We start from the raw sequence: 55,251 nt of genomic DNA on the forward strand, positions 1-55,251 counted from the left end.
TGGGTTACCTGCGACTCGGACAACCCGCCACCGAGCTGTCCGGCGGCGAAGCTCAGCGTGTCAAGCTGGCATCCGAACTCCAGCGTGCTCAACGCGGCGACACGCTCTACATCCTCGACGAGCCCACTGCTGGGCTCCACCCGTCCGACAGCGACAGACTGCTCGCTCACGCGCAGGGGCTCGTCGACGCCGACAACACCGTCGTCATGGTCGAACTCGACATGCGCGTCGTCGCCCAGGCCGACCACGTCATCGACCTCGGACCGGGAGCGGGCGCCGACGGCGGACGTATCGTCGCCACCGGTTCCCCCGAGCAGGTAGCTGCCACTGCCGACAGTGCGACTGCCCCCTATCTACGAGCGGCGCTGGAAAACACAGGCGCCGGCACCACACAACACTGACCTGGGCACTGTCACGTTAACTGAAATCGTGTACGGTTCAGTCGGCTTGAGGCTCAAGTTAGTGTAATGTGCTGGTCTGCTTCGTTCATCGTCATCGCCGAGTCCTCGTGCCCCTGCGGGTCGTGCGCCTGATAGCCGACGCACTCACAACCCTTGTCGGCACCCTGCCCGCGGGTCTGTTCCAGGACCTGCTCGATCGGGTCGCCCTTCGAATCGTCGATCGGAATGACGCCGATCTCCTCGGCGAGCTTGAGCCGGTCCGGATGCCGGTCGACGATCATCACCTTGCTCGCGCCCTGGAGCATCGCCGAATACGCCGCCATCAACCCGACCGGTCCGGCCCCGTACACCACCATCGAGTCGCCGGGCTGCATGTCCGCGAGGCGGGTGCAGTGCCAGCCGGTCGGGAAGATGTCCGAGAGCATCACATAGTCGAGTTCCTTGTCCTGCGCATCCTCGGGCAACCGCAGGCAATTGAAGTCGCCGAACGGCACCCGCAGATACTCCGCCTGCCCACCCCAGAACGGGCCCATCCCCGCGAACCCGTACGCCGCGCCGGCCATCTTCGGGTCCGGATGCACCGTCTGGCAGAACGCGGTCAACCCTTCCTCGCAGTTGCGGCAGAACCCGCAGCCGATGTTGAACGGTAAACACACCCGATCCCCTGGCGACACCTTCACCACCGCATCACCGACCTCGGCGACGATCCCCATGTTCTCGTGACCGAGCACCATCCCCGTCTCGAGATCGGTGCGACCCTCGTACATGTGCAGGTCGGATCCGCAGATGTTGGTGGAGGTGATCTTCACCAACACATCGGTCGGCTGCTCGATCCTCGCATCCGGAACATCCTTCACCACGACCTCGCGTGGCCCGTCGTACACAAGCGCCTTCATGTCGACTCTCCTTGATATGCAACGATTTCGGTTAATGATCCACCTTGTGGCACACAGCGGTGAATGTCGGCGCCGGTCGCCGAACAAGGCGCATCAGGTGGGCGGTAGCCGTCTCGAGGACGTGATACAGCAGGCAATCCCACGAAACTGCCGACGTGCCAACGTGTTTCGCTGCGCGCACGACGAATAACGGTTACCTGCCGAGGTGTTCCGTCCACCTTGGAGTCTTCTCCTTCGACTCCGCGAGGGGAAGACGTAGAAGGAGTTGTTTCGAATCGGGATGGCCGGGTACCCTGTCCCGACCACCCGTTGGTGTGATGCTGGTCCGCTACCCACGACATCGAAGAGGAGATCGCCCTATGGCCACCAAGGCGCTGCTGGTACGGCTCGAAGCCAAGCCCGGCAAGGAAGACGCCGTCGAAGAATTCCTACTCTCGGCGCTGCCGCTGGTCGAGCAGGAACCCGGCACCAAACCCTGGTTCGCCGTCCGGTTCGGTCCGTCCTCATACGGCATCATCGACGCCTTCCCGGACGAGGCGGCCCGCAAGACACATCTCGGCGGACCAGTCGGCAAGGCACTCGGCGAGCGTGCCGACGAACTGTTCGCCTCACCCCCCGAGATCAGCAACCTCGACGTCCTCGCCGACAAACTCTGAATCCGGTGTAGTCACTCTGACAAGATCAGCCGTCGTGCCCCTGCGGGTCGTGCGCCTGATAGCCGACGCACTCACAACCTTTGTCTGGCACCCTGCCCGCGGGTCTGTTCCAGGACCTGCTCGATCGGGTTCCGGCGACGCCGCGCCGCGACAAGCCGACGGTCCTCGTCGTCCAGGTGGAAGAACCGTTCCAACTCCACTCGCGAATACGCACCGAACCGGCCGTAGCCGCCCTCATCGATCACAACGCCATGCAATCACCTACCCGGCAAGGATTGCTCTGGATTCGCTTAACGCCACTTCTCTCAAGGCTGTCCCTCCACTGCCTTAGCGCGACGCAACCTCGAGCTTCGCGTCGAGATCAGCGAACTCGAGGAACAGATCCGCACACTTGCCGCCATCGCCGCACCTCAACTCCTCGAGGTGTTCGGGATCGGCCCGGACAGCGCCGCCCGGTTCCTCATGACCGCAGGGGACAACCCCGACCGCTTGCGCAGCGAGGCGGCATTCGCCGCCCTCTGCGGGTCGAACCCGATCCCTGCGTCCTCGGGCAAGACCAACCGTCACCGGCTCAACCGGGGCGGCGACCGGCAGGCCAACGCAGCCTTGCATCGAGTCGCCGTGGTCCGCCTGCGCTGGCACGAACCGACCCGGGCCTACATGACTCGTCGACTCGCCGAGGGCAAGACCAAAGCCGAGGTCGTCCGATGCCTCAAGCGCTACATTGCCCGCGAAATCTACAGTGTCCTCTGCCCGCGGGACACCACCGCGAACACCGGCACAGGGCTCGCTCAGGCCGCTTGACATCTATAGGAGCATCAACCCGGCAGCCTCGAGCAGGTAGAACCAGATCCGTCAGTAGTCCGAAGTCGATTCCACGGTGACCTTCTCGATCCCCTCGCCCAGCAGATCGGCCAGCTCACTCACCGCGCCGGTGGTGGCGTCCACGTCCCACACGCGGCTGACCCGCCGACCACTATTACTCGGCTGCGGCGCCCGGATACACAGCTTGCCCGACGCCTTGGCCACATCGATCGCGCACACCCGTTCGATCACCAGCTCGTGATCGGCGTCGGGGATCTCTTCCGGTTTCGGCTTCACTTCCCTTGTCCTCCATCCGCATCCGCACTCTCCAACAGGGCGGGGCGCCTGAGGGCCTCGGTCAAGGGAACCGAAATTCTGACCGGCGTGCTCGAAGCAACAGTGCGTGACCCTTCCAGGTCGGGCCCCGGCGCCAGGCTCATCAACGGGCTCAATAGCCAAGAAGACGTCGGCGTCGGCAGGCGACCCGATCCCATTTTCACGCCTGCGAGGCGTCCCGGAACGGAACTGGGGGCTCATCTCAGAAACCGCGACCGGTGGCAGGTTCTGGTGCATTCGAGGTGGGTCCATTACCAGCGGCTCACCCACAGCGTTGTTTTGCACCGGTCGGCCCAGCTAATCGGCTCTACCGGTATCGCCAGCACATCTCAGGGGGCGGGCGGCGATCCTCCGAAACGGATGGTGTCCGCCGTCAATTCCTCTCAATCGGAAGATGTGGACCCTCCCATTAGGGAGATGTGCGGCGAACCACGGCACAACACGATTGAGACGTGGCCCACTCCGGCGGCGAACGCTGAAACGCGAGGGGTCCGAATCAACGACAGCGATCCCGGTGCGGCCGGGACGACAACATCTCACCAGAGGGAGAGATTCATGGGATGGCTCGATGGACGTAGTGCGCTCGTCACAGGTGGCGCGTCCGGGATCGGCCGCGCCGTCGTCGAGCGTTTTCTGGCGGAAGGAGCACGTGTCGCTGTCCTTGATGCTTCCGCAGAGAACATCGCGGCATTGCGGAAAGACTTGCCGGACGTCGTGGTGACCGAAGGCGACGTCTCCTCGTTCGAAGACAATGAGCGAGCGGTGGCGGCGACGGTAGCGGCTCACGGCGGGCTCAACACATTCGTCGGGAACGCTGGAATCTTTGACTATTTCGCCCCGGTGGCGACCACTCCGGGTGCAACTCTGTCGGGCTCGTTCGACGAGATCTTCTCGGTCAACGTCAAAGGCTATCTGCTGGGCGTAAAGGCATCTCTTCCGGCGCTGCTGGAGAGTTCCTCCCCGTCGATCGTCTTCACGCTGTCCAATGGGGCTTTTCTGCCGGCCGGTGGTGGATCTGTTTACACGGCTTCGAAGCATGCCGCCGTCGGCCTGATCCGTCAGTTGGCTTACGAGCTGGCTCCCCGCGTCCGGGTGAACGGTGTCGCTCCCGGCGGGACGTTGACCGATCTTCGTGGCGCGAGCGCTCTGGGTCAGGCCGAGACTTCCCTTCGCGATGCGGCGAACTTCCCGGATCTCGTCCGAGCGACGAACCCGCTCGGGATCGTCCAGCAGCCCGCGGACCACACCGGCTCGTATGTCTTGCTGGCGTCGCCGGAGAACGCAGCGGCGATCAGCGGCGTGGTTATCAATAGCGACGGCGGAATGCAGGTCCGCGGGTTGGTGCAGGCAGCGGGAGGGGCGGATCTCTGATGGAAACAACCAAGGAAGGAATGCGGTAGATGGTCAAGTCATTGGCGTATATGGGAGTCACCTCGCCTGCGCTGGCCGAGTGGGAGAGCTTCGGCCCGGAGGTGCTGGGGCTCGAGGCTCGCCTCAGCGAGAACGAAGATGTCCTGCAGCTCAGGATGGACGACCGGCACCATCGGCTCGCGATCCACCGGGGCGAGCGCAACGCATTGCTCTACCTCGGCTGGGATGCAGGCGACGAGGATTCGCTGGGTACCTGCTTCGAGGTCCTGCAGCGCAGCGGCGTCACGAGCCGCTGGGGCACCGAGGAGGAGTGCTGGGAACGACAAGTCTTGTCCATGGTGGTGGCCGAGGACCCGAGTGGGATCAGGCACGAGCTCGTCTCGGGTCAGAAGGTGGAACCGAAGTCCTTTCGGCCCGGTCGCGCGATTTCCGAATTCGTCACTGGCGAGCAAGGCATGGGTCACGTAGTGCTCGCTGTGCCGGATCTCAAAGCGGCGCACGGGTTCTACACCGATGGCTTCGGATTCAAGAAGAGCGACGAGATCTCCACGTTCATCGACCTCGTCTTCTACCACTGCAACCCGCGCCACCACAGCGTGGCGCTTACTCAGATTCCCGGTGTGCGCGGGCTGCACCACTTGATGCTCGAGGTGGCCGACATCGATGACGTCGGCTTGGCCTACGACCTGTGTATGGAGCGTTCCATCCCCATCTCGATGATGCTCGGTCGCCACGTGAACGATCAGATGGTTTCGTTCTACGTTCGGTCGCCCTCCGGCTTCGACATCGAATACGGGTGGGGTGCAATTCCTGTCGGTGCCAATTGGTCTGTGTCGCAGTACGACCGGACGAGTATCTGGGGACACAAGATGATCGCTAAAACGCCCCCTGGCGCCTTCGAGGCAGTAGCACCCTGACTCAACACCCTGATGCGCTAATGGCTCACAACATGAGGAGTTATCTTGCCAGTGCAGTTTCTTACCGATGACTGGGCGATCGCATTGACCGTCGCCGCAAACAAACATGAAGCCTTCAAGAAGGAAGCCGCCGGGCAGCATGCCATCTTCGAGCTCACGGTCGCGGATAGTCCGGCCGCCGACGTGTACCACATGGCGTTCTCCGGTGACTCGTTCGCCGGCCGTCTCGGTGCTCCGACGGAATCTGCGGACATCAAAGCGGCACTTGACTATTCCACGAATGTGACGATGTCGCGAGGTGCGCTCAACGGTCAGGCGGCCGCGATGACCGGGCGTATGCAGGTGAGCGGGGACATGGAAAAGATGATGTCGCTCGGGAAAGCGCTCGATCTCCTGTCAAGCGTTGAAAAAGACATCGACATCACGTATTTGACCAACAAATCCGTCGAAAGGACTCTCCGCCATGACAGTTGATTCGCGCATCAACGACCTCATCGACGCGGTTCAGTACGACAAGGGCCTGATCAACCGCTCGATCTTCGTGGACCGAGATGTCTACGAGCTCGAGCTCGAGCGCCTCTTCGCCAATACCTGGCTGTTTCTCGGGCACGTGAGCCAGGTCGCCGAACCGGGCGACTTTATCACCACGTACATGGGTGAAGATTCCGTTATCGTCTCCCGCGGTCACGACGGACGCGTGCGGGCACTGCTGAACTCCTGCCGACACCGCGGTATGCGGGTCTGTCGTTCCGACGAAGGAAACACGAGCTTCTTCAAGTGCCCCTACCACGCGTGGACCTACTCCAGCGCCGGTGAGCTCGAGGGCGTTCCGAAGTTCCGGCTGGGCTACGCCGGTGTCCTCGACAAGAAAGAGTGGGGTCTTCGCGAGGTCACCCGGGTCGAGGAGTACCGGGGGTTCCTCTTCGGCAACTGGGCGCCGGAGGGCCCGTCGCTGGACGAGTGGCTCGGCGAATTGAAGACATACTTCGACTTGCTCTTCGCGCGAGACCCCGCCGGTGTGGAGGTGGTCCCCGGCGCACACCGCTGGACCGTCGACACGAACTGGAAGATCGCCGCCGAGAACTTCGCCGCCGACATGTACCACGTCGAACACTCGCACGCACGCCCGGCCGAGCTCGGACTCATGCAGGCGGTGCCCGACCAGGGCTATCAGATCTCGGCGGGAATGGGCTTCATCGGCCATGCATTCACCAGGCCGGTCTCGGAAGACGTCGGCGGAGAGGAACCCCTGCACTCCTACTGGACGTTGCCCAACATCCAGACCGAGTTCCTGGCGGAGCAGCGCAAGCGAATCGCCGAAGAGAAGGGCGCGGAGCTTGCGCGGCTCATCCCGCTCGGCCACGGTGCCCTGTTCCCGACCTTCGCGTGGCTGGACCTCGAGCAGTTCCGCCTGATGCGGGTACACCACCCGCAGGGCCCCGACCGGACGTTGATCCATCAGTGGTGCGTACTCGACAAGAGCCTGCCCGAAGACGTCAAAGATGCGGTCCGGAAACAGTACGAGCTCACCTTCGGCCCGGCCGGGTTGCTGGAGCAGGACGACGGCGAGAACTGGCGGGAGTGCCAGAACGGCATGCGCGGGTTCATCGGTCGGCAGCTGGACAGCAACATGATGCTGGGCCTCGGCTCCGACAGAACCGCGGCGGAGGTCGTCGGGGACGACGACGTTCCGGGTATCGCGGGCGGCATCTATTCGGAGATCAATCAGCGCCGGTTCTACGAGCTCTGGAAGACGTACATGCAGGCGGCGTCGCCCGAGTCGATCTCAAAGATTCCCCCGACTCGCATCTGATGGCCCGTCCAAGCTCCTCTGACAACGAGATTTGGTGATCGCAATGACATTACTTGACGAAACGCCCCCCGGAAGCCTCGCAATCCTTTCCCTCGACGTCGCGCAGTTCTACTACCACGAGGCACGGCTTCTCGATGAACGCCGATACGACGAGTGGATCGGACTGTTCACCAGCGAGAGCACCTACTGGGCGCCGGTGCGGGTGACGCGCGAGGGGGAGCCCGACCGCATGAAGCCGGGTGAACTCGCGCTCTTCGACGACGACTACGGAACGTTGGAGCTGCGCGTCGCGAGCCTGTCGGCCAAGAGCGCCTGGGCGGAGATCCCCCCGTCGCGGACTCGCCGCCTCATCACGAATGTGACCGCGACCGAGTCCGAGGTCGAGGGCCAGGTGTTCGCAACCTCCAACTTTCTGACGTTTCGCTCGCGCCTGGAGGCCACCGAGCACACGTTCGTCGGGATGCGGGAGGACATCTTGGTGCGAGATGGCGCGTCCTGGCACATCCTGGAGCGCAAAATTCTCCTGGATCACAACACGTTCACCTCCGACAACATCAGCGTTCTGTTCTGATGGCGGCTCGGCAGAGAGGCAGTGGTGTCGCGCCGGCTAAGTACCGAGATCCGGATCTGCTCATCGAGAACGAATACGCCGGTGTGCGGGTTGTGCGGGACTCCACCGCCAACGGGTCACGCCTGCGGGTCACGTCGCTGCGGTCGGACCGAGAGACGTTCCTCGATCCGGTGGCGCTGGACCTACTTTGTCATGCGCGCCAAGAGTTCTGGGTCCTGCTAGCGGACGCGGCGCGCGATCCGGAGGCCTGGCGGACCCTGCGCCTCGAGTTCCGAAACCACTTCCAAACGTAAGCATTCCGCTCGCGAATTTTGTCGATACGAAGGAGAAATCATGCACGCCCTGCTGAACGAGGACTGGATCAAGCACTACGCCGAGGTGTGGAAGGGCAACACGACGGCCATCGAAGGGACGAAGGGCATCGACATGATCGTGCAGATGTCCGTGTCGGATCGCGATCGGGCGCCCGTTCACATCCACGTCAACGGCGACGGGCTCATCGATTACGCCGGACCGCAGATTCCCGGCAAGGACCCAAAGTTCAATCTTGCAGCTCCAGCGGAGACCTGGAGGAAAGTCGCCGCGAAAGAGATGGGCGTGCGGCGAGCTGTGACCGGGCCGATCAAGTTCAAGGGCAGCCTCGCGTCGGCGCTCAAGCACTTCGCAGGATTGGAAGCGGCCCTGCATCAGTTCGCCGATGTGCCGACGGACTGGGAAGCGTGAGCGGGCACTCCGCGGGGCCGATTGTCGTGGACCAACCGTTGGCGGACGGCTCGGGGAACTCGACCGAGATCGCCCGCTGTCGACTGGCCCAGCTGCGCAGCGGTGACGGGGTCTCGGTCCCGAGTGCGGCAGGTCCGATCGCGATCTTCGAAGTGGAGGGCGAGATTCTTGCCGTGCAGGACACCTGTACGCATGAGGACGCTTCGCTCGCCGACGGGTTTCTCGACGGCCATGTCATCGAGTGTCCGCTCCACGGTGGTCAGTTCGATATCCGATCGGGTTTGCCGGTGTGCCTGCCGGCGCAACTCCCGCTTCGCCGCTTCGAGACCCGTTCCGACGGCGAATTCGTGTACATCACAACATGATTGGTATAGGTATGTCGCGCTCCATGACGTCGCATCGGGTCGGTGCGGCGCGCAGGCCGGCTCGTCCCCGTACAAGGTGGTCGCGTGATGAGTGCAGCTGAGGTCGTCGTGATCGTCGGCGCGGGTCTGGCTGGTGCGCGGGCGGCGGAGACGCTGCGCGGAAACGGTTTCGCGGGCTCGATCGTGATGTTCGGCGACGAGCCGACAGCCCCGTACCACCGCCCGCCGCTGTCGAAGTCCCTCCTGGTGGACGAGCCGGAGATGTCCACCCTGCTGGTCCATCCTGAGGGCTGGTACCACGATCACGATGTGGAGCTGCGGCTCGGCCGAAAGATCGCCCGCGTCGACGTGTCGAGCCGACGGCTGCAGGATGTGCTGGGCCATTCTCACCGCTTCGACAAGTTGATCCTGACCACCGGGGCTGCGGCACGCACATTCGAGGGGTCTCGGAGTGACGCACAGTCCCGCGTGCTCGTGCTCCGCACGCTTTCTGATGCGGCTCGGTTGCGTACGCAGCTGGCCACGGCGCAGTCGGTTGTCGTCGTCGGGGGCGGCTTCATCGGGGCCGAGGTTGCGTCCGGCGCGGTGGGTCTCGGCCACTCCGTGACCATTCTCGAGACCGCTGAAGGTCCTTTCCTGAGGTCCTTGGGTGGCGCTGCCTCGAAGATCCTGTCGAGCTTCTACCGAAGTGAGGGGATCGTCCTGGTGACGTCGGTGAATATCGCGAGCGTGTGTGAGTCCGAGGACAGCGTGACTGTCACCGCGACCGATGGGCGGCGGTGGGATGCTGATCTCGTCGTGATGGGCATCGGCGCCGTACCGGCAGACGAGCTCGCTGCAGACAGCGGGCTCTCGACCGGAAACGGAGTGCAGGTCGACGCGCACGGGCGTACGACCGTCCCGTTCGTCTTCGCTGCCGGCGATGTCGCGAACAGGTTCGAACCCACCCTGGGGCGCCACATCCGCCCCGAACACTGGCAGAACGCGCAGAACCACGCGGTAGCGGTCGCCCGTAACGTCCTCGGCGCAAACGAGGCCTTCTCGGAGGTCCCGTGGTTCTGGTCCGACCAATTTTCGGTGAACCTGCAGATGGCGGGCGTGCCGTATGCCGTGGATGAGGTGGTCGTGCGGGGAGTGCCGGACGACCGCCGATTCTCGATCTTCTACCTGAGCCGGTCGAGGGTGGTGGCGGCATTCAGCATGGACAACGCGCGCGACATAGGTGTCGCCAAACGCATGATCGGTCGCCGCATCGCGGTCGACGCTGCTGCGCTCGCGGACGAAGGCACCGATTTGAAATCGCTGTTGCGAGTCCGCGAAGAGCAAGTTTTCGCATCCTCGAAGAGAAGGGAATGAAATGATGGGCGATACGCATATCGGGCCTACGAACCTGGCATCGCGGACCGTGGCGGTCCAGGGAACGAAACTGCACTTCCACGAGGCGGGTGTCGGAGAGACGCTCGTTCTGCTCCACGGGGGAGGCCCCGGGGCATCGGGCTGGAGCAACTTCGGCGGTAACGTGGCCGCGCTGGCCGAGCAATTCCACGTCGTCGTTCCGGATCAGCCAGGATACGGGCTGGCGGACAAGCCCGAATTCGATGGGGACTATTGGACTTTCGCCGCTCGGTGCATTGCCGACCTTCTCTCTTCCCTCGGCGTGGAGAAGGCCCACTTCGTCGGCAACTCCATGGGTGGTGGAACGACGGTGCGGCTTGCACTGGACCGCCCCGACTGTATCGATCGCATGATCCTGATGGGGCCAGCCGGCGTCTCCGTGAACGTTGTCACGCCGCACCCGAGCGAAGGACTGAAGATCCTGTCGTCCTTCTACGATGCGCCCGGACCGTCTCGTGATCGCATGGCAGCTTTCATTCGCATGATGGTCTTCGACCCGGCCATGGTTACGGACGAACTGATCACCGAGCGACTCGAGGCAGCAATGGATCCGGACGCTCGGGCCGGAGCGCTCCGCGCGGTCAGGTCGATCATGTCCTCGCCCGACGCCGAGTTGTGGCGGCATCTGCACGAGGTGCAGCACGAAACCCTGCTGGTCTGGGGTCGTGACGACCGTGTGGTTCCGATGGATGGCGGCCTGTTTGCTCTGCAGCGCATGCCGAATGCGGATCTCCACGTGTTCTCGCGATGCGGCCACTGGGCGCAGGCAGAGCGCCGGGACGAGTTCAACCGGCTGGCAATCGACTTCTTCACCAGGTGAAAGCTGTTCGTCGGCCCGGTCGACTCACGGTGAATAGCGTTGGCGCGCCCTCGGCGACGCCTCTCCAGGCGAGTCCCGCGCAGGGGCCGCATGACACATCGTCAATCCCTGCCTTTTGAAAGGCACTACCCATGACAACTGTTGAAACCGCCACGTACGGCGTCACTCTGTACGACGGGGAGGACGCGAATGGCCTCGCCAACATCGTCGGGATGCTACTCGAGATCGTCGACAGTCGAATAGCGGGTTGGGACATCACACTCGGTGACACCATCGCCGACAACGCCTCGTGCGGCCTTTACGTGCTCGGCGACGTCCAGCCGCGCCAATCGCTACCTGACCTGACCACGATCACCATGACCATGACCGAAAACGGAACACTCGCCTCGCGCGGCGTCGGGGTGTCCGTGGCCATGGAAAAGTCCCCACAGGTGGCCACGTTGAGGTCCCCGGTGGTGGCCAGATAAAAGTCCCCACCCCTTGCTCGTCGTGTCGATCAGGAACTCACGGCCCTGGGCGGTGACGGTGAAGGTGCCAACCAGTCACCCACACCGCCCAGGGAGTTCCATTGAAGTCTGCGAGGGACCGTATGGACATCATCTCCGCATATCGCGAGGTCGGAACGTATCGAGGCGCCGCCGAACTGTGCGGCACCACCCACAAGACCGTCAAACGGGTCATCGAGAAGTTCGAGGCCGGTGACACCCCACCCGAACCAACCGAGCGCCCACACAACTACGACGCGGTCATCGACATCGTCACTGAACGGATCACCAAATCCCAGGCCCGGATCTCCGCGAAACGCCTGCTCCCCGTCGCACGAGCCGCCGGATACGAAGGGTCGGACCGCAACTTCCGACGACTGGTCGCCGAAGAGAAAGCCAAGTGGCGCACCGACCATCACCGCGGCCGACGCCCGGCAGTGTGGTCACCGGGCGAATACCTGGTCATCGACTGGGCCGACGTCGGCCACGGCCTGCACCTGTTCTGCGCGGTCCTCGCGTTCTCCCGCTGGCGGTTCGTCGCCTTCGCCACCAACGAACGCGCCACCACCACCCTCGCGTTGATCGCCGAGGCACTCGCCGCGGTCGGCGGGGTCCCCATCAAGGTCCTCGCCGACAGGATGGCGTGCCTCAAAGGCGGGGTCGTCGCGAACGTCGTCGTCCCGACACCCGACTACGTTCGCCTGGCCACCCACTACGGCTTCCGGCCGGATTTTTGCCATGCGAACGACCCACAGTCGAAAGGCATCGTGGAGAACCTCGTCGGATATGCCCAGCGTGACTTGGTCGTCCCCCTGCTCGCCGACGCCGCGGTCGCCGGGAAACCGATCGACCTGGCCGCCGCGAACACCGCCGCCCGCATCTGGTGCGCCGAGGTGAACGCCGCCACCCACTCGGAGATCTGCGCGATCCCCGACCGCCGCCTGCTCGAGGAGCAAGCGGTGCTCGGGCCGCTGCCCTCGCTGCGGCTGCAGATCGGGCCGCCGCCGGTGACCCGCAAGGTCGACCGGCTGTCCTGCGTCCGGTTCGCCTCCGCCCGCTACTCGGTGCCCACCCGGCTGATCGGCACCACCGTCACCCTCACCCAGGACGGGGCCCGGTTGTTGATCGTCGACCCGTCCAGCGGGGAGGTCGTCGCCGACCATGCACTCGCCGCGCCGGGGACCGCGTCGGTCCTCGACGCCCACTATGACGGCCTCAGACCCACCCCCAGTCGCGGGCCGAGACCGAAAACAACTGTGGAGAAACAGTTCTGCGACCTCGGTTCGGTTGCCGAGCAGTTTCTGGTCGGGTCCGCCGCCGCGGGCAACACCCGACTCGGCTCCGAACTCGAGGTGCTCCTCGCGCTGGGCGCCGCCCATGGCACCGACGCATTGGTAGCGGCGTTGACTCGGGCGGTCGCGTTCAAGCGGTTCCGCGCCGCCGACGTCCGCTCGATCCTCGCCGCCGGCGCCGGGGCTCCGCAGCCCACCTCGGCCGGGGACGCACTGGTGATCGACCTGCCCACGGCCCCGACCCGCTCCCTCGACGCCTACGCGGTCCCGGCCCGCACCGACCATCCGGGGGGCACGTCATGACCAGCATGTCAATCAACCAGACCGATGCGGTTCCGCCGCAGTCTTTTCCGGAGCTCCCCGCCGATCTCGACAGTGGGTTACGCAGGCTCAAACTCGCGGCGATCCGCCGCACCGCACCGGAGGTGCTGCTCACCGCGAAGACCCAGCGTTGGACCCCGGAGGAGGTGCTGCGCACCCTCGTCGAAGCGGAGATCGCCGCCCGTGACGCCTCCAATACCGCCACCAGGCTCAAGGTCGCCGGATTCCCCGTCGTCAAGACTCTCGACGGCTTCGACGTTGCTGCCTCGTCGATCCCGGCGGCGACGTTCGACTACCTCACCGGCCTCGAATGGGTCCGCGCCCACGCCAATCTGGCGATGGTGGGTCCACCGGGGACCGGGAAGTCGCACACGTTGATCGGGTTGGGGATCGCCGCGGCCCACGCCGGGCACAAGGTCCGGTACTTCACCGCCGCGGACCTCGTCGAGACCCTCTACCGGGGTTTGGCCGATAACACCGTCGGCAAGATCATCGACACCCTGTTGCGGTCGGATCTGCTCATCGTCGACGAGGTCGGCTTCGCACCTCTCGACGACACCGGCACCCAACTGTTGTTCCGGTTGGTTGCCGGCGCCTACGAACGTCGATCGTTGGCCGTCGCCTCGCACTGGCCGTTCGAGCAGTGGGGCCGATTCCTGCCCGAGCACACCACCGCGGTCAGCATCCTCGACCGACTGCTGCACCATGCCACCGTCGTCATCACCGACGGCGAGTCGTATCGGATGCGTGAAGCCCATCAGAAGCGAGGTGACCGCCCCTGACCCAGTCGGATCTGCCCGCGAGGGGCGGGGACTTTGACCTGGCCAAAAGTGGGGACATCAACCTGACCGTTGACACGGGGCAGACTGCCTGGGCAGCCCCTGGCGCGCCCTGGCGTGGCTGGCGAACATCAGCAGATCCCTCGGATCGCCGCTTCGCGCCAGCGAGGTCGTGCTCTCCGGCGCCCTCGGCCCCATGGTCGCCGTCAAACCGGGCGCGACATACGCCGCGACGATCACCGGCGTCGGCACCGCATGGTTTTGACAACCTCGGCCAGTCGAGGTTGACAGAGCCGACTCGTCGTCCCCGCGCTTCTCAGGCAGGAATTCACTCGACCCGACATTGTTATCCAGCAGCCGATTTCGGCGCGACACCCAGATCAGCTCGTGATGCACGGGCAACTGCTGACGCTGCCGGCCTACTACTCGGCCGCGCTCATCGACTCGTCTGGGAGCGGGGCCGCGAACCCATCGGCCGGAGATAGGAAACCGTTTGCCGAACGGTCGTCAGCGTCATCCGTTGGCGCGTTCCCTCTGCTCGATCTTGGACCACCGGGAGACCGCTTGTGCGCGGTTGGCCGCACCCAGCTTCCGAAGGATCTGTTTCACGTGCGACTTAACGGTCCCCTCTGAGATGAAGAGCTGACTCGCGATCCCGGCGTTCGTTTCACCCGCCGCCATCAACCTCAGCACTTCCTGTTCCCGCCGAGTCGGCGGTAGCTCCCCTTCGGCTTGCCCGACCGGGAAGTCACCTATCCGACCCGAAGTGATCTCCGGGCGCTCACGGTAGAACCCGCTGGATCCCAGCTCAAATCCTGAAGACTCTTCAACCACCGACGAGATGCCGTTTGCCAGGCTATTGACTGCAGACTTCAGCTTGGCCATGCGGTCCAGGAGTGATGCACGCTGCAGCGCGTATCCGAAGCCTTCGGTGAAAATCGAGAGCATCTCGAGATCGAACTGCTCCATGTTCCGACGCTGAAAATAGCAATCCGCGTGAAGAAAACCGGCTACACGCCCTTCCGGCATGACGGGCGCGACGGCGTATGACCTCGAGAGTGTCGCATCAGCGATCTGACGATGAACGTGCGGACTTTGCAGGACGTTCGTGGCGATGAGGGGAACCTTTCGGCGCGCGCTCTCCGATTCGATAAGCCCCGGGCCCAGCGTCAGCGGATTTTCGTGACCGATCACGCGCACTTCCGCGGCCCACTGGGGGTCGCCAACGAAGTAGAAATTTTCGGGGATCCAGGACGATTCGTCGACACGCGAGAGGATCGCTCGATCGAAGCCGAGGAGACAGACTGCAGCAGGGGTGCCCTCGATGAGCTCCGCGACAGAATTGACGCCGTGAAGACAAGCCAGCGCATCCCGAACTACTTTGAAGCCTGCCGTATGCTGTGCGAGCTGGGCCTCGTGGAGGTGATCCCCCGCTGTCTTGACCTTGATGAGCAGCTCGACCAAGTCGTCACTCGCAGCCAAATGCTCCGCGGCTGAGGGGTTTCCGCGCAATGCCTCCTTCGTCATAGCCGCAATGGTGGAAAGCATCTCCCCGGCCGCCTTGAAATCGCGAACTTCTCCGAACGGCATCTCATCCCAGGCAAGCAACCGCTGGGCCGTTGCTATCACCTCACGTATTTCACGCCGGTTTGCACTGAGAACCATGACCCCGGACGCGTCCCACGGATTACCGGGATCTTGGGCTTTCATGACTTCGATGCGCTGAGCATCAGCTTGCATGACACCTCCTCGTTCTACGAGCCATGAATTTCATTCGCGACCAAGTTCGGCCGGTGCTGTGCGTGCATCGAGGACCGCATCCCCAAACCAGCGACCACCCTGGATGACTTTGAACATGACCTGCCTCCTCCCGCGGGGACGTCGTCCCCGCGGCGACACAACGGTGGACGACCCGTCGCGGTCCACCGCCGGCGGGCGCCGCCGGCCCGCGGCCGCAGCCACTGCGGGACCGATCTTTCGCCGCTCCGGCGCGCGGCACAAGGGCACACGCAGACGGATCGGGGACTGTAACGTCAACGGTGTAACTCCTGAGACGTAGGAGGCTCCAGTGACTGAAGTGATGACGTCAGATGCGGTGGCCCAGGAGACCGACGGCCTGGACGCGGTCGATGAACAGTTGATGCGGCAGCTGACCGAGCGGGCACGTGCCGAGGGGCTGCAGCTGACCGGGGAGGGAGGTCTACTCGCGCGGCTGACCAAGGCGGTCTCGCGCGTGTTCTGCACAGTGATCGCGGCGAGGTACACCTTGACCGCGTCGGCGAGGCGAACACCGCCCGCCGCCGTCGGAAGCATCCGAACCCGCCCCATCTACCGGACCTCCACTTGCTACCGCAGATAGTTTCCCGAGTCGCCTCGGCGCGAAAGAGGTATCGAGCGAGGATGACTCAGAGGTTACCGCATATAGTGTGCTGCTATCTGCGGTAACTCCTTAGCGCCACTTTTCGCGGTTCCGTCCCTCGACTGCCTGATTGAGCGAACGTCACCTCACACTTGGTAGACGATGCGTCGGCCCACACTGCGACCCTAAAAACCACGTTGGCTTGAGCGATAGGCGACTACCGTGTTCGACCAAGACGCTACTCAGCTACCTGCAACCACGTCGCGCGCACGGTCGCGACCGACATCGGTGAGTACCCGATCGGCGCGATCGGTGACGATGTACCCTTTGGGGCCATACAGCTCGGCCACAACGTCTCGTTGCAGGCCTAGATCGCGTGCCGCCTGGTGTAACTCGAGCTTATGGACGCGTCCCCCTGCATCGTTGATGAATGTGAGAAGTGCCCCCACGGGATCGCTGTCGCCCATCGGGCGCCGCGCTTCGAAACCTTGCCACGTGCGTTTGGGGTAACGCCGGAGGTATTCCTGCTCTAAGGCCAGCATCCGGGTGGTGTGATTTTCGAATTGCTCGGCGGTGCCATGTAAGAACACCCAGTTCCGCGTGTCGTGGGCCTGTTTTCCTTGGTGTTCCAACTCTTCGTCGGTCAGTTCGCTCACGGGGCGGCCGGTCGGGGGTTTAGTGGTCATCTTTCACTCACCATCGGGGTGTCAACTCCCAGTGGACCGACCTTGTGAGACCCACCTGGTGCGCCTAAAGGCGCTTGCCGCCCGGACAGAACTTCGAGAAAGAAACGGCGGTTGTCGTCAACAAATTCTATGTCAGACGGCGGTACTCGACGATCCTGACTGATTGCTTCCACGGGGCATACCGGCTCGCAGGCGCCGCAGTCAATGCATTCCTTGGGATTGATATAGAGCTTGCGATCGCCCTCATAGATGCAATCCACCGGGCATTCTTCGGTGCATGACTTGTCCATAACGTCGATGCAGGGACCAGCTATGACGTAGGGCATGAACGGCTCCTCTCTGTGATCAGGCTGGAATAGGTGACTGTTGTTCGTCGGTAGAATGACCCGGAAACAGTTGAGCGGTAGGATCTAAATGGACCGCTGCGTTGTTGACAGCGGTTGCGACCTCGCCGAAACCTACCGCAATCAATCTCACCTTCCCGTCGTAGTCCGTGATGTCGCCGGCAGCAAAAATTCCCGAGACGTTGGTGCGCATAGCTGAGTCGACGACGATGTGGCGATTGTCGTGCAGTTCTACGCCCCACTCGCGTAACGGGCCGAGATTGGCGATGAATCCCAGTGCAGCGACCACCCGTTGGCACGGGATGTGACGCAATTCATCAGAGCCCTTGATTGAGATAGTCGCCTGCTCCAGAGCCCGCGTTCCACTGAGCTCCTTCACCTCGGCGTCCACGATCAGTTCGATGTCAGATCTTTCGACTTCCTCTAATGTGGCCGAGTGAGCGCGGAAGACTTTGCGGCGGTGAACGACTGTGACGCTGGTCGCCACGGGCAGAAGCATCAGGGCCCAATCGAGAGCCGAATCGCCACCACCCACGACCACCACGTCAGCGCCCGTATACGGCGCCGGATCCGGTACGAAGTAGTCGAGTCCCCGGCCGAGGTAAATTTCACCCGCTGGCAGCTGCCTGGGGGTGAAGGTGCCGATCCCGCCGGTTACGACTACTGCGCCGCAATCGATCGAATCTCCACTACTGGTCTCCACTTGGAAGCGGCCGGCCGAATCCGTGCGAAGATTCTGTGCCTCCTGACCAAGCAGAAACTGTGGCCGGTGGGCCGATGCCTGGGTGAGCAAAGCCTCGACGAGATCGCGGCCCTTCACAGCGGGGTAGCCAGCGATGTCAAAAATCATCTTCTCTGGATACAGCGCACTGACCTGTCCGCCGACCTCTGACAGGGAGTCGATGATCGCCGTCGAAAGGCCCCGAACTCCGGCGTAGTAGGCGCCGTAGAGCCCTACTGGGCCGGCCCCGACGACGAGCAGATCGACTTTGTGACCGGTCACTGCAGCACTCCAGTCTCTGCTTCGGAGATTAGATCTCTGCGCACCTTGAAACGCTGCAGTTTACCGGTTGCCGTTTTCGGTAATTCGGTCACGAAACGGACGTCGCGAGGCCGTTTGAACGCAGCCAATCCCTCGCGACACCAACTGATCAGATCAGCGGGTGTGACCTCGTCAATCGATTCGGATCCGATGACGACCACCGCGATCGGTTTGTCGATACCCTCGGCATCGGGCACTCCGACAACCGCAGCTTCGACAACGGCGGGATGGGCTAGCAATCGGGCTTCGACTTCTGAGGGTGACACCCAGATGCCTCCTGCTTTGAGAAGGTCGTTCGACCGGCCGAGACAATGGTAGTAACCGTCCTCGTCGCGCACGTAGGTATCCCCGGTCGACAACCAGGCGCCCTCAAAGACGGTCCGCGTCGCCTCAGTGCGGTGCCAATAGCCAAGAGCGATCGATTCACCTCGGACAAAAAGTCGGCCTGGGGCACCGTCTTGAACGACGTGTCCCTGCTCATCCCTGATCTCCAGTTGGTATCCGGGGACGGGAACTCCGGTCGTACCGGGGTGGATGTCGCCGGGAGTGTTCGATAAGAAGATATGGAGGGCCTCGGTCGACCCGATGCCGTCGATCACGTCGATACCGAAGCGCGATTTGACCTTTTCCTGGAGCAGAGCCGGCAACGCTTCGCCCGCAGATACTCCCAACCGGACCGATGCCGCAACGTCCGAGGGTAGATCAGAGTTGACGAACGATGCGTAGAACGTGGGTACGGCGAAGAACAAGGTCGGCCTCGTTCGTACTAGAACTTCCGCTAGCGATTGCGGGGTTGGGCGACCCGGTAGTAGCACCGACGTGGCCCCAGCAGCTAGTGGGAAAAACAGACTATTCCCGATGCCGTAGGCGAAGAACATCTTTGCGACAGATAGGCACAGGTCGTCGGACGTGATACCCAGCACCTCGCGGCCGTAGGTTTCGTACACCCATCGGATGTTGGCGTGCCGGTGCATGGCGGCTTTGGGGGAGCCGGTGGTACCCGAGGTGTACAGCCACAGTGCCCAGGCGTCCTCACTTGTCCCGGTGGTCTCTATGGCCCGCCCGACCAGTGACTTCCAGGTGTGGATCTCTACACCGTTGCGCACCTCAGGCAGAGTGTCACCGGTGACGACGAGGTGTTTGACTACCGGAGACTGCACGACTGATTCGACTGTCACCGCCTGAAATTCAGCGGTAGTCACCACAGCCCGGGCCCCTGAATCGTTCATGACTGCCGCGAGTTCGCCGACGCCGAACATCGTAGACACCGGCACCGCAACGAGGCCCGCGTGGAAGGCTGCCAGGATCGTGACGGCGAGCTCGACATCGTCCGCCATGACTAGCATGATGCGGTCATCTGCATGCAGACCGAGATCCCGTAGACCGCCCGCGACTCTGGCGACCTCGTCGGAGAGGTCGCCATAGGTCAACGTACGGCTTCCTATCAGCGCGCTTTTCGTGGAGTTGGTCTTCGCTTGGTTATGAACTAGATAATCGGCTGCGTTGAACTGATTTGATGTCCCGGACATTGCTACACCCGCTTGAGGTCGTAGCTGGCGCGTTCGCCCGAACCGTACCGGCGAAGCGCGCCGTTGGGGCCTGCGGCGTTGGGACGCACAAAAATCCAGTTCTGCCAAGCGGTCAATCGGCCGAAGATCTTCGTCTCCATGGTCTCTGGTCCGACGAATCGGTGGTTTGCTTCCATGCCGGTGAGGGCATCGGGAGACAGTGATGCCCGCTCTTCGAGGATGATGCGGATCTCGTCTTCGAAATCGATGTCGTCGAGTGCTGACGTGATGAGTCCCAGATCGTCGGCGGTCGCCGCGTTCAGCGACTTGCCGAATGTCTTCTTGACGGCATCGATCTGATCGTCGTGCCCGTAGAAGCGCGATTCGAGACGGGTCAGACCGTTGCCCATCGGATAACTGCCGTTGTTGGCGGACGTGGCTCGGATTGCGGCGGGGTCCGCGTCGGGGTCGGTCTCTTGGAACACGCCGTCGAGCATGTATTGACGGTCGCTGGCGAGCGCTATCTCGAACAGAAACCCGACGAAGGCACTGCGTGGTTCGATAACACTGATCAGGCTGCGGCTGGTGACGTCGAGGCGTTTCATGGTTCGGGAGTAGTAGTGCCGGATCTCGTTGACGAGCCAATCGGACTTCAGATCTTCTAGCTGAGCGTCGTAACTGGCTACCCGTTCCGGCTTACCTTGGATCCGAAAAACCCAGGTCCCGAGTTCGGGCTCATTGGTTCGCAGACGCAGGATGAGGTCGTCTAGTTCACGGGTTACCGCCAGCGGCCAGTAGTCGACACCCTGATCGGAGATACCTGCTGCATCGGCCGGGGCGTCGGAGTCGGCACAGCTGATCAGGATTTCTACCCTGCGGTCGGCCCGACGTAGCTCCGCTTTCACGTAATCGTATGAGATATGGTCGGGCGTTTCAGTGCGGTTCAGGGGTGTGAGTTTCACACCCTTGGCCGAGGACGGGCGCGTCGACTTATTGGCAGCGTTGAGTGCTCGATTCCTGACCGCTTCGTCGAATCGGTTGCGAGGTGCGGTCTCGTCGACGAGGCCCCATTCGACCGCGGTAGCGCCCCGAAGACCCTCGGACTTGGTGGCAAAGATGTCGGCGCGGTCTTTGCGTACCTTGCGCTTGTCTACGACCCTGGTCAACCCGCCGGTTCCCGGCAGTACTCCCAGCAGTGGGACTTCAGGTAACGAGACCGCCGAGGATCCGTCGTCGATTAGGACGATCTCCTCACAGGCGACGGCCAGCTCGTATCCGCCGCCAGCGGAGGTGCCGTTAACAGCAGCGATGTAGGTCTGTCCCGAGTTCGCGGTCGCGTCCTCTATGCCATTGCGTGTCTCATTAGTGAACTTGCAGAAGTTGACCTTCCATGAGTGCGTCGACTGAGCGAGCATCCTGATGTTCGCTCCGGCGCAGAACATTCGGTCCAGCCCGCCCGTGATGACCACAGCTTTGATCTCGGGCCGCTCGAAGCGCAGCCGCTGGACGAGGTCGTATAGCTCGATGTCTACGCCGAGGTCATACGAGTTCATTTTCAGTTCGTATCCGGGGACGAGTCCACCATTGGGGTCGACATTTAAGGTGACAGTGGCAATGGGGTCGTCGTATGACACCGTCCAGTGGCGGTAGCGGCTTGGGTCGGTGTCGAAATCGACCGGTGGCGTCTGCGCCGGGGGAGCGGCTGCGGTTGGGATGTGGTCAGTTGCGGTCATTACGCGAGGGCCTCCGCTTCGAGGTGAACATAATCGAATTCGACTGGTTGATCATTGATTCCGGTGTTGGGTGGAGCGATCCAACCGGCGAAGTCGCCGGGCTCGTAGTGCGCGACCATCAGGGCGGCGACCCGTTCGCGATCGGAGTCTGTCGGCAGCCAGTTACTTTCATTTTCCGCCCAGTCCGACTCTGTCAGCACGCGGCCATCCGGGGAGATGCGGTGGGAGGAGAAGTTGCCGACCTTGCGGTTGAAACCTTCGTGCGGAAGCGTCAGTCGCTCAGAGAGTCCAGCATCTTCGAGTTCTTGGTTCCACCGGCGGACGCCGTTTTCACAGTCGGCGACGTATTCGTCTCGCAGGTCGAGGTTGAGCGCGGTCAGCGCCGGGACTGTCTCCTCTACGATCTTGCCGTCTTTGACCAGGCGTACGCTGTATGTCGCCTCTTTGAGTTCGTGATCGTCTTTGCGGCGCGTTTCCTGCCATCGACCTTTGAGCCCGCCGGTGTAGTAGGCGGCGACGTTGGTGGATTGTTCCGATCCGAACAGATCCATCGATACCGAGTACTGGAAGTTCAGATACTTCTGGATCACGTCGAGAGGTATGACGCCGTGCTCGAAGCCGTCCTGACCCGCGTGTTCGGACATGACCTGCGCAGTGCGCTCCACGGTTCGCTGGACACCCGTCGTACCGACGAACATGTGGTGTGCTTCTTCCTTAAGCATGAACTCGCAGGTCCGTGCCAAGGGGTCGAACGCTGACTCTTTCAGGGTTCCGAGTTGGTATTTGCCGTCTCGGTCGGTGAAGTAGGTGAACATGAAGAATTGCAACCAGTCAGTGGTTGCTTCGTTGAAGGCGCCGAGGATGCGAGGTGAATCGGCGTCGCCGGAATTTCGCTTGAGGAGCTGCTCTGCCTCCTCGCGGCCCTCGCGGCCAAAGTAGGCTTGGAGCAAATAGACCATCGCCCAGAGGTGGCGGCCTTCCTCGACATTGACCTGGAACAAGTTGCGGAGGTCGTACAGGCTGGGTGCGGTATTTCCCAAAATACGTTGCTGTTCAACGGATGCTGGCTCTGTATCGCCCTGGACGGTGATGAGGCGCATCAGTTCCGCTCGGTATTCGCCGGGCACTTCTTGCCATGCCGGCTCACCTTTGTGCTTGCCGAACGCTACTTTTCGGTCCGGGTCCTGCTCCGCTAGGAATATTCCCCAGCGATACTCTTCCATCGGAACATGGTCGAAGTGGGCCCAGCCGTCGCGACCGACCGCGACTGCGGTGCGGAGGTAGACATCTCTTGTCGGTAGCGATGGGCCCAGGGTTTTCCACCAATCGAGGAATTTCGGCTGCCAGCTCTCGAGTGCGCGCTGGAGTCGGCGGTCTCCTGCCAAGTTGACGTTATTGGGGATTCGTTCGCTGTAGTCGATTTTTGACAGCGGGCCGGTGGGCGTCGGGGCTGCCCCGGTGCGTTCGTCTGCTACGGACATGAGAGTCCTCCTGATGTCTAGGGCTTGTACTTAACATGCTACATAATTGTGACAGTCCGTCGGGGTTTTTGTAGAACTTTGTGGATTCTGTGCAAATTGCCGGTCAGAAGAGTCCGCCGTTGGCGTCGATCACAGCTCCTGTGACCCACTGTGCATCGTCGGAGGTGAGCCAGGTGACGAGACTGGCAATGTCGGAAGGGGTCCCGAGGCGCCCGAGGGCTGGCGCAGCCGCCATGGCCTCGACGGCACCCGATGATGTCGAATCGTGGAGCCGCCGAGTGTCGGTCGCGCCTGGGCGTACGACATTGACGGTGATCGAGCGGCGACCGAGCTCCTTCGCTGCGACCCTCGAGGCTGCTTCGACTCCGGCTTTCATGGCTGAATAGGTAATCTGGCGTGCCGGAGCGAGGTGTGCGGCCGCGCTCGAAAGCATCACCACGCGGCCTCGGTCAGTGACCCGCCTGGCCGACTCGGCGAGGGTAAGCAACGCGGACTCGAGGTTAGTTCGAAAGTCGCGCTCGATGACTTCTGCGTTCAGATCAGTTACACGGGTGAAATCCCAAGCGCCTGCACAATGCACGACGGTGTGCACAGTCCCTAGAGTCTCTGCGGCATCGAACGCCGTACGAGCACCGTCGTCGGTCGAAAGATCGGCTCCGACAACGACGGCCGTACCCCCTACTGCTTGTATGCGTTTCGCTACCTGTTCAGCATTGCGGCGGTTTAGGTGATACCCGACAGCGATCGAATGGGTTCTCGCCAGCTGCTCACAGATACCGGCCCCGATTCCACCGCCACCCCCGACCACCAGCGCGCTGTTCACCGCAGGCTCTCGAGAAAGTCCGGTGTGCCCTGGACCGCGGTGCGCTGTAGGAAGTGGTAAACACTGCGAAGACCACCAAGTTCTTCGCCGCCGCCGGCGCGGCCCGGGCCGCCGTGGACGCCGTGCGGAATGGCGGCACCGTGCCCGGTGCTCTCTTCTGAGTTTTCGGAACTGAGGACCAGCAAACGCCCGTGCCATGGGGCCAGCGCTGTGACCGCAGTCTGTGCGGATGCAGCGTCGGCGGTGACAATGGAGGCGACAAGGCTTCCTTCGCCCAGTGTCACGAGCTCTAGTGCTTCATCGATCGAGCGGTATGGAAGGAGTGTGCTGACCGGGCCGAACGCCTCTATGGTGTGCGGTTCTGGGGCCAGGGGGTTGTCTGCTCGCAACAGAATTGGCGACAGATAAGCGCCACGGTCGGCATCGGCCGACGGTGAGAAATTCTCTGGGACGCGGTCCGGATCCCCAAATATCCTGCGTGTGCTTTTCTCTAGCCGTGCCACTGCCGACCGTACGGTGTCGCGTTGCGCTGAACTAACGACCGGGCCCATCCGGACGGAATCGTCGGTGGGGTTGCCGACGGTCACCTTCGATAGGCGATCGGCAATTGCCTGCTCGACGTCATCCATGAGTTCGGTCGGCACGAATGCACGCCGGATGGCTGTGCACTTCTGTCCGGTCTTCTGTGTCATTTCGATCGCAACGGTCTTCACGAACAGGTCGAACTCTTGGGTTCCAACGACGCCGTCGGGGCCGAGGATGCTGCTGTTCACCGAATCCGCTTCGGCCGTATAGCGAACGGCGTTGGCAGCCACGACAGGATGCATACGCAGTGCTGTAGCGGTCTGGTGTGACCCGGTCACCGACAGCGTGTCTTGCCCGGTGAGATGGTCGAGCAACCCGTCGGGACGGGCACACAATAGCTGGAGCGAACCCTCCGGCAGCAAACCGGACGCGATGATCTCGCGCACGACGGCTTCAGTTAGAAAGGCGGTCTGGCCTGCGGGTTTCACCACTGAGGGAACGCCAGCGAGAAACGCTGGTGCCAGTTTTTCGAGCATTCCCCAGACAGGAAAGTTGTACGCGTTGATCTGCACAGCAGCTCCGCGCAGCGGGCTGCTGATGTGTTGCACCCCGAAGGTTCCGGCTTTTCCCAACATGTCGGTATCACCGTCGGCCAGGGTGTGGACGTCTCCGAGTGCGGCCCCCTTGCTGCCGTACACGAAGAGCACGCCGATACCACCGTCGACGTCTACTGCGGAGTCGCGCCGGGTGGCGCCGGTTCGGAGCGATAGCTCGGTGAAGGCCGGAATGTGTCCGGAGAGATATTTGCCAAGGGCCTTGAGGATCGAGGCGCGTTGCGCGAAAGACAATTCTCGCAGAGCTGGTCCTCCGATTTGACGCGCGTAGTCGAGCACGGCTCGGTAGTCGAGCGGCTCAGATGAGATTCGAACGATCACTTCGGACGTCGAAGGGTCGACCAGGTCGCGTCCGGCATCGGTCGGTGAGGTCCATTTACCCAGGACGTAGCTCGCGAGGATGTTGGGCATCATCAGTTCCTTTGTTTTCGGTTGAGGAAAGCGGTCATCCGCTCGTGCTTCTCGTCGTCGGTAAACAGCAACGCTTGCGCCGCCAGGTCGAGCTGTGGATGTGCACTCTCGCCCGCATCTACGGTCAATTTCGTCATCCGGAGGGCGATCGCCGAGCTACGGTCCATCCGCTGGGCCAGTTGAGCGGCGGTGGTCAATAATTCGGAGGGTTCGACGACCTTCATCGCCAATCCGATTCGGAGGGCGTGGACGGCGTCGATGCGAGCACCGCCAAGAAGTATCTGCTTCGCTACACTTTCGCCAACTAGTCGGACGAGACGATAGCCGGCTCCTGCCCCGGCAATAATGCCCAAATCCGGTTCGGGTTGCGCGAAAATTGCTCGGGGAGTGACTATTCGGATGTCGCAGGCATAGGACAGCTCGGCGCCACCACCAAGAGCGGATCCGTCGACGGCGGCGATGGTGGGCATCGGCAGTCGCCGAATGCGTTCAAAAAGGTTGAGGTTTATCCCGGCCAAGGCGTCATCGCGTCCTCGCTCGCGGAGTTGTCCTACGTCAGCACCGCCGGCGAAACATCCGTCAGTTCCGCCTGTGATGATCGCGACGCGAGGGTTCCTTTCCAGCTCGGTACAGGTTCGGTGAAGCGCGTCGACCATGGCGGAGTCGATGGCCTTGCGCTCTGCTGGTCTGTTTAGAGTGACCGTGGTGACACCGGCAACATCATTGATCACAACAGGTTTCATGGTTGATCCCATTCGAAGAAGCCAGCGCCCGCCTTTTGTCCGAGCCGGCCCTCGGCGACCATCTGCCGTAGCAGATCTGGTGGGGTGAAGCGTGGCCCAAGGTCTGCGGTGAGACGCTCAGCTATGCCGAGCCGGACGTCGAGCCCCACAAGGTCCGTGAGGCGCAGGGGGCCCATCGGGTGTCTGTACCCGAGCACCATTGCTTGGTCTATGTCGGTCGCCGATGCGACTCCGTCTTCGAGCATTCGAATCGCTTCCAATCCGATGGCGACACCGAGCCGGCTGGTGGCGAAACCCGGGATGTCGCGGACTTGGATGACGTCTTTTCCGATGCGGGCGCCAAGGGCGACCGCGGCGCGCATCGAATCTGTTGATGTCTTGTCCCCGAAGATAATTTCGAGAAGCGGCATGGACCAGACCGGATTGAAGAAGTGAAGTCCGACCAGTTTGTCGGCGTTGCCAAGCGTTTCCCCAAGTCGTGTGATGGATATCGAGCTGGTGTTGGTGCCCAGCAAATGTGGCGCGCGCTGTTGGGCCTGCGTGAGTACAGCGACTTTCAGGTCCAGGTTTTCCGGGACAGCCTCGATGATGACATCGAGGCACGTGTCGAGCTCGAACACGTTGGACACGGTCGAGATCGACTCGTTGATCTTTTGGCCAAGACCCGTTTCCAATCGGTTCTCGTTCTCGAGCTTGCGAACTCGATCAGAGATCGAACGGCTCACTGCCTTTCGTCTGTCGGGGTCAGGCTCGACGACGGTGATCTGTGCACCTGCCGCTGCAAGGACGTAGGCGATGCCGACACCCATCGTTCCACCGCCGACGACCCCGGCGGCATTCAACTGCCAGGATGCGCCTTCTCGGTTGATCATCGCTCCGCCCTCACATCGCTGAGGCGGCCGAAGACTCGCAATGCGTTTTCCGCCAGAACGGCATCCAGGGTTTCTGCGGGCAGACCCAGTCCGGCGATCGCCGAGACATTCGCCGCAGTTCCGGGGACGCCAGGCCAGTCGGTGCCGAAGATCATCTTCTTGGCAAGCCGATTGAGGTCGAAGTGCTGGTAATATTCGGGCAGTTTTTTTGGCGGCAGCCCTGCGAGATCCAACCAGACGTTCGACTTGTGCTGGGCCATATAGGCCGCCACCTCGTACCACCACCCACGCCCTCCGTGCGCAAAGACGAATTGTAGGTCGGTGAAGTAGTCGACCGCGTCGAGTAACAATTCAGGGTTTCCAAAGGTGGTTCGCGCGCCGGGAAAGCTGGAGATGCCAGAGTGAAATATCACTGGGACACCGGCTTCGGCGCAGTGCGCGTAGACCGGATAGAGGTCTTTGTCACCAGGGTCGAAGTTCCCGTGCACGGGATGGAGTTTCAACGCTACTGCTCCGTAGTCGAGTTGGCGGTCCAGTTCCTTCACTAACGGAAAGTGCAGGTGCGGATTGATGTTGGCCACCAGTGCGAACCTGGCGGGGTTGTAGTCGACGAGGTGCAAAAGGTGCTCAATCGGCTGGATGCCGGTGGACCGCGGGCTGTACTCACAGAAGAGCAGTGCACGGTCTACTCCTTGAGCGGCGAGCAGCTGATCGAACTTTGCCGGCACCGGAACGCCCAAGCTGTCATACGCAGCAAGCCAATCATGATCCCGCGAAAAGTCGTTCGCCCAAGCCAACCACTCCGGCCGGACGGAATCGAGATGAGGTGCGTGAACATGCGAGTCGATGACAAGACGATTGTCGAACATCTGTTAATTCTACATGTACGTAGCGATTCGACACGACACTGTCTTGCATTAGGCCATGCGACGTTCCCGGCACCGGATTTGAGGTACGTTGACGGTTGATGTCGGTTCGAGCAAGGGAGTGGAGATGGAGGTCGCCGACCAGGATCTCGGCGGCCTGCAGACGGCAGGTTCGCGGCGCCGGGAGGTCGCCGGAGGGAGCGCCAGGCGGTATCTGCTGACGGTTCTGGGTGAGTTCGTTTACCCGCGCGGTGAGCCGGTGTGGACCGCGACATTGACCGCTGCCCTCGAGACTTTGGGAATCGAAGAAAAGTCCGCGCGCCAGGCGATCGCACGGTCCTCTGCTGAAGGTCTGCTCTTCTCGGAACGGAAGGGACGCCGCGTTCGTTGGCACGTGACCGACCCTGGAACTCGTTTGTTGGCGGAAGGCACGGACAGGATCTATAAGTTTTTGACCGACCCGCAGCCATGGGATGGGCGGTGGCTTGTGTTGTCGGTGGCGATTCCCGAGACTCAGCGTCAGCTCCGGCACAAGTTGCGGACTCGTCTGACGTGGCTCGGAATGGGTTCGCCAAGCCCGGGGATATGGATCCTCTTGGACGCATCCCGGGAATCGGAGGTCGCCGACGTCATCGACGAACTTGGACTTGAGGAGCGGGCGTTCGCTTGGTCGGGCTCAGCGAGCTCGATCGGCTCTAAGCATGCACTGATATCCGCAGCGTGGCAGCTCGACAGTGTCGAAACCTTGTACGGCAAGTTTATCGCCGAGTTCCACGGCGCGGACGGTTCGACGCCACGTGCGTCATTCGAGTCCCAAATCAAGATGGTGCAGGCTTGGCGGCGCTTTCCCTTCCTCGACCCTGCACTCCCGCGGGAATTGTTAGACCATGACTGGCCAGGGCCACAAGCTGCCGCCCTATTTCATGAGAAACACGCCGAGTGGCACCAAAGCGCCCAGGGTTACTGGGAAGAACTTGTCGGGCGGCAGCCGTAAGAGGAGAATGCACCAAGTCGTGAATTGATGGCTCTGGAGTGGGGCTGGACTTCGGTGTAGCGACCCAGACAGTCAGTCAGCCGCACACGGCGTGCTTCACTCGGTCGGCAGGGCAAATGCCGTCAATTCATGTGATCAGAAGAATCTATAGCAGTGGAGATTTGAGGCTGATGTATTGTGAATTTGAAGACCGCATACGCCACTAATGTGAGAAGTCCGACGAGCATCAAATAACCGCCGAGCCGGATATTGGGCACAGTGTCAATGAACTGCGCCCAAGTGCTCGGCCCTTTGAGGGCCAGAAGAGTAACAACCAGAACGATGAAACCAATGATCGCTGTTACGATCGCGATGATTCGGTTGCCGCTTATATAAGTTGCGAAGCTAAGGACGACGAGCCCTGCGAAGAGTATCCATGCGAGTGGTCCGAAGTAGCCGGATTGGATGGACGATGGACTGCTGGCGGTGGCGGTGCTGAGGTCTTGAAAGCTCAGCGACGCCGCCGGGGTGCCAGCTGCGGGGTTCGCTGGCATTTGAATCCACGAAGGGCCGAGGAGACTCGAAATCAGCAAGAACGATCCTATAACGACAGTAGAAAGCCCTTTAAATTCAACGGCTTTTCGGTTGATTGCATTTTGGGTAGTCGTCATGGCTCTCTTGTTCCTAGGTGTGCCGGAAAGATGGTCGTTTGTCGGTAGGGCCAAAGTCGACCTACCCAATCGTTACTTGACTGCGATGGGGTTGACTGGGGCCCCGACGGCACCGGTAACCCGGAGCGGTGCGGCGGTCAAAAAAAACTCGTAGACGTGGTCAGCTGCGCAGTCGGCTGCGAGAGTGTCTAACCTCAATCTTTCGCGCGGGTGACGCGCTGGCCTGAGCAGTTCGGATTGGACGTGGAAAACCGTGGATCCGGTGTGCTTCCACGATCGACTACCCGACACGGTCGGGTGACGCCGGGGTCCACGGCCCCAAGCTGAGCGTCCCTTTCGTCTCGATGAAGAAGATTCGTGCAGGTCACACAGGTGCAGGTAGTGCTGCAAGCCGGTTCAGACCGGCCACGAGAACATCGACACCAGGAGCCGTCGCGGCCAGCCGTAACCGAACCCGGCGGGCATGCCGGGCGATCTTCCCGGCGATCGACAGCACCCGCAACCGCAACCGTTTCGGCTCCCACCTGCGTGCAGTCGTGTCGGTCAACGCGAGCATCTGCATCCACGCGAGCAGCTCGCACGCCAGTTGCACGAGCGCCAACCAGATCCGATTCTGATCGAACCCGTGCAACGGAAAATTCTGTAGTCCGGTCGCTTTCGCTGTCCGGATCCGGTCCTCGCACCGAGCCCGACGCCGGTGCCGCAACTCCAGATCGGGCAGTTGCCCGCGGCGGGTGTTGGTCACGAACGCCGTCAGACGCAGTCCGTCACGATCGGTGAACCGCAACTGCGCACCCGGATGCGGACGCTCCTTCCTCACGATCACGCGCATGCCGTTCGGCCACGTCGACAGGTCGAGCAACCCGGTGATCTCGGTGACCCAAGCGCCGTCACGGACCTGCCCGTCCGAGTCGTAGGCCGGCGTCCATGCCTGATCAGGAACGAGATCGATCGCGGCGGCGTGGGCGTCGGTCAACCCGAATCCGACCGAATACGAGAGCCTGCGCTTGGTCAGATACTCGATCAAGGAGTGGGTGCCGCCGGCGCCGTCGATCCGGACCAGCACCTTCTTCCCGACCCGATATCCCGGATCGAACGGCAACTGCGCGAGGGCGTCCTGCACGACGGTGATGTGGTCGGCGGCGGTGTTCGAACCGGCGTTACCCGGGCGCAGGAGCATCGCGACGGGTTCACCGGTGCCGTGCTCACCGTGGTCGACGAACGCGCATAACGGATGAAACCCGTAGCCGCGTTTGAAGTTCGGGGCGGCGTGTTCTTTGTTCGAGTGCGCGGTGACGAGGGTGGCGTCGATGTCGACAACCAGCGGTGTCCGCTCGTCGATGGTGTGATCCGGTGCCGAGGAGCCGGCGGCGGTCCAGGCGTGGGCGCGGGCGGCGGTGCGGGCCCGTCCGATGGCGGCCAGTGCGATGTCGGCGTCACCCGCGAGGGTGGTGATCAGGCGGGAGACGGTCGGGTCGGAGGCCACCGTGCCGAAAAGTTCGGGCTGGGCGCGTAGTTGGTTGATGTCGGCGAGGCAGTCCCCGCCGAGCGCGAGGGAGACTGCGAGGTCGAGGAGGATCTTGCCGGGATCGTGGCGTGCCAACGGTTTCCGGAACCGGGCGAGTTCGGTCGTCAATGCCGTGGTGAGGCCGGTTTTCTCGGCGGTGCGCAACAGCAGGACGGCGCCGGCATGTGACACGATGCCGGTTCCGTTGGCCGATGCGGACACGTGTGGGTAGGGGGACGTAGACTTGCTCACCGGAATGGTGCTCCTCGAACTGGTTGAAACTCGACCCTCAGCAAGTCGAATTATCCCAGCTCAGGGCACCATTCTTTGTGTTCGACACGGCCGCTCGCTCAATCAGCACGAAAGCGCGAGGCTAAGTCCCACATTTCGCCCAGATACAAACCTATGTTCGGGATGACTACCTGATGAAGTGGTTGAAATGAAGCGTGGAATTCGTTGGGGCGCACTTCAAAACCCCACGTGTCTGTAGCAACTGCTGCGATCTCGGACTGATGTAGCCAATCGGCAGTGGAGAAAGAAAGGCCCGGCGCGTCTCCGCCAGCATAGTCTTGCCACCCCTCGCGCCGGGTGCGAGCAAGTTGACCAGTGCGGATCAAGATGATGTCGCCTCTACGAACTGAAGACGTATTCCCCTGTACTGAGATGGTTTTCAGTATGTGATCAGTTGTTATCGCGAACCCGTCTTCCAGTTCACCATTGATGCCGAAGGTTCTTCCGACATCGACCAGAACCCCCCGGCTAACAATTCGGTCTGCAGCGGTCTGGATCCCCGTCACCTGGTCACCCTGGGAAGTGACAACTTGCCCCGCTGGCCGGCCGTTCCACGCCTTCCCGTGATCGAAGATATGACCCAATCCGTCCCATTGGGTTGAACACTGCAGTGGCATGAAGATCACGTCATCGGCGCCACCGAGTCCATGAGGAAAGCCTTGGGTTCCTGCTTGGGCATCGGTGCCTGTGTCGAGCATCGTGTGTACAGGGTTCGTGCGCTTCCGCCAGCCCTTCTGAGGTCCGTTCATGTCAAACGGCAAGGACAGCGAGAAGGTTGTTCCGCGCGTTATCAGCTTCGCCGCTGCTGGGCACTGTCACGTTAACGAGGATGCATTCGCTGGCAGAATCTGTGGGATGACCAGCGCAATGCCGTCGTTCAAGCGACACCGCTATCCGGTGGAGATCATCGACGAGTGTGTGTGGTTGTACTTCCGGTTCCGATTGAGCTTCCGGGAGGTCGAGGAGCTGATGCTCCAACGCGGTGTCGTGGTGTCCTACGAGACGATCCGTCGCTGGTGTCACAAATTCGGGCAGGCCTACGCGAACGAGTTACTGCGCCGCCGGCCTCGGCCCGGCGACAAATGGTATCTCGATGAAGTGTTCATCCGCATCAACGGCACGCAGCACTATCTGTGGCGGGCGGTCGATCAAGACGGCAACGTCCTCGACATACTGGTCCAGTCCCGCCGGAACGCGAAGGCGGCCACACGGTTCTTCCGCAAGCTACTCAAGGGCCTGCGGTACGTACCGCGGGTGATCGTGACCGACAAGCTGACCAGCTACCAGGTGGCGCACCGCGAGACGATGCCGTCGGTCGAGCACCGTCGATCGAAATACCTGAACAACCGCGCCGAGAACTCGCATCAACCGACCCGGCAACGCGAGCGTGCGATGAAACGCTTCACATCGGTCCGGCACGCGCAGCGATTCCTGGCTGCGTTCAGCGGAATCTCACCGCATTTCCGGCCTCGCCGACACCTGTTATCGGCGACCCAATGGCGCGAAGAGATGGCCGACCGATTCCGGGTTTGGAGCGAGGTGACCGCAATAATGACCGTCTGAACAACGAAGCAGACCAGCACATTACACTAACTTGAGCCTCAAGCCGACTGAACCGTACACGATTTCAGTTAACGTGACAGTGCCCTTCGCGGCGCGTGTGCCGTACACGGTGACGCGGGACGGCGTGGCCGGGCGCGCGGGGACGTGTTTCGCCACGGGACGGCCGGTCGAGACCGGTGCGGCAGGCGCGGCGTCGGCGGCGAGTTCGCGTTCCCACTGCGCGAAGTCGTCGACCAGGGTCCGGCCTGTGCTCGGCTTCGGCGTGTCGCCCGTGGCAGCGCGGCGCGTCTGACGGTGCTCGTGGCCGCTGACCGGGTCGAGGTAGCGCAGCGGCGTGCGAGTGACGATGTTCTCGGCCAGGCGGGAGGACCAGACCCGGGTCTTGTAGGCGGTCAGGAAGTGTCCTGCCAGCCACAGCGCCACACCGGCGATGAGCAGCGGGGCGCGGGTGGCGATCGAGTCACCGAAGACGATGCAGAGCAACGAGGCGATCGCCAGCAGGGCGCCACCGATGCGGGCGATGGGGGCACCGACCGTCCAGATGAGCAGAGCTGCCAGTGCGAGTGTCGCGATAACGATGATGATCGACATTCGGTTTCCCTTCCCGTGGCTGTTCTTCCGACTCTTACTTTACAATACATAATTGTATTGTTGCAACCCCGGATGTTGCTCGAGATGCACACGCACGTTTCCACAAAGCAATACTGATATGTAAAGTTGAGGGGACCGGAACCCAGGCACACCACCACGGCCGTGCCCCAAGACACGAAAGGCCAGAAGCGATGGCGAACCCGAACCGCCTCACTGCCCAGCAGTGCGTCGACCTGCTCAAAGAAGAAACCGGCGACGAAATCAAGCCGGTGACCTTCCACGCGTACGTCAACCGCGGCCACGCCCCCAAACCGGTCGAGAAGATCGGCAGCACCCCCCTGTGGAAGCGCAGCGAGATCGTCGAATGGGCCCACAACCGGCCAGGACGCGGCGCACGCACCGACCTACGTAAGCCACGCCGGCGCACCAAGCCCACCGATACCGAGCGTGATTGATGGGCACGTAGCTACGGCCCATCACCAACACTCGCAGCGTTACGACGAGACGGGACCATCCCCAATTCGGAACCCGAAAGACCACAGTCGCAGGCACGAGACGAGGACGCGACTGTAGTTCACGCCGCGTCGGTCGCTGCCGGCGACGGCGGCGACGACGACGACAGCAGCGGCAGCTCCGGATCCAGGAAGGAAGGTCACTGGCCACTTTCGCGCATCCTCCTGCCAACGAGCAGCCCCTACCCTCCATTCATGGCACAAAAGTACCTGCTATGGGTTACAAATTTGCCCAAGAGTGATACTTTTGTGCCATGAGGACCGATACTTGGGTTCTGAAACTGCTGGAGGCTTCAGCCGGTCAAGGTGGCCTGATCACGACCGCACAGGCTGAATCGGTAGGCGTAAGTCGCCAACAAATGACCCGCATGGCAACCGCCCGAATCATCGAGAGGCTGCGACAGGGTCTGTATCTCGTTGATCAGGCATCTTCTGACCTTCATCGTGAACTTCGAAGTGTCTGGCTCCTGCTCGATCCCGCTCGGTTCGCGTGGGACCGTCTCGATGACGAAGTTCCCACGGGTGTCGTCTCGCATCGAAGCGCCGCGCACCTTCATAACCTGGGGGACCTTGATGCCGATGTATCCGAACTGACCACAGTCCGACGGGTTCGACTTCGCTTCCCCAACGTTCGACTGAGAACCGCACCTCTCACGCGGGAAGACTGGACAGTAGTAAATGATCTTCCCGTCACTACCCCGCTCCGCACTGTCGCAGATCTTGCTTCGGAGGGAACCGACTCAGGGCATCTCGCAGGCGTGCTGCGCGATGCTGTCGTGGGCGAGAAAGTCACCCTCGCCGAGGCAGAGGAGTCGCTGGGCCCCTTTGCAGCGTCATACGGCCACCAGCCGGGTGACGGCCTCGGTTTCGCCACCAACCTGATTGAGATTGCAGGGGTGCCCCGCAGTTCTACAGAACTAACGCAAATCGCAGCCAATGCTCAACGTAAGGACATTTCCGTAGAGCTGGAGAAGCTGAACAAGAACGTGTCCAAGCTGTCCACCCTTGCGATGGAACCACTGGAGCACACATCAGGATTCCAGCGAACGAGCCGCACGATCGATCCGGAGATCCTGAACGACATCGGGAAGAACATCCGCCGTCTCCGCAACGTTCTAGTACACAGCACGCCGCAACTCGATCCTGCGACCACCCAGCATCTTCAAGAGCTTGTGAAACGACTTGAAGAATTCGATATTCAGCGCATGCGTCAAGAAGCCACCCACCTGACTCGGGGCGCCCAGGAGGACCTGTAACCTCCGCTCGATACCGCTCATCCCTGCATGACAGAGACCCGTGCAAGCCTGAGTGTTCCGCGATCCGAAGGACAGTCAGTGGCCACACCGCGCAACCCCGTACAGGTCAGAGTGAGCCTAGAGCAACGACTCAAGAATGTGGCGGAGCAAACGGGCGAGCCCCTCGATGCTGTACGCCGTCGATTCGTACTGATGCGCTTCCTCGACAGACTGTTCTCTGCCGACAGAGAAGGTTGGATACTCAAAGGCGGCACCGGCATGATGGTCCGCCTCCCGAACGCTCGTCACAGCAAAGACATCGACCTGGTTGCACGACACGACAGCGATGCCGTGCAGACCCTCATCACTATTGTCACCAACAACCGCAGCGACCCGTTCCGCTACGACATCAACCCGAAACGCGAGATCGCTGGCATCGAGGGCACCACACTCACCGTGACCGCACGTCTCGGGACGAGTGAATTCACCAAGTTCACCATCGATCTCGTGAACGAGCATTCCCTGGTCGGAAGGGTGGAGGATCATCCGCTGCGCGTCATTGTCGAGGATAAGAACGGCGATTTTCCCAGCAACGTCTCTTCGATCCGGCTCTACCCACTTGCCGACCAGGTCGCCGACAAACTCTGTGCCATGTACGAGCAGTACGGCACGAGCCAGATCCCTTCCAGCCGCACGCGAGATCTCGTAGATCTCCTGCTCATCTCTGGCCACCTGGAACTACAACTCGTTGACGTGGTTCAAGCGGCGATTTCCGAAACCGGACGACGCGATATGACCCTTCCACCGAAAATGGCAGCACCCGCCGAGACCTGGCGCGATCTGTGGACGAGAGAACAAGCAACCGCCCGCCTCCCACGTGAACTTCACGAACTCGATGGTGCATTGCTCGCCGCAGGGCAGTGCTACGACCAAGTCCTCGGATCCATTGGGTCAGCCTCGACTTGTCCGGGGATGATCTGGATCCCGGGCAAGAATGAATGGGTCGACGTCCACTGATCGTGGAGTGCAGCAAAGAATCAATCAGAAGTACGTGCGTCTTTTGCGCAGGTCAGCGGCAGTCGACGTGTACCGAGACCTGCACCCGGCCGCTGTGTTCGGCGTGCCACCCGTCCGGGCCTTCGACGGCCACGGCGATGTCGAGCTGATCAGGCTCGGACCAGTCCACCGGTTCGGGCGCAGCGATCACCGCGTTGGTGGTGTCGATCTCGGCGGCCTCGAGCTGCTGGTCGGTGTTGCCGACCGTCAGCACCGGGGAGCCGTACGTGGCGTGGATCATCCAGCCGTGCGGAGCGGTGATCTCGACGGCCAGGTCGTCACCCCGGCCGGTGCACCGCGCGGCAACAGCCTCGGGCTGCGGGGTGGTGATCTCGCTGTCGGAGTGCGCATCTCCCCAACCGATGACGATGCTGCCCAGATCGGTGCTGGTACCGGTGACGACCTGACCGCTGAACGAGGTGGACACTGCCGCAGCATCACGCGGCTGGTCGCCACATGCGGTCAACACGGCGAGCCCGCACGCGAGAGCCGGTACGGCGAGCGCCGCGCGGCGCAGCGGTGAGGTGGCAGACATGTCCCGGTGGTCCTTTCGGTGGAGCGCGGAGTGTTCGGAGGCGCGGGGAGGTGCGGTTACTTGAATACGTCGACGTACCAGCGGCCGTCGATCTTCGCGGTGGTCACGGTCTGGGTGCCGCGCTCGACCGGGACGTCGGGGCGCATGACCGACAGGTCGACGAGAAACACCCCGTCGGACAGCTCGACGGTGCGCAGGCAGTAGTTCGTGCCCTGCGGGAGTTTGTCGATGAACGGCTGCAACTCCGGCGCCGGCTTGACCGTCGAGGTCGGCGTGGCCAACGCCCGTGCGGCGGCCGCGTCGCGGCGGTTGTAGTACGCGTAGTTGAATGCGGCGATCACGCCTGCACCGCTGCGCTGATCGCCGCGATCGGCGCGGCATTCATCGGCTGTCTCCGGATCTGCGGCGGCCGCGGGCGCGGTCTCGGCCGGCAGAGTGAGCACCGGCAGCCCATTGTCGCCGGTCAGGCCGGATGTCGTGTCTGTGGTGTCCGCGGGTGCGGCCGGCTCGGCGGCGCTGCTGTGATCTGCGGTGATCTGGCCGACGGCGACGACCCCGGCCACCACGACGGCCACGGCCGCCGCGGCGACGGCGGCGGTGCGACCGGCTCGCCGCCGGCCCCCACCACCGCCGCGTGCCGCAGGTGCGGTGGGTGCGCCACCGAGAAGGTCGACCACCGCGGGATGGCGAGGGGTCCGCCGCTTGATGTTCGGCTTCCTCATGACGCTGCCCACTTTCTTGTGACTCAGATACCGAACTGGGCGATTCCGTCGCCGATGGCGTTGGTGATGAGGTTTCCGGCCAATCCCGGGGTGGCGTCGTTGAAGAACGACTCGAGCCCCTGGTCGACCTGCTCGATGATCTGCTCACCGCCCGGCTGGACCGCCACGAAATCGCGAACCTGCGTGTCGATCGCCGGGGCCGTGTCGGTGGTGAACGTCTGCACAGAGTCGACGACGACCTCCCCGACCGGGTCCTGCGACCACTGCTCGAACGTGGAATCGACCTGCTCCCCGAGCGCGTCGGCCTCGACGTCGGGCACCTCCGCCTCGATCGGCGTGGCGTCTTCTCCGGCACCGTAGGCCGTACCGGCAGCAAGACCGGCGGCACCACCGAGACCGCCACCGACGACGGCTCCGACCGCGCACCCGGCAGCCAGCCCGCCTGCCGCACCGGCGGCGGTCGCCGCGACGCCGCTGGTGACCGGAGCCGCACCGGGGATCGGCAGCGGCACCATCGTCCCGGCCATCGCACCACCGATCCCGGCGACCGTGCCGACCGCGAGACTGGTCGGGACGCCCACAGCGGCACACCCTGCGGCCGCACCTGCACCGGCGCCGAGGGCGGTGCCGGCGACCTGCGCCGAGGCGATGCGCTCGGCTTCGGTGGTCTCGAGGCCGACCGACCGCCACGCGTCGGTGACCTGGGCCTCGACCACCGCGGTGGAGTTGTTGGTGCGTTCGGCGTCGATGTCGGACACCCAGTTCGGCTGCTCGAATACGACACGGCCCATGCGCATCTTGTCCTTGGGCGCCTGGATCGGCACGGTCGGGTCGAGCACCGGTGCCGGGGCGTGCAGCCGGCTCCAGTCCACAGCCGGTGTCGCCTCACCCGAGTCGTCGTAGCCGCTGTATCCGCCGCCTCCGGAGTAGTCGGTCGAGTAATCGGTGGAGTAGTCCACGACGGTGACACCGCCCCCGGTCTGCGGGTCGTACTCACGCGTGCCCTGGTTGTACTGCGCAGGCGGCGCCACCCAGAAGCTGCTGTCGGCCTTCGGCTCCGCGGCGCTCAGCGCCGGGGTCTCGGTGGTGGTGCCGCCGGTCTGCGCTTCGCTGGTCACACCCTCCTGGGTGGTACCTCCGGTCACTCCGCCCTGGATCGGCTCGGCCGCCGCCGGGCCTGCCACCAGCGTGGACATCCCGAACGCGGCGGTGGCCACCGCCAGCGCCGTCGCGGTGGTCTTCGCCGACCGGCGGCGGTGCCGACCCTGTGCACGGCGCGCGGCGCGGTTTCCGGAATAGGTTTCGATGCTCATCTGTACCCCTCGGTGAAAGTCAGTGAAGAAATGAAGACGGGCCCACCGCGCAGCGGGGGCAACGACTCAGCCAGCAGCACCACTGCCGATCCGGGTGACGGTCGCCGCGAGCACGGTCAACGCGTCGCGGGTCTCGCGGCGCAGCTGGGAGAGCACGATCCGCTCCCCCGAGGCGAAGACCGGCTCGAACGGCATCCGGCACACCGACACCCCGAGCGCGGTGAACGCCTCGACGGCCTCGGTCTCGACCATCGGCGCATCCCCAGGGCCGTCGGTGACGACCACAACGGTGCGCGCGAGCACATCCGGCCGGACCGCGGAGATCGCAGTGAGGGTGCGCTGCGCGGCCACCGCGGCGTCGCGGCGCAGCGGCACCGGAACAACGACCGTGTGCGCGGCGGTGATCGCCCACTGCCAGCTGCCGGAGTGGCTGGCATTGCCGGTGTCGGCGAGCAGCAGATCGTAGTGGCGTTCGAGGATCGCGCCCAGTATGGCAGCGTCCTGAAAGCTCAGCGGCGCCGCGGCATCGGCCTTTCCGGCCACGACGTACGAACCACTGGGCTGGCGGGTCAGGTAGCGGCTGAGGGCGGACGGACGCACCTGATGGGGCGCCTGGCCGAGATCGGCGAGCAGCGCCGCCGCGTCCTGCCGCGCGGCCGGGGGCACCGCGACGCGGTCGGCGAAGCTGCCGCCGATCTCCCCGAGGTCCAGGCATGCGGTCGTGGCGGGCCCGCGGTGCTCGGCGATCGTCTCGGCCAGGGCGATCGACATCGGGGTTTTGCCGACGCCGCCTTTGAGGTTGACGAAGGTGACCACCGCACCGTCGGGCAGCGGGCCGGCGATCGTGGCCTGCGCGTCGCGCAGACGCATCTCGAGGGAATCCGCTTTCGGGGCGAGGGTGAGGCCGAGCATCGCGTTGAGCCGGCCCCGCATCCCGGTCCGGGCAGGTGTACTCGCCGCGGGGTTCATGCCCGGTGCGGACAGCGCGGACAGCGCTGGCAGCGCCGGCTGCGGGCTGTTGATCGGGCTTGTGGCCGCGTCTGTGGGCCGAGCCCACGCCGCGGTGGGCGTGGGCTCCGACACCGGCTGCGCGGCTGCCTGCACAGGCTGTGCGGGCGCCTCGTAGGTGATCGGCTCGGCAGCCACTGTCACCGGCCCGGCCGGCGGCGCGGAGACAGGCTCTGCGGCCGCCGGCTGCGGCTCGGTCGCCACGATCGGGATGGGCACGCTCGGAGCGCTTTCGGTGAGCTTGCCGTCGGTGCCGACCGTGAGGAACCGAGTGTCTTTGCCCGTCCGGTAGACGACGTCGACGGCGGACTGCTGCTCGACTGCGATGGTGCGCACGAATTCGTGCACGACAGCAGCCAGGGCCTTGTCCTCGGTGGCGAGAAGTTCCATCGGTGGCACGTCGGCGCCGGCGAGCTTCGCGCGCGCGGTCGTCGCGGAGGTCGCCTCGATTTCCACGGTCGGCGCCATCGTTAGTTGATCCCGCCGAAGGCGCCGGCGCCGGCCAGTGCGGTGTCCATGTCCTCGACGACGGCCTCGGTCGCTTCCAGCTCGGCCAGGGCCTTCTCGCGGGCCTTGCCTTCCGGCAGTGCTTCGATGACCGCGCGGCGTTTGGCCGAGGCGTCGCGGATCTCGGCGAGTCGGTCGCGGGTCAGTTCCTGCTTCTCGTCGAGCTTGGCCAGCCACACCGGTGAGGTCTCTTTGAAGTAGTCGCGCAGGGCCTTGATGACGGGGTCGTTGGCGCCCTTGGCGACGAACGGTCCGCGTAGCGCGGCGACGTCCTCGGTGGTGGGGGTGATCGACTGGGAGATGCGGCGGGTCATGGAGCGTCCTTTCGGTGGTGATTACTTGGATGGGTCAGGGGTGGAACAGCATCGCGTCGATGGCAGCGGTGGCGGCCGACGCCGGGCGGTACATGTCGTTCTTCGAGGTGCTCATGCGGGCGCTCCCACGAGGTCGGGTTCGGGTAGGACAACGACGCCGGTGGCGTCGAAGGTGATGCGGGTCTTGACCCGTCCGGTGCCGACGGTCAGGACGGTCGAGGTCACCTCTCCCTTGGGGCTGCGGCGGACATCGACCTCGTCGACGGTGACCGGCACCAGCTCGCCGTCCTCGTCGTCGATCAGCACGGTCTGTCCCGCGGTCACACTCGACGCCGGAATGGCATCGGCGACGTCGTCGTCGAGCTCCGGTTCCGGCTCGGGTTCGGGGACGCGCTTGGCCATCGACACCGCGGCCTCGTCGCCGCGGCCCGCCCCGATGACGATCGGTTCCGGCACGCTGCCGTGGCTGCGAGCCCGCTTCGCCAGCGCGCGTTCGGATTCGATGAACTCGGCCAGTTCCGGCGAGTAGCAGGTGAACTGCGGCGCCTCGGTCGGCATCAAGCCGTCGATGATCGCTTTCTCACCACCCGACAGCTGATTCCACTTGTTCGGATGCTTATCGACGTTCGGGGTCCACCACATCTGCGCATCAACCGGGGAGCCGTCGTCACCGAGCGCGATCCCGCGGCCTTTGACCGAGGTGTCGACCTCACGCCCGACGGTGGAATCGCCCCACATCATCAGCGCGCCGTCCTGCGAGAGGTTGCCGAGCGAAATACGGGTGCCGAAGTTGTCACGCGCGTTACCGGAGGCGCCGCCGAACAGGGACGCATCCGGACGCTGCACACCGAGCAACAGGCGGATACCGGCCGAACGGGCGAGCACCGCGAGATCCGCCCATGCCCCGAGCGGATCGAGTTCTTTGAGCAACGCTTTCGTTTCGTCGTCGCCGGTCTTGGCCAGGCGCTGCCACTTGCCCGACAGGATGAAGAATTCGTCGAGCACCGCGATCATCAGCGGCAGCTGCGAGCCTTCGATCTTCATCTGATGGATGTAGGCGTTGCGGGCCATCATCTCGGTGTGCAGGGCGCGCACGAACATCGCTGCGCGCAGCGCGTCGTAGATGATCGCCCCGCACCCCGGGTAGCCCTCGAGGCCGTCGAGTTCGATCATCTTCGGATCGACCCCCACGAACGGGATACCGCGGCGTGCGGCTTCGGTGAGCAGCGTGCGGATCACCGAGGTCTTACCGCCACCGGTGGGGCCGACGATCAGGCAGTGCGGCTTGTTCGAGCTGGTGGATACATCCCAGAACATGATCCGGTCGGCGCTGCCGGTCGCGTAGGGAAGGTGGCGCAGGTTCTCGTCGACCAGGTCGAGCGGGTGGTCCACCCGGGTGGGCATGGCGGTGACCAGACGCATCACGAGGTAGCCCTTGTCGGGGTACCAGTCGCTGGTCCAGTTGCGGCCGGATTCGTGCTCACCGGCGAGCGAGGCGAGGGCTTCCTCGACTTTCATCTGGAAACCGGGTGAGCCGGTGTTCATCGACTTCTCGAACTCGATCCGGTATCCGGTCTCGATACCGTTCTCGTCGAGGCACTGTCACGTTAACTGAAATCGTGTACGGTTCAGTCGGCTTGAGGCTCAAGTTAGTGTAATGTGCTGGTCTGCTTCGTTGTTCAGACGGTCATTATTGCGGTCACCTCGCTCCAAACCCGGAATCGGTCGGCCATCTCTTCGCGCCATTGGGTCGCCGATAACAGGTGTCGGCGAGGCCGGAAATGCGGTGAGATTCCGCTGAACGCAGCCAGGAATCGCTGCGCGTGCCGGACCGATGTGAAGCGTTTCATCGCACGCTCGCGTTGCCGGGTCGGTTGATGCGAGTTCTCGGCGCGGTTGTTCAGGTATTTCGATCGACGGTGCTCGACCGACGGCATCGTCTCGCGGTGCGCCACCTGGTAGCTGGTCAGCTTGTCGGTCACGATCACCCGCGGTACGTACCGCAGGCCCTTGAGTAGCTTGCGGAAGAACCGTGTGGCCGCCTTCGCGTTCCGGCGGGACTGGACCAGTATGTCGAGGACGTTGCCGTCTTGATCGACCGCCCGCCACAGATAGTGCTGCGTGCCGTTGATGCGGATGAACACTTCATCGAGATACCATTTGTCGCCGGGCCGAGGCCGGCGGCGCAGTAACTCGTTCGCGTAGGCCTGCCCGAATTTGTGACACCAGCGACGGATCGTCTCGTAGGACACCACGACACCGCGTTGGAGCATCAGCTCCTCGACCTCCCGGAAGCTCAATCGGAACCGGAAGTACAACCACACACACTCGTCGATGATCTCCACCGGATAGCGGTGTCGCTTGAACGACGGCATTGCGCTGGTCATCCCACAGATTCTGCCAGCGAATGCATCCTCGTTAACGTGACAGTGCCCCCACGACACGCCGACGGCCTCCGCGGCGTCGGCAGTCGTCGCTCCTGAGGCGATCCGCCGCCAGAAATCGCGCTGCACCGCACGCAAGGGTTCCGGTCTCCCCGGTGACCGCATCGACGGGCGCAACGCCCGATCCGCCACCCACTGCCGTCGGGCACCCACCGGCGCCTGGCGTGTCTGCTTGTTGCTGCGTCCCATCGCACACCTCCGTCATCGAGGCGTTGCGACGACCGATCGAATCCACCCGCTGCGAGGCCTTCCAATGGGCGACGATCTTGACCTCGAGATCACGACGCCGTTGCTGACGTGGCGTCAACTCGGTGCGATGTTGCCGCGCAGCCCAGGCATAGAAGCCCGACCGCGACACCCCGATCAGTTCAGCGAGTCGTGTGACGTCATGGTCGGCGCAATCTGCGGCGATGAGCTCAAACTTGCTCACCTATGTTGCTGTGCCGCAAAGTACGCCGATACTTTTTTCAGGAACGCGATGTCTCGGTCCTTTTCGGCGACCTCCGCGCGTAGCCGCGTCAACTCCGCGCGTTCACTGGGTGACAGCCCGGAATCCGGTGGTGCGTTGCGCATATCGGCAGCGACACCGTCGCGAAGCCGTTCGGCACGCACCCATTTGCCCAACACGTTCTCGTGCACGTTCAACTCACGCGCGACCTCGGTGACCGGTCGGCCACCATCGATCACCCGACGGGCAGCCTCCACCTTGAACTCGGGTGTAAACGACCGGCGCGTCCTGGACATGTCGACATCCTTCCAGCAGGACCCTGCGTCCCGCTATCTCGGGGTGTCCACTGAAACTGGGGAGGCTCATAAGGCCTGCCCGGTGACGGTCACCAGATCTGGATCTGGCGCACTTTCCGTGAAGACGAAAGTATGCCGCTGATCAGCGGAAATATGCGATAGACCAAGATCATCCCGGTGTGACTTCGCGCCCCTAACCGCTCTCCTTCCTCACCTGAACGGCGTCGTCATCGACGCCGTTCGCCGGACCGGGTCCACGATCCGGATCACGGCGCATCCACGAGGCAACGAGGGGTGGTGCCCGAAGTGCGGCACTGCGTCGCGCCGGGTGCACTCACGCTATCGGCGCCGCCCCGCAGACACGGCGATAGGCGCACATCGGTCATCCTCGATCTTGTCGTCCGCAGATTCTTCTGCGACGACGACAGCTGTAATGCAACGACATTCGCCGAGCAGGTACCGGGACTGACACAGCGCTGGGCTCGACGGACGACAGTGCTCGACACGATGATCGAGGCGATCGGACTAGCTGTGGCCGGCCGCGCCGGTGCCCGCCTCGCCGCCCGACTCGGGATACACGTCAGCAGGGACACGCTGTTACGTGTCGTGCGGGCGATCCCAGATGGGCCGATCGAGACCACACCGATCCTGGGGATCGACGACTTCGCGCTGCGCCGTGGCCACGTCTACGGAACCGTCGTCGTGGATCTGACCTCGGGCCGACCGATTGATCTGCTGCCCGATCGAACCAGCGACACCGTCTCGACCTGGCTGCAGGCTCATCCCGGGGCCGAGATCGTGTGCCGGGACAGGGCCGGTGCCTACGCCGACGCCGTCCGCAACGGGGCACCCGATGCGGTGCAGGTCGCCGACCGATGGCACCTGTGGCGCAACCTGATCGGCGCCGTGGAGAAGACCGTGATCCGGCACAGGAAAGAACTTTCTGCGCCGACCGACCACCTCGGCGACGACGCGGTCATCGCCGAGGCGCCCGACGGCAGATTGGTGGTCCGGACCTGCGAACGCCACGCGGCCGTACATGAGCTGCACACCCAGGGAATGTCGATTTCGGGCATTGCTAGGAAGCTGAATCTCAATCGCAGGACCGTGCGTCGTTTCGTCCACGCACCCGACATCGACGAGTTGTTGGCCACCAGCCGAATGTCCGGAGGGCACTGTCACGTTAACTGAAATCGTGTACGGTTCAGTCGGCTTGAGGCTCAAGTTAGTGTAATGTGCTGGTCTGCTTCGTTGTTCAGACGGTCATTATTGCGGTCACCTCGCTCCAAACCCGGAATCGGTCGGCCATCTCTTCGCGCCATTGGGTCGCCGATAACAGGTGTCGGCGAGGCCGGAAATGCGGTGAGATTCCGCTGAACGCAGCCAGGAATCGCTGCGCGTGCCGGACCGATGTGAAGCGTTTCATCGCACGCTCGCGTTGCCGGGTCGGTTGATGCGAGTTCTCGGCGCGGTTGTTCAGGTATTTCGATCGACGGTGCTCGACCGACGGCATCGTCTCGCGGTGCGCCACCTGGTAGCTGGTCAGCTTGTCGGTCACGATCACCCGCGGTACGTACCGCAGGCCCTTGAGTAGCTTGCGGAAGAACCGTGTGGCCGCCTTCGCGTTCCGGCGGGACTGGACCAGTATGTCGAGGACGTTGCCGTCTTGATCGACCGCCCGCCACAGATAGTGCTGCGTGCCGTTGATGCGGATGAACACTTCATCGAGATACCATTTGTCGCCGGGCCGAGGCCGGCGGCGCAGTAACTCGTTCGCGTAGGCCTGCCCGAATTTGTGACACCAGCGACGGATCGTCTCGTAGGACACCACGACACCGCGTTGGAGCATCAGCTCCTCGACCTCCCGGAAGCTCAATCGGAACCGGAAGTACAACCACACACACTTGTCGATGATCTCCACCGGATAGCGGTGTCGCTTGAACGACGGCATTGCGCTGGTCATCCCACAGATTCTGCCAGCGAATGCATCCTCGTTAACGTGACAGTGCCCCGGTGGCAGGTCACAGCGCGTGAGACATCCGGGCCGTGGATTCGCCGCTTTGGCTGTGGCCGTACTGGTGACTGTCTTAACAAACATGCCGGTGTTTCTCCTTGGGGCGCTGGCCACGGAGATCACCGCAACAATCCGCGTCCCGGCCTACGGGATCGGCCTGGCGGTAGGGGTCTACTGGGCCGCGGCCGCCCTCACCTCCGCGTGCACCGGTGTGATTGGTCGTGTGCTCAGCGAGAAAGGCATGGGCATCGCTGCCTTGCTGCTGGCGGTCGTTAGCCTGACCGGCAGCGCGTCCTGGATCTCTGCGTGGCCGTGGCTAATTGTATGGGCATCCCTGGGGGGACTCGGGAACGGTCTCGGGCACCCTTCCTCCAACCACTTGCTCGTCACGCACATCCCAGCCGCCTCGCGCGGGCTGGCCTTCGGGGTGAAACAGGCCGCGGTCCCTGTGACGGGGTTGGTCGCCGGCGTTTCGATCCCGTTGGTTGCGTTGACTCTGGGATGGTCCAGGGCCTTCCTGCTGATGGCTGTACTGGACATGCTCGTACTGGTCCCCGTGGCCCGGACCCGGACCATGCCGGTCGTTATGGGTACGACCCGGCCGGCGGGGCAATGGGATACCCAGATGCGTTCGGCGTTGGTGCTGATGGCCGCGATGACGATGTTCGCGGGCGGTGCCGTTACGTCCGCCGTGGCCTTTGCCGTGATCGGCGCGCTGGAGCGGGGGATTGCAGTCGGCCCGGCTGGTGTGATTCTGGCCGTCGGCAGCGCCTTAGGAGCCGCGACCCGTATCGTCATTGGCGGAGTCGTCGATCGAGGCGGCGTGTCAGCACTTTCTCTGATCCAGACAGCACTCATCGTCTGCGCCGTCGGGCTTTCACTCATGGCGATCCCCACCACCTGGAGCTACGTGGTAGGTGTCCTGCTAGCGGTGGGCCTGGGGTGGGGGTGGCCAGGTCTGGTGCACTTCCTCATCTCGCACATGGCGCCTGGGGCCACCGCAGCGGCCACAGGCATTGTCCAGACCGGCACGTACATCGGCAATACCATCGGCCCCATGCTCACCGGGGTGGCCCTTAGCCTCGGTAACTCGACACTGACCTGGGCGATGCTCGTCACTATGGCAACCGTCGCCGTGGTCATTTCCTTCTTCTTCGGGCTCCGACTGCGGAGAATCGACTCTCTAGAATCGCCGCTGAGCTGAGGTGGTCCTGTCCACAGCCCCACCGTCACCGGCCGTCGAGATCCTTAAACGAGCAAGTTCTGGATTTCTTTGGCGGCTGTCTGGAGCATAGCTCCGAGTTCTGTGCGGAGTTGTTCAGTCATGCGGTGAGCGGGCACGGATACATTGATCCCGTAGTATCCTCCGCTCGGGCTGGTGATGGGAACAGCGACTGACATGACGCCGTCTTCGCTTTCTTCCTGGCTCGTTGAGTACCCGGTTTGCCGAATCGTTTCGAGGGCACGCTCCAGATCGGAACGGGAAATGATAGATCCCTTGGTGAGACCCGGAAGCTCCTCATACGGGTACAGGGCATGCAGTTGTTCCGTGGTGAGTAAGCTCAGCATTGCTTTGCCCGTTGCAGTGCAGTTGGCAGGAAGCATCGCACCTTGACGTGAGGCAACGCGGACGGCACGTTGGCTTTCGATGGCCTCCAGAAAGTGTGTGTTCGAGCCTTTGAGCTCGGCAAAGTGCACCGTCTCTCCGGTTGCCTCGAATAACCTTTCCATTGCTGGACGAATTAGCGTTCCGATGTCGACGTGGCGCCGTATGGCGAAGGCGATGGAGCTGAGTGCTTGTCCGGGTTCGTACGCTTTGGTCTGAGGGTTCTGCCGTACGAAACCTCGGTAGAGGAGCATCCCCATGAGGCGATGGGCCGTAGATGACGCCACTCCGAGGTACTTGCTGGCATCGGTGAGCCGGATACTCGGCCGAGTCTCGAAGAGCAGCAACAATCGGAGTGCGTTGTCGACGGATTCGATGGGGTATTGCGGAGGAGGGCCGTATCTGGAGTCGTCCTCCGCCCGTGAGGCGGACATGAGCTTCATGTTACTGACCGGGGGTTCAGTCTCTGTCCGGCTAGGGCGCAGGCCGTCAACGAGGCTCACCAAGTCGTGCGAGTTCATGTCTCCAGGCAGTCTCTGTGTTGAATGCTCCTCCGAGGTCGGGCAGTTCGGCCATATCGGCGTCGGGCAGGTCGACGAGGTGCCCACCAGCCGAAGCCACTTGCAGTGCCAACCCGGACAGGCCGTCCACGCTGATGGCCTGGAGAACTGCTTGCTCGACGGTTTCGGCCGCGCTGGTGAGGCCGTGGCCCCGCAGCACAACAACGGGCCTTGTTCCCATGGCATCGGCCATTTCGGTGGCGAGCCGACGGTCGCGGATGAGTACTCCGCGGGGATAGACGGGCACCCCGTTGGCGGCGAGGCGGGCTCCGGGAATGTCGTACGCCCCTACGATGGGGCGTACTGCAAGCCCTGCCAGGTCGGCGGCAACCACTCGCGGGGGATGAGCGTGTACGACAGCTCGGACGTCTGGGCGGCGCCGGTAAAGCTCGGTGTGCAGCGGCAGTTCGTTGGGGACCGTGTATCCGCCCCCGAGCTCGCCGTCGGCGGCGGGATTGCCGTCGAGGTCCACCATGCGGATGTCTTCGGCTTGCGTATACGCCAGTCCGCGTTCGTACGGGCCGCGACAGCGCACCAGCAATGTGCTGTCGGTAATTTTCAGGCTGATGTGACCCAAGATTCCATCTGCAAGGCCCCGATGGGCCAAGACCCGGCAGGCGAGGGCGATATGTTCCCGGGTGACGCTCTCGGTCTGGGGCAGCAAGTTTCCGGGTGTCATGACGCCCTCCTCGGCGGTGGCTCCAACTGGGGTTCGAGCTTGGCGCGCAGATCCTGCACCGTGATGCCCCTGGCCATGCCCAGTCGGCAGGCAATGAGGGCTTTGGGCCAGTTCACGATGGCTGCGCCCCGGACGGTGGTGCCGTCGGTGGTGTAGAGGGCGGCGAACTTGCCGTGGACCTGCGGGTGTCCGATGAGGACGTGGTCGACATTGCCTCCGACGCGTCCCACGACCTGGATTTTCCAGTCGTGCTGGTCGCTCCACACGTATTCAATGGGCGTGTAGGCGCGCGGCTGTTCCGGATGGATGATGTTGTAGGCCACGCATGTGGCTTGTTCCACCGCGTTAGTCCAATGTTCAGTCCTGACGTCCTCGCCGTGCTTCTGGTGGCGCCAGCGGGCTACGTCGCCGACGGCGTACACGTTCGCGGCGTCGAGGGCTTGGCAGTACTCGTTGAGCACGACCCCGTTGTCCACGAGCAGGCCGGATGCGCTGAGCCAGGAGTCGTTGGGGATGACGCCGATACCGATCAGCACGGTGGCCGCCTGAACGCTCTCACCGTTGGTCAGGTGGAGGAAGAAGTTGCCCTCCTCGCCTTCGATAGCTTCCACTCCGGTGCCGAACAAGGTGTTGACCCCGTTGTCCTGGTGAAGGTCTGCGAACCACTGGCCGATCTCAGGGTTAAAGAGGCGGCTCATGGGCACCGGCACCGGGTCGATGACGGTGACCTCCAATCCCAGGCCGCGGGCGGTGGCTGCCGCTTCGGCGCCGATGAACCCTGCCCCGATAACGGCCAGCGCCCCACCCCGGAGAAGGTCCCCACGTAGTTCGCGGGCGTCCTCAAGGGTGCGCAGCACGTGGATCCCTGGAGACTGGCCCCAGGGGGAGGGGCGGGGTGATGCTCCGGTGGCAATGACGAGGTTGTCGTAGCGAAGGGGGTCGTGCCCTTCGAGCTTCAGCAGGTTCTCGGCGACGTCCAGATCGACAGCGCGGTGTCCCAGCAGGAGTTGGATGTCCTCGGCATCGGCCTGCTCCTGGGTCAGCAGCCGGATGGAGTCCTCGTCGGCGGATCCCGCAAGAACGGATTTCGACAGGGGCGGTTTGTCGTAGGGGAGTTCGGTCTCTTCTCCCACGAGGATGATCTCCCCCTTATAGCCTTCCCGGCGGAGGGACTGCGCGGTGCGCACCCCGGCGATGGAGGACCCGACGATGACGGTGATCGGACTCATTCGTCCTCCACCACCAGCGCGGAGACCGGGCAGCTGCGGGCAGCTTCGATGACGCGGGCGCGGTCGGCTTCGGGGACCTCGGTCTGGAGCAGTACGACGATCCCGTCGTCGTCCAGATCGAAGTAGTCAGAGGCTCCGACAATGCAGTTTGCATACCCCTGACAGGCGCCCAGGTCAGCTTTGATTACAGGCATGGTCACATACTTTCGTGAGGCGGTGATGCTGTGGCAGTTAGGAGTGTCTATTCTTCTTCGGTCACTAGCGGCCCGAAAGGGTGGCCGATCATGGCCGAGAACGTGTCTGGGGCCTGCCAGGTCAGGGACTCCAGTTCCAGCGGACAGAGCGTTACCCACTGGCCCGAACGAGGAGATTGAATCATCAGCCGCGAACCGTTGCGGGTCTCAATGCGGGTGACCTGGACCTCCGAGAACTCGTTGGCGATCACGATCGGCGTTCCGGTGACGTGCTCTTCGAGCCGACGTCGTTCCTCGGTGGCCCGAATCGCCGCGAGGCGGTCTTCCTCCTCGCCTTCCCATTCCAGCTTCATAGGAAGATAGCCAGATTCTGCATGCGGATGACCGACTCGTCGACCATGATGGTGCGCCGGGCGAGCTCCCACCCGGACCTTGATGAGGTACGGCGGAGGAGGTCCTCGCGTCCTGCGGAGACAGTGGAGGATTCGCCCACGTCACCACGGCTGCGGAAGAGAAGAACCGCCGAGTCCACGATGATTTCGTCGGGGTTGGGGGTGCGGAAGGTGCGCACGTTAGTGATGTAGTGGCGTAGCCGTGATGGGGGGTCTTCAGTCCAGGCGTGGTCGGTGGCGAAGCGGGCCACCCGGCGGCTGAGCGAGTACTTGTTCTCGTCCCAGTGCGCCATTCCAGGCGAGGTGGTGTATCCCGCGCCCAGGGCAGTGGTGACGCGGACGGGCATGATGTAATGAACGTCATCGGCGATCCGGGAGAGCCATTCGCTGTAGTCTTGGGCGTCCAACAGGTATGCCTCATCGATCAGCCAACGATGCGCCTCCAGGTGAAGTTCATCGTTGAAGGGCAGGGTCTGCCCCGTCCGCTGGGTACGCGGGGCGTGGGCTCCCAGCGCCGACTGCTCGGACAGCGTCGAATTCTCGTTCTCGTGTGCCGTTCCAACACTCATGATCAGACCTCCTCGTGCAGGGTCGCTGCGGGCACGGTCTCTGCGTTGCTGCTGGCCGGGCGGGGGGCCCCCGGTCCGGCGGCCGGTGGCGCCTTCACCAGGTCCGAGCCCACGTGCACCTGCGCTGCGGCTACTGCCGGACGCTCGAGGTGATCGGCCCATCGGCGCAAAAACTCCCGCTGGTTGTACTCGCTGTATCCGATACGGGTGGAGCCGGGTCCCGAGTATTCCTCGGGGGACAGGGCCTCGACGACGTTCTCGCCGTTCTCGAGCATGCCCATCCGGCTGTTGAGCAGCAGACGCCGTGCCATGGAGCCGGCGGCAGTATTGGTGAGGGACACCCAGTTCTCGACGTCGTCCTGTTCGAACATGCCGCCACTGCCGAAGCACATGAGATATGCCTTGTAGGAGAGCGCTTTGTACTCCTCCGGCGCGTTTTTGTCGACGGCGAACCACGAGAGGACTTCCGTCTCGTTCTCGCTGATTGGCTGCCACACGCGGATGGAGATGAAGGGGAGCACCTCGTCGGAGCCCTCTTCGACCCGCGGCCAGTTGTGCACGAAGCTCATGTTCGGGAACAGTGAGGCCGCCGAGATCATGAACCCGTCCTTGCCGACTACGTCGAGCTGCTCCTGGGTCCACTGCTCCTTCATCCGGGCGATCATCTCGTCCGGGTAGCCTACGTAGCGCAGGCGCTCCTCCAAGCTACCTTCGGGCAGCTTGTAAGTGGTGCCGCCGCCGTTGCCAGCCCAGTACGTGGTGCCGTCCTTGCGTTTCTCCGCCTTGGGCTCGCGGAAGAGGCCAATCTCCACCACCGAGGTGTGGGTCTGGGGCGTGTGGTACATGTCCCCGGCGAAGTTCTCGGCCCCGATCTTCCAGTTCGCCTTGACCCGCCAACGCTGAGGGCCACGCAGCTCGATGCCGTCTGCGCTCTGCTTCGTGTAGTAGTCGAGGTAGAATTTGAAGTCCCCTAGGAACTCCTCCAGGGGCTCGGCGTCCGGGTCCATGCTGATGAAAATCAGACCGTTGTACGTGGCCAGCGAGGGAGCTGGCAACAAGGTCTGGCCCTTCTTCTTGAAGCCTTCCTCCCCGCCGTATGCCTCCTTGTGAAACGGCAGGCCAACGAGGCGCCCGTCATTGCGGTAAGACCAGCCGTGGTACGGGCAACGGAAGTGGGAGGCATTGCCCATCTCTGCCCGGCAGACCTGCATGCCCCGGTGGAGGCACATGTTGAACAGGGCCCGGACCTCGCCCTTTTCGTCCCGAGAGATAATGAACGAGTCTTCGAGGACTCTGCGGACCACGTAGTCGCCAGCCTCGGGGACCTCCGACTCGTGGGCGACGAATAGCCAGCTGCGGCTGAAGAGCCGCTCTTTCTCGAGTTCGAAGAGCTCTTTATCGTTGTAGATATGTGCAGGGATCATGCCCTGCCGTACGTCCTCGAGGACGTCGTGGTGGTCTGCCATGGGAGAGCTCCTTCTCGATCATCGATCAGTCAGTCTGTAGAGCAGAGGACCACTCTGTCGTGGAGAGGATTCCGCATTTTGTGATCTACGTCAACCCCTCCCACTCTTCGTGCCAGGTACGGGTGGGTCCGGCAGGGGTTAGTGGCCGTTTTCGGGGGAGTCGGAGTCGCGGGCGGCGTTCTCTCCGCGGTCCAGCCTCGCTAGGGCGGCCATTTCCTCGGCAGTCAGGGAGAAATCGAACACCGAGATGTTCTCGACCAGCCATGCGGGTTTGGCGGCCTGCGGGATCGGGATGATTCCTTGCTGGACGTGCCAGCGGAGCAGAACCTGCGCCGGAGTCTTTGCTGTCCGTCGTGCGATCTGCACCACGATAGGGTGGTCACGCAGTCCCGATTCGCGACCAATAGGGCTCCAGGCTTCGGTGATGATGCCTAGGTCCTGGTGCATTGCCCGCGGGGGTAGCCGTGCGAGATCGGGGCTGAGCTGGATCTGGTTCACGTCGGGAACCACGCCGGTCGCGGCAATGACCTTCTCCAGATGGTCCGGCTTGAAATTGGAGACACCGATCGCTTTGACACGGCCTTCGTCTAGGAGCTTGACGAGGCCTCTCCATGCCTCGGTGTACTGGTCCAGGGCCGGCACGGGCCAGTGGCACATGAACATGTCCAGGTATTCCAGGCCCAAGGCTTGGAGACTACGGTCGTAGGCCCGCTGCACACCGTCGACGCTGTGGGACTCCTTGTTGAACTTGCTGGAGACGAACAGCTCTTCACGCGCAACGCCTGCCGTGCGGACACCGCGTCCCACCGCGTCTTCATTGCGGTACTGGAACGCGGTGTCGACGAGCCGGTAGCCGCTTCGAATGGCGTAGCGGACGGCCGTTTCGCACTCTTCCCCCACAAGTGGCCAGGTGCCCAGACCTAGATGCGGAATGCTATGCCCGTGCCTCAGGTGGAGCCTCGGGACCGTTGCGGGGTCATTGCTTGGACGGGTTTCCGTCGTCATGGATATCCTCTCGTCAAAACGTTTCCTGTTCGCCGGAGGCAAGCAGCGCGAGCTTCAGGTCTTTGCCGGTCAGTCGCCATCTTTGTTGGACCTCCAGGGGGTTGCGGCCGGGGTGATGATGAGCAGGCCCGCGGCCAGCAGGGCCGCGGTCACCGGTGTGAGGGTGACCAGCCCGGCCATGGCCAGCGGTGAGAGGAAGAGCGCCGTGGCGCGGAATGTTCCTGTTAGTGCTAGCGCGTCTCCGCGTTCTTCTGGGTGCACCTTCTCCGCTGCGATGGCCGGACCGACGGTCTGCAGGACCCCGGCACCGATGCCGGAGATGACCAGGGCAGCGGCCACCGGGACAGTCAGACCGGCGAACGGTCCCACTGCGGCCAGTCCCAGCCCTGTAGCTATCATCCCGATGACCAGAGACGCCCTGACGCCTCGGCGCCGGACCCACCCGCTGGCGGTACTACCGACGAGAACGGCGGCGTTGGCGATGGAGAGCAGGATGCCGATGACTGCAGCCGTTTGGCCTGCCAGGGATAGGGCCAGAGGGACGTAGGAGTCCAGGATGCTTTTCCAAACCCCTGCGCCCGTGTTCATCCAGCAGGCGGCGTTGACACCGGGTCGTCGCCACAGACGGACGTCCCTGCCAGTGGGTGAAGAAGGCCTGGCCGCGAACGGGGGAAACCTGATCAACAAGGCCGCGGGGACGACGGAGACGGAACCTGCGACGATCCCCATTATGAGTGGCAGTTGCACCGAGGCCTCCCAGAAATATCCGGCCACCGTGGGGCCGAGAAGCGCACCGATCCCCGCCGCCAGATTGACGTCTCGGAGGCCACTGACCGGTGCGGCGGATGTGCGAACGGCGTGGGTCTGGCTGCTGGTCCAGAAGAACGCCCGGGCTATTCCCTGGACCAACTGGGACGCGACAAAAAACACGACCGCGGTAGAAATCGCGAGCAGTGCGCACGAGATCGCGATCATCAGCCCGGATCCCACGAGGAAGGACCTGTCCGGAATCCGGCGCATCAACGCGCCCATGTACAGGCGGGTGATCAGCTGTGCGATGGCAGCCACGGCGACCAGCAGCCCGATCTCACTGGGGGTGTAGCCCGCATGCACACCCAAAAGAGGGACGACAACGGACAAAGTGCCCAGCGCGAAGCTGAACAAGATGATGGCCAGCGCGCTCAAGGCCCTGTCACAGTTGACGGAGTCCATGTGCCTTCCCGAGGTGGTAACTCTTTCGCATAGACGTTCTCAGCGATCCACCGATCGATGCACTGGCCGATGAGCTTTCGTCACCGGTGTCCGTATACGACGTCTCTACTGGCGGACGTGCTGGAGGTAGGCGCTGGCGTCTTCCAGGTTCACGACGTCACCGTATTTGCTGTCGATGTCGAAGAGGCTTGCCAGGTGTGGCAGCTCTGCCCTGTCTCCCACGCCCTCCTCCACAACGACTGTGTGGAACCCGTAAGAGCACGCGTCTACAGCGGTGGCGCGGACGCATCCGCTGGTCGTGCAACCGAGGAGGATCACCGTGTCCACGCCCCGGGAGATCAGACGAGCTGCCAGATCGGTACCGAAGAAACAGGAGGCATACTTTTT

56 protein-coding genes and 9 pseudogenes (2 of these 65 running past the window's edge) are annotated in these 55,251 nt (G+C 63.1%); 25 read left to right on the top strand and 40 right to left on the bottom strand.

Annotated features, from left to right (window positions below; all coding sequences use genetic code 11):
• On the top strand, positions 1 to 401 hold the end of the coding sequence (locus tag ACZ46K_RS00265) for an excinuclease ABC subunit UvrA (RefSeq protein WP_464743221.1). 2,281 nt of this gene lie to the left of the window's left edge; the window shows 401 of its 2,682 coding nt (coding positions 2,282–2,682); its start codon lies beyond the left edge, outside the window; its stop codon occupies positions 399 to 401.
• A gap of 56 nt (positions 402 to 457) precedes the next feature.
• Here ACZ46K_RS00265 and ACZ46K_RS00270 read toward each other — a convergent pair.
• A pseudogene (locus ACZ46K_RS00270) lies at positions 458 to 1,297 on the bottom strand (glutathione-independent formaldehyde dehydrogenase); the annotation flags it as partial.
• A 359-nt stretch (positions 1,298 to 1,656) separates the two neighbouring features.
• Here ACZ46K_RS00270 and ACZ46K_RS00275 point away from each other — a divergent pair.
• Positions 1,657 to 1,953, top strand: coding sequence for a putative quinol monooxygenase (locus ACZ46K_RS00275; protein WP_054805883.1), 297 nt, complete (start codon positions 1,657 to 1,659; stop codon positions 1,951 to 1,953).
• A gap of 71 nt (positions 1,954 to 2,024) precedes the next feature.
• Here ACZ46K_RS00275 and ACZ46K_RS00280 read toward each other — a convergent pair whose 3' ends face one another.
• Positions 2,025 to 2,198, bottom strand: a complete 174-nt coding sequence (locus ACZ46K_RS00280) for a hypothetical protein (protein ID WP_464743308.1) — start codon at positions 2,196 to 2,198, stop codon at positions 2,025 to 2,027.
• 79 nt (positions 2,199 to 2,277) lie between these two features.
• Here ACZ46K_RS00280 and ACZ46K_RS00285 point away from each other — a divergent pair.
• Positions 2,278 to 2,757, top strand: a pseudogene (locus ACZ46K_RS00285) (transposase); the annotation flags it as partial.
• Positions 2,758 to 2,811: 54 nt separating this feature from the next.
• On the opposite strand, the pseudogene ACZ46K_RS00290 reads toward ACZ46K_RS00285, so the two are convergent.
• A pseudogene (locus ACZ46K_RS00290) lies at positions 2,812 to 3,054 on the bottom strand (IS110 family RNA-guided transposase); the annotation flags it as partial.
• A 594-nt stretch (positions 3,055 to 3,648) separates the two neighbouring features.
• On the opposite strand from ACZ46K_RS00290, the gene hcaB reads away from it, so the two are divergent.
• The 14 genes and pseudogenes from hcaB to ACZ46K_RS00360 all read left to right on the top strand — a co-directional run.
• Positions 3,649 to 4,464, top strand: a complete 816-nt coding sequence (hcaB, locus tag ACZ46K_RS00295; protein ID WP_019288888.1) for a 3-(cis-5,6-dihydroxycyclohexa-1,3-dien-1-yl)propanoate dehydrogenase — start codon at positions 3,649 to 3,651, stop codon at positions 4,462 to 4,464.
• A gap of 29 nt (positions 4,465 to 4,493) precedes the next feature.
• Positions 4,494 to 5,381 (top strand): VOC family protein, encoded by an 888-nt coding sequence (locus ACZ46K_RS00300; protein ID WP_054805881.1) that lies wholly within the window; start codon positions 4,494 to 4,496, stop codon positions 5,379 to 5,381.
• A gap of 51 nt (positions 5,382 to 5,432) precedes the next feature.
• A complete protein-coding gene (locus tag ACZ46K_RS00305; protein ID WP_464743224.1) occupies positions 5,433 to 5,855 on the top strand; it encodes an SCP2 sterol-binding domain-containing protein in 423 nt (140 codons plus the stop codon).
• Positions 5,845 to 7,194, top strand: a complete 1,350-nt coding sequence (locus ACZ46K_RS00310; RefSeq protein ID WP_019288891.1) for an aromatic ring-hydroxylating oxygenase subunit alpha — start codon at positions 5,845 to 5,847, stop codon at positions 7,192 to 7,194. Before ACZ46K_RS00305 ends, ACZ46K_RS00310 begins: the two co-directional genes overlap by 11 nt.
• A gap of 43 nt (positions 7,195 to 7,237) precedes the next feature.
• A complete protein-coding gene (locus tag ACZ46K_RS00315; RefSeq protein ID WP_054713360.1) occupies positions 7,238 to 7,765 on the top strand; it encodes an aromatic-ring-hydroxylating dioxygenase subunit beta in 528 nt (175 codons plus the stop codon).
• Positions 7,765 to 8,058 (top strand): hypothetical protein, encoded by a 294-nt coding sequence (locus tag ACZ46K_RS00320; protein ID WP_054805876.1) that lies wholly within the window; start codon positions 7,765 to 7,767, stop codon positions 8,056 to 8,058. Before ACZ46K_RS00315 ends, ACZ46K_RS00320 begins: the two co-directional genes overlap by 1 nt.
• 40 nt (positions 8,059 to 8,098) lie before the next feature.
• Positions 8,099 to 8,488, top strand: a complete 390-nt coding sequence (locus ACZ46K_RS00325) for an SCP2 sterol-binding domain-containing protein (protein WP_159928382.1) — start codon at positions 8,099 to 8,101, stop codon at positions 8,486 to 8,488.
• On the top strand, positions 8,485 to 8,853 hold the full coding sequence (locus ACZ46K_RS00330; protein ID WP_236603607.1) for a non-heme iron oxygenase ferredoxin subunit: 369 nt from the start codon (positions 8,485 to 8,487) through the stop codon (positions 8,851 to 8,853). Before ACZ46K_RS00325 ends, ACZ46K_RS00330 begins: the two co-directional genes overlap by 4 nt.
• A gap of 87 nt (positions 8,854 to 8,940) precedes the next feature.
• The gene (locus ACZ46K_RS00335; RefSeq protein WP_054809985.1) at positions 8,941 to 10,209 is read left to right on the top strand and encodes an NAD(P)/FAD-dependent oxidoreductase; all 1,269 of its coding nucleotides are present in this window, start codon (positions 8,941 to 8,943) and stop codon (positions 10,207 to 10,209) included.
• A 1-nt stretch (position 10,210) separates the two neighbouring features.
• The gene (locus ACZ46K_RS00340) at positions 10,211 to 11,068 is read left to right on the top strand and encodes an alpha/beta fold hydrolase (RefSeq protein WP_019288897.1); all 858 of its coding nucleotides are present in this window, start codon (positions 10,211 to 10,213) and stop codon (positions 11,066 to 11,068) included.
• 131 nt (positions 11,069 to 11,199) lie between these two features.
• Complete coding sequence (locus tag ACZ46K_RS00345) at positions 11,200 to 11,535, top strand: hypothetical protein (protein WP_054805872.1); 336 nt, start codon at positions 11,200 to 11,202, stop codon at positions 11,533 to 11,535.
• A gap of 101 nt (positions 11,536 to 11,636) precedes the next feature.
• The gene (gene istA, locus ACZ46K_RS00350; protein ID WP_464743227.1) at positions 11,637 to 13,148 is read left to right on the top strand and encodes an IS21 family transposase; all 1,512 of its coding nucleotides are present in this window, start codon (positions 11,637 to 11,639) and stop codon (positions 13,146 to 13,148) included.
• Positions 13,149 to 13,153: 5 nt separating this feature from the next.
• On the top strand, positions 13,154 to 13,948 hold the full coding sequence (istB, locus tag ACZ46K_RS00355; protein ID WP_054714353.1) for an IS21-like element helper ATPase IstB: 795 nt from the start codon (positions 13,154 to 13,156) through the stop codon (positions 13,946 to 13,948).
• 76 nt (positions 13,949 to 14,024) lie between these two features.
• Positions 14,025 to 14,210: pseudogene (locus tag ACZ46K_RS00360) on the top strand (2-keto-4-pentenoate hydratase); the annotation flags it as partial.
• A 248-nt stretch (positions 14,211 to 14,458) separates the two neighbouring features.
• On the opposite strand, the gene ACZ46K_RS00365 reads toward ACZ46K_RS00360, so the two are convergent.
• Positions 14,459 to 15,685: a LuxR C-terminal-related transcriptional regulator gene (locus ACZ46K_RS00365; RefSeq protein ID WP_054807814.1), complete on the bottom strand. Its 1,227-nt coding sequence runs from the start codon at positions 15,683 to 15,685 to the stop codon at positions 14,459 to 14,461.
• A 340-nt stretch (positions 15,686 to 16,025) separates the two neighbouring features.
• Here ACZ46K_RS00365 and ACZ46K_RS00370 point away from each other — a divergent pair.
• A pseudogene (locus tag ACZ46K_RS00370) lies at positions 16,026 to 16,172 on the top strand (IS256 family transposase); the annotation flags it as partial.
• Positions 16,173 to 16,546: 374 nt separating this feature from the next.
• Here the strand turns inward: ACZ46K_RS00370 and ACZ46K_RS00375 are convergent.
• From ACZ46K_RS00375 to ACZ46K_RS00425, 11 genes are all read right to left on the bottom strand, one after another.
• Positions 16,547 to 16,960: a DUF6158 family protein gene (locus tag ACZ46K_RS00375; RefSeq protein WP_054713659.1), complete on the bottom strand. Its 414-nt coding sequence runs from the start codon at positions 16,958 to 16,960 to the stop codon at positions 16,547 to 16,549.
• Between the two features lie 26 nt (positions 16,961 to 16,986).
• On the bottom strand, positions 16,987 to 17,316 hold the full coding sequence (gene fdxA / locus ACZ46K_RS00380) for a ferredoxin (RefSeq protein WP_464743229.1): 330 nt from the start codon (positions 17,314 to 17,316) through the stop codon (positions 16,987 to 16,989).
• A 19-nt stretch (positions 17,317 to 17,335) separates the two neighbouring features.
• Positions 17,336 to 18,337 carry an NAD(P)/FAD-dependent oxidoreductase gene (locus ACZ46K_RS00385; protein WP_464743231.1) on the bottom strand — a complete coding sequence of 334 codons (1,002 nt, stop codon included), beginning with the start codon at positions 18,335 to 18,337 and terminating at the stop codon, positions 17,336 to 17,338.
• Complete coding sequence (locus ACZ46K_RS00390; RefSeq protein WP_054713660.1) at positions 18,334 to 19,905, bottom strand: benzoate-CoA ligase family protein; 1,572 nt, start codon at positions 19,903 to 19,905, stop codon at positions 18,334 to 18,336. The genes ACZ46K_RS00385 and ACZ46K_RS00390 overlap by 4 nt, the downstream gene beginning before the upstream one ends.
• A 2-nt stretch (positions 19,906 to 19,907) precedes the next feature.
• The gene (boxC, locus tag ACZ46K_RS00395) at positions 19,908 to 21,617 is read right to left on the bottom strand and encodes a 2,3-epoxybenzoyl-CoA dihydrolase (RefSeq protein ID WP_464743234.1); all 1,710 of its coding nucleotides are present in this window, start codon (positions 21,615 to 21,617) and stop codon (positions 19,908 to 19,910) included.
• Complete coding sequence (gene boxB / locus ACZ46K_RS00400; RefSeq protein WP_054810183.1) at positions 21,617 to 23,098, bottom strand: benzoyl-CoA 2,3-epoxidase subunit BoxB; 1,482 nt, start codon at positions 23,096 to 23,098, stop codon at positions 21,617 to 21,619. Before boxB ends, boxC begins: the two co-directional genes overlap by 1 nt.
• A gap of 103 nt (positions 23,099 to 23,201) precedes the next feature.
• Positions 23,202 to 23,921 carry an SDR family oxidoreductase gene (locus ACZ46K_RS00405; RefSeq protein WP_464743236.1) on the bottom strand — a complete coding sequence of 240 codons (720 nt, stop codon included), beginning with the start codon at positions 23,919 to 23,921 and terminating at the stop codon, positions 23,202 to 23,204.
• Complete coding sequence (gene paaZ, locus ACZ46K_RS00410; protein ID WP_464743238.1) at positions 23,918 to 25,474, bottom strand: phenylacetic acid degradation bifunctional protein PaaZ; 1,557 nt, start codon at positions 25,472 to 25,474, stop codon at positions 23,918 to 23,920. The genes ACZ46K_RS00405 and paaZ overlap by 4 nt, the downstream gene beginning before the upstream one ends.
• Positions 25,474 to 26,214, bottom strand: coding sequence for an enoyl-CoA hydratase/isomerase family protein (locus ACZ46K_RS00415; protein ID WP_054806360.1), 741 nt, complete (start codon positions 26,212 to 26,214; stop codon positions 25,474 to 25,476). The genes paaZ and ACZ46K_RS00415 overlap by 1 nt, the downstream gene beginning before the upstream one ends.
• Entirely contained in the window at positions 26,211 to 27,128 is a 918-nt protein-coding gene (locus ACZ46K_RS00420; protein WP_464743306.1) for a 3-hydroxyacyl-CoA dehydrogenase family protein, read from the bottom strand. The genes ACZ46K_RS00415 and ACZ46K_RS00420 overlap by 4 nt, the downstream gene beginning before the upstream one ends.
• On the bottom strand, positions 27,083 to 27,955 hold the full coding sequence (locus ACZ46K_RS00425; protein ID WP_464743240.1) for an amidohydrolase family protein: 873 nt from the start codon (positions 27,953 to 27,955) through the stop codon (positions 27,083 to 27,085). Before ACZ46K_RS00425 ends, ACZ46K_RS00420 begins: the two co-directional genes overlap by 46 nt.
• Positions 27,956 to 28,079: 124 nt before the next feature.
• Here ACZ46K_RS00425 and ACZ46K_RS00430 point away from each other — a divergent pair, with 124 nt between their 5' ends.
• Complete coding sequence (locus ACZ46K_RS00430) at positions 28,080 to 28,946, top strand: PaaX family transcriptional regulator (RefSeq protein ID WP_464743242.1); 867 nt, start codon at positions 28,080 to 28,082, stop codon at positions 28,944 to 28,946.
• 122 nt (positions 28,947 to 29,068) lie between these two features.
• On the opposite strand, the gene ACZ46K_RS00435 is transcribed toward ACZ46K_RS00430, so the two are convergent.
• The 4 genes and pseudogenes from ACZ46K_RS00435 to ACZ46K_RS00450 all read right to left on the bottom strand — a co-directional run.
• Positions 29,069 to 29,596, bottom strand: a complete 528-nt coding sequence (locus ACZ46K_RS00435; RefSeq protein ID WP_464743244.1) for a hypothetical protein — start codon at positions 29,594 to 29,596, stop codon at positions 29,069 to 29,071.
• Between the two features lie 72 nt (positions 29,597 to 29,668).
• A pseudogene (locus ACZ46K_RS00440) lies at positions 29,669 to 29,788 on the bottom strand (cyclase family protein); the annotation flags it as partial.
• Positions 29,789 to 29,960: 172 nt separating this feature from the next.
• On the bottom strand, positions 29,961 to 31,355 hold the full coding sequence (locus tag ACZ46K_RS00445) for an IS1380 family transposase (protein ID WP_054811013.1): 1,395 nt from the start codon (positions 31,353 to 31,355) through the stop codon (positions 29,961 to 29,963).
• Between the two features lie 122 nt (positions 31,356 to 31,477).
• Positions 31,478 to 32,194, bottom strand: a pseudogene (locus tag ACZ46K_RS00450) (cyclase family protein); the annotation flags it as partial.
• 55 nt (positions 32,195 to 32,249) lie between these two features.
• On the opposite strand from ACZ46K_RS00450, the gene ACZ46K_RS00455 reads away from it, so the two are divergent.
• The gene (locus ACZ46K_RS00455) at positions 32,250 to 32,957 is read left to right on the top strand and encodes an IS6 family transposase (protein ID WP_464743246.1); all 708 of its coding nucleotides are present in this window, start codon (positions 32,250 to 32,252) and stop codon (positions 32,955 to 32,957) included.
• A 21-nt stretch (positions 32,958 to 32,978) separates the two neighbouring features.
• Here ACZ46K_RS00455 and ACZ46K_RS00460 read toward each other — a convergent pair whose 3' ends face one another.
• On the bottom strand, positions 32,979 to 33,548 hold the full coding sequence (locus ACZ46K_RS00460) for a hypothetical protein (RefSeq protein ID WP_464743248.1): 570 nt from the start codon (positions 33,546 to 33,548) through the stop codon (positions 32,979 to 32,981).
• A 191-nt stretch (positions 33,549 to 33,739) separates the two neighbouring features.
• On the opposite strand from ACZ46K_RS00460, the gene ACZ46K_RS00465 reads away from it, so the two are divergent.
• The 3 genes from ACZ46K_RS00465 to ACZ46K_RS00475 all read left to right on the top strand — a co-directional run bounded on the left by ACZ46K_RS00465 (position 33,740) and on the right by ACZ46K_RS00475 (position 36,312).
• Entirely contained in the window at positions 33,740 to 34,003 is a 264-nt protein-coding gene (locus ACZ46K_RS00465) for a helix-turn-helix transcriptional regulator (protein WP_054807667.1), read from the top strand.
• A 311-nt stretch (positions 34,004 to 34,314) separates the two neighbouring features.
• Positions 34,315 to 35,316 (top strand): type IV toxin-antitoxin system AbiEi family antitoxin domain-containing protein, encoded by a 1,002-nt coding sequence (locus ACZ46K_RS00470; RefSeq protein ID WP_464743250.1) that lies wholly within the window; start codon positions 34,315 to 34,317, stop codon positions 35,314 to 35,316.
• A gap of 78 nt (positions 35,317 to 35,394) precedes the next feature.
• Complete coding sequence (locus tag ACZ46K_RS00475; RefSeq protein ID WP_464743252.1) at positions 35,395 to 36,312, top strand: nucleotidyl transferase AbiEii/AbiGii toxin family protein; 918 nt, start codon at positions 35,395 to 35,397, stop codon at positions 36,310 to 36,312.
• A gap of 52 nt (positions 36,313 to 36,364) precedes the next feature.
• Here the strand turns inward: ACZ46K_RS00475 and ACZ46K_RS00480 are convergent, their stop codons facing one another.
• The 9 genes and pseudogenes from ACZ46K_RS00480 to ACZ46K_RS00520 form a co-directional block, all read right to left on the bottom strand.
• Positions 36,365 to 36,886: a hypothetical protein gene (locus ACZ46K_RS00480; RefSeq protein WP_054807668.1), complete on the bottom strand. Its 522-nt coding sequence runs from the start codon at positions 36,884 to 36,886 to the stop codon at positions 36,365 to 36,367.
• 56 nt (positions 36,887 to 36,942) lie between these two features.
• Entirely contained in the window at positions 36,943 to 37,608 is a 666-nt protein-coding gene (locus ACZ46K_RS00485; protein ID WP_464743254.1) for a DUF8176 domain-containing protein, read from the bottom strand.
• A gap of 23 nt (positions 37,609 to 37,631) precedes the next feature.
• Positions 37,632 to 38,921, bottom strand: a complete 1,290-nt coding sequence (locus ACZ46K_RS00490) for an insoluble domain protein (protein WP_464743256.1) — start codon at positions 38,919 to 38,921, stop codon at positions 37,632 to 37,634.
• Between the two features lie 66 nt (positions 38,922 to 38,987).
• Positions 38,988 to 40,397 carry a ParA family protein gene (locus ACZ46K_RS00495; protein ID WP_464743258.1) on the bottom strand — a complete coding sequence of 470 codons (1,410 nt, stop codon included), beginning with the start codon at positions 40,395 to 40,397 and terminating at the stop codon, positions 38,988 to 38,990.
• 2 nt (positions 40,398 to 40,399) lie between these two features.
• Positions 40,400 to 40,750, bottom strand: coding sequence for a hypothetical protein (locus ACZ46K_RS00500; protein ID WP_132471987.1), 351 nt, complete (start codon positions 40,748 to 40,750; stop codon positions 40,400 to 40,402).
• 111 nt (positions 40,751 to 40,861) lie between these two features.
• Positions 40,862 to 42,346, bottom strand: a pseudogene (locus tag ACZ46K_RS00505) (type IV secretory system conjugative DNA transfer family protein); the annotation flags it as partial.
• 83 nt (positions 42,347 to 42,429) lie between these two features.
• The gene (locus tag ACZ46K_RS00510) at positions 42,430 to 43,137 is read right to left on the bottom strand and encodes an IS6 family transposase (RefSeq protein WP_464743246.1); all 708 of its coding nucleotides are present in this window, start codon (positions 43,135 to 43,137) and stop codon (positions 42,430 to 42,432) included.
• Positions 43,138 to 43,168: 31 nt separating this feature from the next.
• A complete protein-coding gene (locus ACZ46K_RS00515) occupies positions 43,169 to 43,624 on the bottom strand; it encodes a hypothetical protein (protein ID WP_464743260.1) in 456 nt (151 codons plus the stop codon).
• Entirely contained in the window at positions 43,621 to 43,938 is a 318-nt protein-coding gene (locus ACZ46K_RS00520) for a transposase (protein ID WP_054807943.1), read from the bottom strand. The genes ACZ46K_RS00515 and ACZ46K_RS00520 overlap by 4 nt, the downstream gene beginning before the upstream one ends.
• Positions 43,939 to 44,235: 297 nt before the next feature.
• Here ACZ46K_RS00520 and ACZ46K_RS00525 point away from each other — a divergent pair, with 297 nt between their 5' ends.
• Positions 44,236 to 45,129, top strand: a complete 894-nt coding sequence (locus tag ACZ46K_RS00525; RefSeq protein WP_464743262.1) for an ISL3 family transposase — start codon at positions 44,236 to 44,238, stop codon at positions 45,127 to 45,129.
• Between the two features lie 64 nt (positions 45,130 to 45,193).
• Here the strand turns inward: ACZ46K_RS00525 and ACZ46K_RS00530 are convergent, their stop codons facing one another.
• Entirely contained in the window at positions 45,194 to 45,901 is a 708-nt protein-coding gene (locus ACZ46K_RS00530; RefSeq protein ID WP_464743264.1) for an IS6 family transposase, read from the bottom strand.
• A 103-nt stretch (positions 45,902 to 46,004) separates the two neighbouring features.
• On the opposite strand from ACZ46K_RS00530, the gene ACZ46K_RS00535 reads away from it, so the two are divergent.
• Complete coding sequence (locus ACZ46K_RS00535; protein ID WP_054806671.1) at positions 46,005 to 47,156, top strand: MFS transporter; 1,152 nt, start codon at positions 46,005 to 46,007, stop codon at positions 47,154 to 47,156.
• A 44-nt stretch (positions 47,157 to 47,200) separates the two neighbouring features.
• Here ACZ46K_RS00535 and ACZ46K_RS00540 read toward each other — a convergent pair whose 3' ends face one another.
• The 10 genes and pseudogenes from ACZ46K_RS00540 to ACZ46K_RS00585 form a co-directional block, all read right to left on the bottom strand.
• Complete coding sequence (locus tag ACZ46K_RS00540) at positions 47,201 to 48,001, bottom strand: IclR family transcriptional regulator domain-containing protein (protein ID WP_054810263.1); 801 nt, start codon at positions 47,999 to 48,001, stop codon at positions 47,201 to 47,203.
• A 46-nt stretch (positions 48,002 to 48,047) separates the two neighbouring features.
• Entirely contained in the window at positions 48,048 to 48,797 is a 750-nt protein-coding gene (gene phtC / locus ACZ46K_RS00545; protein ID WP_464743266.1) for a 3,4-dihydroxyphthalate decarboxylase, read from the bottom strand.
• On the bottom strand, positions 48,794 to 50,026 hold the full coding sequence (locus ACZ46K_RS00550) for an NAD(P)/FAD-dependent oxidoreductase (RefSeq protein ID WP_054810262.1): 1,233 nt from the start codon (positions 50,024 to 50,026) through the stop codon (positions 48,794 to 48,796). Before ACZ46K_RS00550 ends, phtC begins: the two co-directional genes overlap by 4 nt.
• On the bottom strand, positions 50,023 to 50,220 hold the full coding sequence (locus ACZ46K_RS00555; RefSeq protein ID WP_033098538.1) for a ferredoxin: 198 nt from the start codon (positions 50,218 to 50,220) through the stop codon (positions 50,023 to 50,025). Before ACZ46K_RS00555 ends, ACZ46K_RS00550 begins: the two co-directional genes overlap by 4 nt.
• A 47-nt stretch (positions 50,221 to 50,267) precedes the next feature.
• Positions 50,268 to 50,573, bottom strand: coding sequence for a hypothetical protein (locus tag ACZ46K_RS00560; protein ID WP_019287427.1), 306 nt, complete (start codon positions 50,571 to 50,573; stop codon positions 50,268 to 50,270).
• The gene (locus tag ACZ46K_RS00565; protein WP_019287426.1) at positions 50,570 to 51,181 is read right to left on the bottom strand and encodes a 3-phenylpropionate/cinnamic acid dioxygenase subunit beta; all 612 of its coding nucleotides are present in this window, start codon (positions 51,179 to 51,181) and stop codon (positions 50,570 to 50,572) included. Before ACZ46K_RS00565 ends, ACZ46K_RS00560 begins: the two co-directional genes overlap by 4 nt.
• A 2-nt stretch (positions 51,182 to 51,183) precedes the next feature.
• Complete coding sequence (locus ACZ46K_RS00570) at positions 51,184 to 52,647, bottom strand: Rieske 2Fe-2S domain-containing protein (protein WP_336874242.1); 1,464 nt, start codon at positions 52,645 to 52,647, stop codon at positions 51,184 to 51,186.
• A gap of 138 nt (positions 52,648 to 52,785) precedes the next feature.
• On the bottom strand, positions 52,786 to 53,652 hold the full coding sequence (locus ACZ46K_RS00575) for an aldo/keto reductase (RefSeq protein ID WP_054810261.1): 867 nt from the start codon (positions 53,650 to 53,652) through the stop codon (positions 52,786 to 52,788).
• Positions 53,653 to 53,721: 69 nt separating this feature from the next.
• Positions 53,722 to 54,864, bottom strand: coding sequence for an MFS transporter (locus tag ACZ46K_RS00580; RefSeq protein ID WP_464743268.1), 1,143 nt, complete (start codon positions 54,862 to 54,864; stop codon positions 53,722 to 53,724).
• 105 nt (positions 54,865 to 54,969) lie between these two features.
• Positions 54,970 to 55,251: pseudogene (locus tag ACZ46K_RS00585) on the bottom strand (isochorismatase family protein); its annotated part runs 81 nt beyond the window's last position; the annotation flags it as partial.

The sequence above is a fragment of the Rhodococcus sp. JCM 9793 genome (assembly GCF_055380405.1).

Excerpts from the sequence above, each read along its gene's own strand:
- ACZ46K_RS00275 (WP_054805883.1), top strand. The coding sequence starts at position 1,657 with ATGGCCACCAAGGCGCTGCTGGTACGGCTCGAAGCCAAGCCCGGCAAG.
- hcaB (WP_019288888.1), top strand. The coding sequence starts at position 3,649 with ATGGGATGGCTCGATGGACGTAGTGCGCTCGTCACAGGTGGCGCGTCC.
- ACZ46K_RS00300 (WP_054805881.1), top strand. The coding sequence starts at position 4,494 with ATGGTCAAGTCATTGGCGTATATGGGAGTCACCTCGCCTGCGCTGGCC.
- ACZ46K_RS00310 (WP_019288891.1), top strand. The coding sequence starts at position 5,845 with ATGACAGTTGATTCGCGCATCAACGACCTCATCGACGCGGTTCAGTAC.
- ACZ46K_RS00315 (WP_054713360.1), top strand. The coding sequence starts at position 7,238 with ATGACATTACTTGACGAAACGCCCCCCGGAAGCCTCGCAATCCTTTCC.
- ACZ46K_RS00320 (WP_054805876.1), top strand. The coding sequence starts at position 7,765 with ATGGCGGCTCGGCAGAGAGGCAGTGGTGTCGCGCCGGCTAAGTACCGA.
- ACZ46K_RS00325 (WP_159928382.1), top strand. The coding sequence starts at position 8,099 with ATGCACGCCCTGCTGAACGAGGACTGGATCAAGCACTACGCCGAGGTG.
- ACZ46K_RS00335 (WP_054809985.1), top strand. The coding sequence starts at position 8,941 with ATGAGTGCAGCTGAGGTCGTCGTGATCGTCGGCGCGGGTCTGGCTGGT.
- ACZ46K_RS00340 (WP_019288897.1), top strand. The coding sequence starts at position 10,211 with ATGATGGGCGATACGCATATCGGGCCTACGAACCTGGCATCGCGGACC.
- ACZ46K_RS00345 (WP_054805872.1), top strand. The coding sequence starts at position 11,200 with ATGACAACTGTTGAAACCGCCACGTACGGCGTCACTCTGTACGACGGG.
- istB (WP_054714353.1), top strand. The coding sequence starts at position 13,154 with ATGTCAATCAACCAGACCGATGCGGTTCCGCCGCAGTCTTTTCCGGAG.
- ACZ46K_RS00365 (WP_054807814.1), bottom strand. The coding sequence starts at position 15,685 with ATGCAAGCTGATGCTCAGCGCATCGAAGTCATGAAAGCCCAAGATCCC.
- fdxA (WP_464743229.1), bottom strand. The coding sequence starts at position 17,316 with ATGCCCTACGTCATAGCTGGTCCCTGCATCGACGTTATGGACAAGTCA.
- ACZ46K_RS00390 (WP_054713660.1), bottom strand. The coding sequence starts at position 19,905 with ATGTCCGGGACATCAAATCAGTTCAACGCAGCCGATTATCTAGTTCAT.
- boxC (WP_464743234.1), bottom strand. The coding sequence starts at position 21,617 with ATGACCGCAACTGACCACATCCCAACCGCAGCCGCTCCCCCGGCGCAG.
- boxB (WP_054810183.1), bottom strand. The coding sequence starts at position 23,098 with ATGTCCGTAGCAGACGAACGCACCGGGGCAGCCCCGACGCCCACCGGC.
- paaZ (WP_464743238.1), bottom strand. The coding sequence starts at position 25,474 with ATGATGCCCAACATCCTCGCGAGCTACGTCCTGGGTAAATGGACCTCA.
- ACZ46K_RS00415 (WP_054806360.1), bottom strand. The coding sequence starts at position 26,214 with ATGAAACCTGTTGTGATCAATGATGTTGCCGGTGTCACCACGGTCACT.
- ACZ46K_RS00425 (WP_464743240.1), bottom strand. The coding sequence starts at position 27,955 with ATGTTCGACAATCGTCTTGTCATCGACTCGCATGTTCACGCACCTCAT.
- ACZ46K_RS00430 (WP_464743242.1), top strand. The coding sequence starts at position 28,080 with ATGGAGGTCGCCGACCAGGATCTCGGCGGCCTGCAGACGGCAGGTTCG.
- ACZ46K_RS00435 (WP_464743244.1), bottom strand. The coding sequence starts at position 29,596 with ATGACGACTACCCAAAATGCAATCAACCGAAAAGCCGTTGAATTTAAA.
- ACZ46K_RS00455 (WP_464743246.1), top strand. The coding sequence starts at position 32,250 with ATGACCAGCGCAATGCCGTCGTTCAAGCGACACCGCTATCCGGTGGAG.
- ACZ46K_RS00460 (WP_464743248.1), bottom strand. The coding sequence starts at position 33,548 with ATGTCGATCATCATCGTTATCGCGACACTCGCACTGGCAGCTCTGCTC.
- ACZ46K_RS00465 (WP_054807667.1), top strand. The coding sequence starts at position 33,740 with ATGGCGAACCCGAACCGCCTCACTGCCCAGCAGTGCGTCGACCTGCTC.
- ACZ46K_RS00470 (WP_464743250.1), top strand. The coding sequence starts at position 34,315 with ATGAGGACCGATACTTGGGTTCTGAAACTGCTGGAGGCTTCAGCCGGT.
- ACZ46K_RS00480 (WP_054807668.1), bottom strand. The coding sequence starts at position 36,886 with ATGTCTGCCACCTCACCGCTGCGCCGCGCGGCGCTCGCCGTACCGGCT.
- ACZ46K_RS00485 (WP_464743254.1), bottom strand. The coding sequence starts at position 37,608 with ATGAGGAAGCCGAACATCAAGCGGCGGACCCCTCGCCATCCCGCGGTG.
- ACZ46K_RS00490 (WP_464743256.1), bottom strand. The coding sequence starts at position 38,921 with ATGAGCATCGAAACCTATTCCGGAAACCGCGCCGCGCGCCGTGCACAG.
- ACZ46K_RS00495 (WP_464743258.1), bottom strand. The coding sequence starts at position 40,397 with ATGGCGCCGACCGTGGAAATCGAGGCGACCTCCGCGACGACCGCGCGC.
- ACZ46K_RS00500 (WP_132471987.1), bottom strand. The coding sequence starts at position 40,750 with ATGACCCGCCGCATCTCCCAGTCGATCACCCCCACCACCGAGGACGTC.
- ACZ46K_RS00510 (WP_464743246.1), bottom strand. The coding sequence starts at position 43,137 with ATGACCAGCGCAATGCCGTCGTTCAAGCGACACCGCTATCCGGTGGAG.
- ACZ46K_RS00520 (WP_054807943.1), bottom strand. The coding sequence starts at position 43,938 with ATGTCCAGGACGCGCCGGTCGTTTACACCCGAGTTCAAGGTGGAGGCT.
- ACZ46K_RS00530 (WP_464743264.1), bottom strand. The coding sequence starts at position 45,901 with ATGACCAGCGCAATGCCGTCGTTCAAGCGACACCGCTATCCGGTGGAG.
- ACZ46K_RS00540 (WP_054810263.1), bottom strand. The coding sequence starts at position 48,001 with ATGAAGCTCATGTCCGCCTCACGGGCGGAGGACGACTCCAGATACGGC.
- phtC (WP_464743266.1), bottom strand. The coding sequence starts at position 48,797 with ATGACACCCGGAAACTTGCTGCCCCAGACCGAGAGCGTCACCCGGGAA.
- ACZ46K_RS00550 (WP_054810262.1), bottom strand. The coding sequence starts at position 50,026 with ATGAGTCCGATCACCGTCATCGTCGGGTCCTCCATCGCCGGGGTGCGC.
- ACZ46K_RS00555 (WP_033098538.1), bottom strand. The coding sequence starts at position 50,220 with ATGCCTGTAATCAAAGCTGACCTGGGCGCCTGTCAGGGGTATGCAAAC.
- ACZ46K_RS00560 (WP_019287427.1), bottom strand. The coding sequence starts at position 50,573 with ATGAAGCTGGAATGGGAAGGCGAGGAGGAAGACCGCCTCGCGGCGATT.
- ACZ46K_RS00565 (WP_019287426.1), bottom strand. The coding sequence starts at position 51,181 with ATGAGTGTTGGAACGGCACACGAGAACGAGAATTCGACGCTGTCCGAG.
- ACZ46K_RS00570 (WP_336874242.1), bottom strand. The coding sequence starts at position 52,647 with ATGGCAGACCACCACGACGTCCTCGAGGACGTACGGCAGGGCATGATC.
- ACZ46K_RS00575 (WP_054810261.1), bottom strand. The coding sequence starts at position 53,652 with ATGACGACGGAAACCCGTCCAAGCAATGACCCCGCAACGGTCCCGAGG.
- ACZ46K_RS00580 (WP_464743268.1), bottom strand. The coding sequence starts at position 54,864 with ATGGACTCCGTCAACTGTGACAGGGCCTTGAGCGCGCTGGCCATCATC.